This is a genomic window from Herbaspirillum sp. (assembly GCF_017744395.1).
Lineage (GTDB): Bacteria > Pseudomonadota > Gammaproteobacteria > Burkholderiales > Burkholderiaceae_D > Herbaspirillum.
In genome coordinates this window covers 230,117-287,787 of record NZ_JAGIBI010000006.1, presented here as the reverse complement: position 1 = coordinate 287,787, position 57,671 = coordinate 230,117, and the positions used below count along the sequence as shown (strand labels likewise).

48 protein-coding genes and 1 tRNA gene (2 of these 49 running past the window's edge) are annotated in these 57,671 nt (G+C 64.2%); 19 read left to right on the top strand and 30 right to left on the bottom strand.

Translation table 11 applies throughout. The features are described from left to right. On the bottom strand, positions 1-443 hold the start of the coding sequence (locus J7548_RS16145; RefSeq protein ID WP_290976249.1) for a sensor histidine kinase. Its footprint begins 928 nt before the window's first position; only the first 443 of its 1,371 coding nucleotides appear in the window; its start codon is at positions 441-443; its stop codon lies off the left edge, out of view. 21 nt (positions 444-464) lie between these two features. Continuing rightward, the gene (locus J7548_RS16140; RefSeq protein WP_290976246.1) at positions 465-1,127 is read right to left on the bottom strand and encodes a response regulator transcription factor; all 663 of its coding nucleotides are present in this window, start codon (positions 1,125-1,127) and stop codon (positions 465-467) included. A 338-nt stretch (positions 1,128-1,465) separates the two neighbouring features. Between J7548_RS16140 and J7548_RS16135 the strand changes: the two genes are divergently transcribed. Beyond that, entirely contained in the window at positions 1,466-3,658 is a 2,193-nt protein-coding gene (locus J7548_RS16135) for a TonB-dependent siderophore receptor (protein WP_290976244.1), read from the top strand. A 23-nt stretch (positions 3,659-3,681) separates the two neighbouring features. Then, positions 3,682-4,368: a Fe2+-dependent dioxygenase gene (locus J7548_RS16130; protein ID WP_290976241.1), complete on the top strand. Its 687-nt coding sequence runs from the start codon at positions 3,682-3,684 to the stop codon at positions 4,366-4,368. A 7-nt stretch (positions 4,369-4,375) separates the two neighbouring features. Here J7548_RS16130 and J7548_RS16125 read toward each other — a convergent pair whose 3' ends face one another. The 5 genes from J7548_RS16125 to J7548_RS16105 all read right to left on the bottom strand — a co-directional run bounded on the left by J7548_RS16125 (position 4,376) and on the right by J7548_RS16105 (position 9,899). Next, positions 4,376-5,782 carry a DHA2 family efflux MFS transporter permease subunit gene (locus J7548_RS16125; RefSeq protein WP_290976238.1) on the bottom strand — a complete coding sequence of 469 codons (1,407 nt, stop codon included), beginning with the start codon at positions 5,780-5,782 and terminating at the stop codon, positions 4,376-4,378. A 119-nt stretch (positions 5,783-5,901) separates the two neighbouring features. Beyond that, positions 5,902-6,723, bottom strand: a complete 822-nt coding sequence (locus tag J7548_RS16120) for an ABC transporter permease (protein ID WP_290976671.1) — start codon at positions 6,721-6,723, stop codon at positions 5,902-5,904. 74 nt (positions 6,724-6,797) lie between these two features. Continuing rightward, a complete protein-coding gene (locus J7548_RS16115) occupies positions 6,798-7,625 on the bottom strand; it encodes an ABC transporter ATP-binding protein (RefSeq protein WP_290976235.1) in 828 nt (275 codons plus the stop codon). Between the two features lie 158 nt (positions 7,626-7,783). Continuing rightward, positions 7,784-8,797, bottom strand: a complete 1,014-nt coding sequence (locus J7548_RS16110; RefSeq protein WP_290976233.1) for an ABC transporter substrate-binding protein — start codon at positions 8,795-8,797, stop codon at positions 7,784-7,786. A 55-nt stretch (positions 8,798-8,852) separates the two neighbouring features. Then, positions 8,853-9,899 carry an ABC transporter substrate-binding protein gene (locus J7548_RS16105; protein WP_290976230.1) on the bottom strand — a complete coding sequence of 349 codons (1,047 nt, stop codon included), beginning with the start codon at positions 9,897-9,899 and terminating at the stop codon, positions 8,853-8,855. A 155-nt stretch (positions 9,900-10,054) separates the two neighbouring features. Between J7548_RS16105 and J7548_RS16100 the strand changes: the two genes are divergently transcribed. Together J7548_RS16100 and J7548_RS16095 are read left to right on the top strand one after the other, a co-directional pair. After that, positions 10,055-10,726: a response regulator gene (locus J7548_RS16100; protein ID WP_290976227.1), complete on the top strand. Its 672-nt coding sequence runs from the start codon at positions 10,055-10,057 to the stop codon at positions 10,724-10,726. Continuing rightward, on the top strand, positions 10,719-12,122 hold the full coding sequence (locus J7548_RS16095; protein ID WP_290976225.1) for a sensor histidine kinase: 1,404 nt from the start codon (positions 10,719-10,721) through the stop codon (positions 12,120-12,122). The genes J7548_RS16100 and J7548_RS16095 overlap by 8 nt, the downstream gene beginning before the upstream one ends. An 85-nt stretch (positions 12,123-12,207) precedes the next feature. On the opposite strand, the gene J7548_RS16090 is transcribed toward J7548_RS16095, so the two are convergent. The 4 genes from J7548_RS16090 to J7548_RS16075 form a co-directional block, all read right to left on the bottom strand. Further along, positions 12,208-12,282: transfer RNA gene (locus J7548_RS16090), tRNA-Val, on the bottom strand. Between the two features lie 120 nt (positions 12,283-12,402). Further along, positions 12,403-13,140 carry a DNA polymerase III subunit epsilon gene (gene dnaQ, locus J7548_RS16085; protein WP_290976223.1) on the bottom strand — a complete coding sequence of 246 codons (738 nt, stop codon included), beginning with the start codon at positions 13,138-13,140 and terminating at the stop codon, positions 12,403-12,405. Positions 13,141-13,167: 27 nt separating this feature from the next. Next, complete coding sequence (rnhA, locus tag J7548_RS16080) at positions 13,168-13,602, bottom strand: ribonuclease HI (RefSeq protein WP_290976220.1); 435 nt, start codon at positions 13,600-13,602, stop codon at positions 13,168-13,170. 41 nt (positions 13,603-13,643) lie between these two features. Beyond that, positions 13,644-14,417: a methyltransferase domain-containing protein gene (locus tag J7548_RS16075; protein ID WP_290976217.1), complete on the bottom strand. Its 774-nt coding sequence runs from the start codon at positions 14,415-14,417 to the stop codon at positions 13,644-13,646. 35 nt (positions 14,418-14,452) lie between these two features. Between J7548_RS16075 and gloB the strand changes: the two genes are divergently transcribed. Together gloB and J7548_RS16065 are read left to right on the top strand one after the other, a co-directional pair. Then, complete coding sequence (gene gloB / locus J7548_RS16070) at positions 14,453-15,277, top strand: hydroxyacylglutathione hydrolase (protein WP_290976214.1); 825 nt, start codon at positions 14,453-14,455, stop codon at positions 15,275-15,277. Between the two features lie 352 nt (positions 15,278-15,629). After that, on the top strand, positions 15,630-17,171 hold the full coding sequence (locus J7548_RS16065) for a transglycosylase SLT domain-containing protein (protein WP_290976211.1): 1,542 nt from the start codon (positions 15,630-15,632) through the stop codon (positions 17,169-17,171). A 131-nt stretch (positions 17,172-17,302) separates the two neighbouring features. Here the strand turns inward: J7548_RS16065 and J7548_RS16060 are convergent, their stop codons facing one another. Genes J7548_RS16060 through J7548_RS16045 form a run of 4 tightly spaced genes read right to left on the bottom strand, consistent with a single transcriptional unit; the run spans position 17,303 to position 22,869 of the window. After that, on the bottom strand, positions 17,303-18,895 hold the full coding sequence (locus J7548_RS16060) for a dipeptide ABC transporter ATP-binding protein (protein ID WP_290976209.1): 1,593 nt from the start codon (positions 18,893-18,895) through the stop codon (positions 17,303-17,305). Then, complete coding sequence (locus J7548_RS16055) at positions 18,892-19,947, bottom strand: ABC transporter permease (RefSeq protein WP_290976206.1); 1,056 nt, start codon at positions 19,945-19,947, stop codon at positions 18,892-18,894. Before J7548_RS16055 ends, J7548_RS16060 begins: the two co-directional genes overlap by 4 nt. Next, positions 19,944-21,014, bottom strand: a complete 1,071-nt coding sequence (gene yejB, locus J7548_RS16050; protein ID WP_290976202.1) for a microcin C ABC transporter permease YejB — start codon at positions 21,012-21,014, stop codon at positions 19,944-19,946. The genes J7548_RS16055 and yejB overlap by 4 nt, the downstream gene beginning before the upstream one ends. 46 nt (positions 21,015-21,060) lie before the next feature. Continuing rightward, positions 21,061-22,869, bottom strand: coding sequence for an extracellular solute-binding protein (locus tag J7548_RS16045; RefSeq protein ID WP_290976200.1), 1,809 nt, complete (start codon positions 22,867-22,869; stop codon positions 21,061-21,063). 345 nt (positions 22,870-23,214) lie between these two features. On the opposite strand from J7548_RS16045, the gene fabI reads away from it, so the two are divergent. Beyond that, a complete protein-coding gene (fabI, locus tag J7548_RS16040; RefSeq protein ID WP_290976196.1) occupies positions 23,215-23,997 on the top strand; it encodes an enoyl-ACP reductase FabI in 783 nt (260 codons plus the stop codon). Between the two features lie 375 nt (positions 23,998-24,372). After that, positions 24,373-25,863 (top strand): DEAD/DEAH box helicase, encoded by a 1,491-nt coding sequence (locus J7548_RS16035; RefSeq protein ID WP_290976193.1) that lies wholly within the window; start codon positions 24,373-24,375, stop codon positions 25,861-25,863. A 95-nt stretch (positions 25,864-25,958) separates the two neighbouring features. On the opposite strand, the gene J7548_RS16030 is transcribed toward J7548_RS16035, so the two are convergent. From J7548_RS16030 to J7548_RS16015, 4 genes are read right to left on the bottom strand one after another with little or no spacing between them, the layout of a single operon-like run. Continuing rightward, positions 25,959-26,588 (bottom strand): PqiC family protein, encoded by a 630-nt coding sequence (locus J7548_RS16030; protein WP_290976190.1) that lies wholly within the window; start codon positions 26,586-26,588, stop codon positions 25,959-25,961. Then, positions 26,585-28,207 carry an MlaD family protein gene (locus J7548_RS16025; RefSeq protein ID WP_290976187.1) on the bottom strand — a complete coding sequence of 541 codons (1,623 nt, stop codon included), beginning with the start codon at positions 28,205-28,207 and terminating at the stop codon, positions 26,585-26,587. Before J7548_RS16025 ends, J7548_RS16030 begins: the two co-directional genes overlap by 4 nt. Further along, positions 28,204-28,923, bottom strand: coding sequence for a paraquat-inducible protein A (locus J7548_RS16020; RefSeq protein WP_290976184.1), 720 nt, complete (start codon positions 28,921-28,923; stop codon positions 28,204-28,206). The genes J7548_RS16025 and J7548_RS16020 overlap by 4 nt, the downstream gene beginning before the upstream one ends. Beyond that, positions 28,920-29,561: a paraquat-inducible protein A gene (locus J7548_RS16015; protein WP_290976181.1), complete on the bottom strand. Its 642-nt coding sequence runs from the start codon at positions 29,559-29,561 to the stop codon at positions 28,920-28,922. Before J7548_RS16015 ends, J7548_RS16020 begins: the two co-directional genes overlap by 4 nt. 735 nt (positions 29,562-30,296) lie before the next feature. On the opposite strand from J7548_RS16015, the gene leuA reads away from it, so the two are divergent. Then, the gene (gene leuA, locus J7548_RS16010; protein WP_290976179.1) at positions 30,297-32,000 is read left to right on the top strand and encodes a 2-isopropylmalate synthase; all 1,704 of its coding nucleotides are present in this window, start codon (positions 30,297-30,299) and stop codon (positions 31,998-32,000) included. A 98-nt stretch (positions 32,001-32,098) separates the two neighbouring features. Here the strand turns inward: leuA and egtB are convergent, their stop codons facing one another. Continuing rightward, positions 32,099-33,424: an ergothioneine biosynthesis protein EgtB gene (gene egtB, locus J7548_RS16005; protein ID WP_290976177.1), complete on the bottom strand. Its 1,326-nt coding sequence runs from the start codon at positions 33,422-33,424 to the stop codon at positions 32,099-32,101. A gap of 11 nt (positions 33,425-33,435) precedes the next feature. Beyond that, on the bottom strand, positions 33,436-34,401 hold the full coding sequence (gene egtD, locus J7548_RS16000) for an L-histidine N(alpha)-methyltransferase (RefSeq protein WP_290976668.1): 966 nt from the start codon (positions 34,399-34,401) through the stop codon (positions 33,436-33,438). Between the two features lie 359 nt (positions 34,402-34,760). Here egtD and J7548_RS15995 point away from each other — a divergent pair, with 359 nt between their 5' ends. Further along, on the top strand, positions 34,761-35,594 hold the full coding sequence (locus J7548_RS15995) for an IclR family transcriptional regulator C-terminal domain-containing protein (RefSeq protein ID WP_290976665.1): 834 nt from the start codon (positions 34,761-34,763) through the stop codon (positions 35,592-35,594). Between the two features lie 50 nt (positions 35,595-35,644). Here J7548_RS15995 and dapA read toward each other — a convergent pair whose 3' ends face one another. The 5 genes from dapA to J7548_RS15970 form a co-directional block, all read right to left on the bottom strand. Beyond that, positions 35,645-36,556 (bottom strand): 4-hydroxy-tetrahydrodipicolinate synthase, encoded by a 912-nt coding sequence (gene dapA, locus J7548_RS15990; RefSeq protein ID WP_290976175.1) that lies wholly within the window; start codon positions 36,554-36,556, stop codon positions 35,645-35,647. Between the two features lie 29 nt (positions 36,557-36,585). Then, a complete protein-coding gene (locus tag J7548_RS15985; RefSeq protein WP_290976173.1) occupies positions 36,586-38,376 on the bottom strand; it encodes an ABC transporter permease subunit in 1,791 nt (596 codons plus the stop codon). A gap of 3 nt (positions 38,377-38,379) precedes the next feature. After that, a complete protein-coding gene (locus J7548_RS15980; RefSeq protein WP_290976170.1) occupies positions 38,380-39,474 on the bottom strand; it encodes an ABC transporter ATP-binding protein in 1,095 nt (364 codons plus the stop codon). An 80-nt stretch (positions 39,475-39,554) separates the two neighbouring features. After that, the gene (locus tag J7548_RS15975) at positions 39,555-40,655 is read right to left on the bottom strand and encodes an ABC transporter substrate-binding protein (RefSeq protein ID WP_290976662.1); all 1,101 of its coding nucleotides are present in this window, start codon (positions 40,653-40,655) and stop codon (positions 39,555-39,557) included. A gap of 99 nt (positions 40,656-40,754) precedes the next feature. Continuing rightward, on the bottom strand, positions 40,755-42,182 hold the full coding sequence (locus tag J7548_RS15970) for an FAD-binding oxidoreductase (protein WP_290976167.1): 1,428 nt from the start codon (positions 42,180-42,182) through the stop codon (positions 40,755-40,757). 315 nt (positions 42,183-42,497) lie between these two features. On the opposite strand from J7548_RS15970, the gene J7548_RS15965 reads away from it, so the two are divergent. Beyond that, complete coding sequence (locus J7548_RS15965) at positions 42,498-43,616, top strand: NADH:flavin oxidoreductase/NADH oxidase (RefSeq protein WP_290976164.1); 1,119 nt, start codon at positions 42,498-42,500, stop codon at positions 43,614-43,616. Between the two features lie 67 nt (positions 43,617-43,683). Here J7548_RS15965 and J7548_RS15960 read toward each other — a convergent pair whose 3' ends face one another. Then, the gene (locus tag J7548_RS15960) at positions 43,684-44,322 is read right to left on the bottom strand and encodes a DedA family protein (RefSeq protein ID WP_290976161.1); all 639 of its coding nucleotides are present in this window, start codon (positions 44,320-44,322) and stop codon (positions 43,684-43,686) included. Between the two features lie 256 nt (positions 44,323-44,578). On the opposite strand from J7548_RS15960, the gene J7548_RS15955 reads away from it, so the two are divergent. Beyond that, positions 44,579-44,887, top strand: a complete 309-nt coding sequence (locus tag J7548_RS15955; RefSeq protein WP_290976159.1) for a hypothetical protein — start codon at positions 44,579-44,581, stop codon at positions 44,885-44,887. 6 nt (positions 44,888-44,893) lie between these two features. Here J7548_RS15955 and J7548_RS15950 read toward each other — a convergent pair whose 3' ends face one another. Continuing rightward, positions 44,894-45,598: a GntR family transcriptional regulator gene (locus tag J7548_RS15950; protein ID WP_290976156.1), complete on the bottom strand. Its 705-nt coding sequence runs from the start codon at positions 45,596-45,598 to the stop codon at positions 44,894-44,896. A 347-nt stretch (positions 45,599-45,945) separates the two neighbouring features. On the opposite strand from J7548_RS15950, the gene J7548_RS15945 reads away from it, so the two are divergent. The 7 genes from J7548_RS15945 to J7548_RS15915 all read left to right on the top strand — a co-directional run bounded on the left by J7548_RS15945 (position 45,946) and on the right by J7548_RS15915 (position 55,103). After that, complete coding sequence (locus J7548_RS15945; protein WP_290976153.1) at positions 45,946-47,220, top strand: ABC transporter substrate-binding protein; 1,275 nt, start codon at positions 45,946-45,948, stop codon at positions 47,218-47,220. Between the two features lie 97 nt (positions 47,221-47,317). Then, positions 47,318-48,193, top strand: a complete 876-nt coding sequence (locus J7548_RS15940) for a branched-chain amino acid ABC transporter permease (RefSeq protein ID WP_290976150.1) — start codon at positions 47,318-47,320, stop codon at positions 48,191-48,193. A gap of 10 nt (positions 48,194-48,203) precedes the next feature. Next, positions 48,204-50,726, top strand: coding sequence for a branched-chain amino acid ABC transporter ATP-binding protein/permease (locus J7548_RS15935; RefSeq protein WP_290976146.1), 2,523 nt, complete (start codon positions 48,204-48,206; stop codon positions 50,724-50,726). Between the two features lie 30 nt (positions 50,727-50,756). Beyond that, entirely contained in the window at positions 50,757-51,542 is a 786-nt protein-coding gene (locus J7548_RS15930) for an SDR family oxidoreductase (protein WP_290976144.1), read from the top strand. Between the two features lie 11 nt (positions 51,543-51,553). Continuing rightward, positions 51,554-52,486, top strand: a complete 933-nt coding sequence (locus J7548_RS15925) for a 3-hydroxyacyl-CoA dehydrogenase (RefSeq protein ID WP_290976142.1) — start codon at positions 51,554-51,556, stop codon at positions 52,484-52,486. A 509-nt stretch (positions 52,487-52,995) separates the two neighbouring features. Next, a complete protein-coding gene (locus J7548_RS15920; RefSeq protein WP_290976139.1) occupies positions 52,996-53,928 on the top strand; it encodes a 3-keto-5-aminohexanoate cleavage protein in 933 nt (310 codons plus the stop codon). Positions 53,929-54,131: 203 nt separating this feature from the next. Beyond that, the gene (locus J7548_RS15915) at positions 54,132-55,103 is read left to right on the top strand and encodes a thymidylate synthase (protein WP_290976136.1); all 972 of its coding nucleotides are present in this window, start codon (positions 54,132-54,134) and stop codon (positions 55,101-55,103) included. Between the two features lie 118 nt (positions 55,104-55,221). Here J7548_RS15915 and J7548_RS15910 read toward each other — a convergent pair whose 3' ends face one another. After that, entirely contained in the window at positions 55,222-56,667 is a 1,446-nt protein-coding gene (locus J7548_RS15910) for an efflux transporter outer membrane subunit (RefSeq protein ID WP_290976133.1), read from the bottom strand. Positions 56,668-56,728: 61 nt separating this feature from the next. Beyond that, positions 56,729-57,671, bottom strand: the 3' portion of a protein-coding gene (locus tag J7548_RS15905) for an efflux RND transporter periplasmic adaptor subunit (protein WP_290976131.1). Its footprint extends 254 nt past the window's final position; 943 of the gene's 1,197 nt are visible here — the last part of the coding sequence; its start codon lies beyond the right edge, outside the window — the gene reads right to left on this strand; the stop codon is at positions 56,729-56,731.

Sequence of the window (57,671 nt, the reverse complement as noted above, 5' to 3'; positions counted from 1 at the left end):
GTCTCCGCCACCGCCACCGAGATCACGCCATTCTTCACACGCACCTGCAGCGCGGAAATGCGGACCGGCTCGCCGCGCATCTCGGCGTCGAAATTGATGGGCCGCTCGAAAACGTCGCTGTCCGGCAGCGGCGGGAAGCCCTTGTCGCCCAGGATGATCTCGCCCTTGACATTGCGCACCGCGAAAAAGGTGGTGTCGGAATGGTTGCTGCGCAGGATCTGTTCGGCCTGCTGGGTAAGTTCGGCGGAGGTCTTTTCCTTGCGGTGCCGTACCTGTGCGTACAGGCCCCAGGTCGAATCCATCAGGTTCTGGTCGAAGGCATGCTGGGCCGGCAGCCACGCCAGCCAATAGGTGATCCCCCCGCCAACCAGGTTGATGAGCAGCAACGGCGCAATCAGCCACTTCAGCAGGTTGCGCCGGATACTTGGGTGCAGGGCGGGCATACGTCGAAGCCGGAGGGAAAATCAGCCTTCGCTTTTTTCGAGCATGTAGCCGAAACCGCGGATGGTGCGGATGACCACGCCGGAATCGGCGATCTTGAGGCGGATGCGCGAGACATAGACCTCCACCGCGTTGATAGTGAAGTCTTCGCCCCACGGCAGCACGGCGTCGATGATCTGCTGCTTGGAGACCACGCGCGAAGCGTGCTGCATCAAATACTCCAGCACGGTCCATTCGCGCAGCGACAATTCGATCTTGCGGCCGTCGATGTCGGCGCGCTTGGTGGCGTTGTCCAGCGACAGGCCGCCCACCGACAATTGCGCCGGCTGCGGCGCGCTGCGGCGGATCAGCGCCTTGATCCGGGCCACCAGCTCGGGCGTGGCGAACGGCTTGACGAGGTAATCGTCGGCGCCCAGCTCCAGCCCGTGCACGCGGTCGGGAATGGTGTCGCGCGCGGTCAGGAGCAGCACCGGGGTATTGTTGCCGGTACTGCGCATGCGCCGCAGCACTTCGAAGCCATCGATGCCCGGCAGGCCGATGTCGAGCACCAGCACCGCCGCGTTGAACCGCTGCGACAGCGCATCGGTGCCGTTGTTGACGGTATGGACGGTGAATCCATGGGAATTGAGCACACGCGACAGGCCGTCGGTGAGCACCGGGTCGTCTTCGACCAGCAAAACGTTCATAAGGACTTCGGGAGAAGGAAAACGGCGCAAAAATTCTGCGAACCGAAGCATCGTATTGCAGCCCCGCGAATGCTGCAAACGGGCGATGGCAAAGCACTCGCCGCGCTCCTTGCATTTTGTTTCATTTTCGTCACATTCAGCACCTTGTCAGCAATTCGACAGCATTTAGTCAGGAACCGGCTTTAACCTAGCTCACCAATATATGAATGAGAATCCACCTCATTCACAAAATAAAGTTTCAGCCAGCCAAACGGTCATGCATGGTCGGATTAGCCAGCTAGTGGAATTTCCAGCTCCGCCGGACATCCCTTTCGCGCCAACCCATCATCCACCACAACATGAACCGTCTTTCCCCCATTGCCGCTGCGCTGGTCGCAGTGTTCGCCGCGCCTGTACCACTATACGCACAGCAGGCCGCTCCCGCCAATGCCGGCCAACTCGCCCCGGTCACGGTCGAAGGCAAGCGCGACGACTTCGCGACCGGCTCGATCGGGCTGTCGAAGCTGCCCGCCGATCTGCATGACGTGCCGCAGTCGGTCACCGTGGTCAACAAGGCGCAGATGCAATCGCAGGGAGCGACTTCGCTGGCAGATGCGCTGCGCAACGTTTCCGGCATCACGCTGGGCGCCGCGGAAGGCAGCCAGATCGGCAACAACATCAACCTCAACGGCTTCTCGGCCCGCACCGACATCTACCTCGACGGCTTCCGCGACCGGGGCCAGTACTACCGCGACACCTTCGCCGTGGACCAGATCGAAGTCCTGATGGGCCCCTCTTCCATGCTGTTCGGCCGCGGCTCGACCGGTGGCGTGATCAACCAGGTCTCCAAGAAGGCCAATCTCAAACAGTCCACCGAAGTGTCGGCATCGGCCACCACCAATGGCCTGGTGCGCTCCACCGTCGACTATAACCATCCGCTGTCGGACACCTCGGCCATGCGCATCGAAGCGATGGCGCAGAACGGCGCGGCCAGCACCCGCAACCAGACCAACGTGCAGGACTTCGGCGTGGCCGGCTCCTACGTCAACGGCATCGGCACCTCGACCGAGATCACGCTGTCGGCGCTGGTCCAGCACAACCACGACATGCCCGACTATGGCCTGCCGCCCCTCAACGGCCATCCGGTCAACGTCGACCGCAATACCGCCTACGGCCTGTTGTCGGACCATACCGACCAGGACGTCGTGGCGCTGTCGGCCGGCATCAAGCACAAGATCGCGCCCGATGTCACGCTGCGCAACCAGACCCAGTTCAACTGGGTGCGCACCAGCGCCGTGGAAACCGCGCCCAATACCATCGGTACCGTATCCGGCACAGGCTTTACGCCACTGACCGGCGCTGCCAGTTCATTGCCCTTGTCCAGCCTGTATGTCCGCGCCCAAAGCCATGACCGGGATATCCAGGACTACTCTATCTTCAACCAGACCGAACTGAGCGCCAAAGCCACTACCGGCAGCATCAAGCACGACCTGTTGCTGGGGCTGGAACTAGGCCATGACGGCTACGACAACCAGAACTATTACCGCAACGGCAGCTGCAACGGCGCCGCCCTGCAGGCTGCCAACACCACTACGGGTTATATATCCTGCATACCGCTGGTCAATCCCGGCTACAGCAGCGCCGCCGCCGGTACCGCCAGCAGCACCGGCAACCATGCCGGCGGCTCGGCCAACACCATGGCGGTCTATGCCAACGACACCCTGGAACTGGCCAAGCAATTCAAACTGGTCGGCGGCCTGCGCTTTGATCGTTACGTCGCAAGCATCACCAACTCGATTTCCAGCGGCACCACGCCTGCCGCGGCCAACCAGACCGTCAATTTCCTGAGCGTGCGCGCCGGCGCCATCTGGCAGCCCAGCGAAACGCAGTCGTATTACCTGTCCTACGGCACCTCGTTCAATCCGTCGCTGGAGCAACTGACCGGCACCAACGGCCAGCAGAACCTCGATCCGGAAAAGAACCGCTCGTATGAAGTCGGCGGCAAATGGGATGTGGCGCAAGGCCTGGCGCTGAACGCGGCGGCCTTCCAGATCACCAAGCAGAACGCCCGCAGCCTGGTCACCACCGGCGTCTATGAGCTGCAGGGGACGGTCCGCGTCAATGGCGCCCGCGCCGGCGCCACCGGTCGCATCACCCGCGACTGGCAGGTGGCGACCAACTACACCTACCTGGGCGCCAAGGTGACCGAAGGCGCCGCCGGCGACACCTCGGTGGGCAAGGTCCCCATCAACACCCCCAAGCACACGCTGACCACTTGGACCACCTATGACGTCGCCCCGCACTGGCAGGTCGGCGGCGGCGCGACCTACATGTCGGAGCGGTTCTCCAACGCGACCAACACCGTGCAGGTCGGCGGCTATACCCGCTGGGATGCCACCGTGGCCTACCAGCAAAAGGACTACGACATCCGCCTGAACCTGTTCAACCTGGGCAACAAGATGTATTACGATGCGCTGATCCCGTCCGATGGCGGACGTTCGGTGCCAGGCTTGGGCCGTACCGCGATGCTGTCGGTCAATTACCGCATGTAACACCTGTCAGGGAAAATCCATCCATGCTGGTCACCATCCCCAAGCTGCTGGACGAGCAACAGGTCAAGGCCGTACGCGAATTGCTCGATGGGGCCGGGCCGGCATGGGTGGACGGGCGCGTGACCGCGGGCTACCAGGGCGCGCCGGTGAAGTTCAACCAGCAGATCGACGAGCGTTCGGACGTGGCGCTGCAGTGCCAGCGCATCATCGTCGGCGCGCTGGAGCGCAACCCGCGCTTCATCAGCGCCGCCCTGCCCAACCTGATCTACCCGCCGATGTTCAACCGCTACGGCGAAGGCATGGCCTTCGGCGCGCATGTGGACGGCAGCGTGCGCATCCACCCGCACAATGGCCGAAAATTGCGCACCGACGTCTCGGCCACGCTGTTTTTGGCGGATGCCTCGGAATACGACGGCGGCGAACTGCAGATAGAAGATACCTACGGCATGCACAGCGCCAAGCTGGATGCCGGCGACCTCGTGCTCTACCCCGCCACCAGCCTGCACAACGTCACTCCGGTCACGCGCGGCGTGCGCGTGGCGAGCTTCTTCTGGGTGCAAAGCCTGGTGCGCGACGACGGCCGGCGCAGCATGCTGTTCGACATGGACAACGCCATCCAGCGCCTCAACCAGAGCAACGCCGACGAACAGGCGCGGCGCACGCTGGTGGGCTGCTACCACAACCTGCTGCGCCAATGGGGCGATACCTGAACCCGGCTTACTTGAAGTAGCTCGGATCCATCTTGCGAAACACCCAGGCCGACGCCAGGGTAATCGCGCCGACAATGGCGAAGGTAACCTGGAAACTGAAACTGGTCGCCGCGCCCGAATCGTCCTTGAACAGGTTCACCAGCGTGCCGCCGATGGTCACGCCCAGGCCGATGGCCAGCATCTGCACCATCGAGAACAGGCTATTGCCGCTGCCGGCATCGTCCCTGCCCAAGCCTTTCAGGGTCACACTGTTCATGGCGGCGAACTGCATCGAATTGGCGGCGCCGAATACCGCCAGCTGGGCAATGCCCGCGGCCAGCGGCCAATCCGGCGTGATCAGCGCGAACGACACGATGGCGCCGCCCACCAGCAAGGTATTGACCAGCAGGAAACTGTCATAGCCGTAGCGCCTGACCAGCGGCGCGATCCACGGCTTGGCGATGGTGCCGGCGATCGCCGCCGGCAGCAGCACCAAACCCGACTGCAGCGGCGAATAGCCCAGCCGCACCTGCAACAGCAAGGGCAGCAGGAACGGCACCGCCGAGGAACCGATGCGGCACACCAGGTTGCCGGCCAGGCCGATGCTGAAGTTGGGTTCGCGGAACAAACCCAGGCGGAACAACGGGCGTTCATGGCGGCGCGCATGCAACCAGTACAACCAGACCGTGAGCGCGGCCAATGCGAACAGAACCGCGCTCCAGATGCCGCGATGGGTCTCGAACGGCACGTCCAGCGCCAGCGAAAAGGCCACCATGCATCCCGACAGCAAGGCGCAGCCGAGCACGTCGAAACGCGGTGCCGCCGGCAGCAGGTCATTGGGCAGGTAACGCAGCACGGCGCACATGCCGACCGCGCCGATGGGCACGTTGATCAGGAAGATCCAGTGCCAGGACAGGCTTTCCACCAGCCAGCCGCCCAGCACCGGCCCCACTACCGGCCCCAGTTGGCCGGCGATCGAGATCGACGCCAACGCCGCAATGTATTGCGCGCCCGGCACGCTCCTGAGCACCGCCAGCCGCCCCACCGGCAGCAGCATGGAACCGCCGATGCCCTGCACCACGCGCGCGGCCAGCAGTTGCGGCAGCGTATGCGCGGTGGCGCACAGGATGGAGCCGATCACGAACACCAGGATCGTGGCGAAATACATCCTGCGGGTGCCGAAGCGGTCGGCCAGCCAGCCCGAGGCGGGCGTGAGCGAGGCCATCGTCAGCGTGTAGGCCACTACCACTGGATGCATGTTCAGCACCGGTTCGCCCAGGCTGCGCGCCATGGCCGGCAAGGCGGTGTTGACGATGGTGGTGTCCAGCGTCTGCATGAAGAAGCCGGAGGCGACGATCCACAACAACGCGCACTGCGACATATCTGAAGACTTGGCGGAAGGTTCTGGCAGCGGGTCGGGTTGTTGGAGTGGCATGGAAATGGCGCGAAAAAAGCGGCGGGGACACGGAAGCTGTCTGCCTCGGTGTCCCCGCGATATGGTGTTGCTTTCGTTGAAGCAGTGGCCGCTATTCTAAAGCGTTTGACGGACCTGCATCAGAACGCTTGCGGACGCCACTTCAGCAGGCGGCGCTCCAGCGCGTGCAGCAGCCAGTCCGCCGCCAGCGCCACCACCGCCAGCACGATCATCGCCGCGAACACGCCGCTGGCATTGAAGGCGCCCTGCGCGGTCGAGATCAAGAGGCCGATGCCTTGCTTGGAGCCGAGGAACTCCCCCACCACCGCGCCCACCAGCGCGAAGCCGAAGCTCACGTGCAGGCTGGCCAGGATCCACGACAGCGCCGACGGGATCACCACCGCGGTGGTCAACTGGCGGCGCGAGGCGCCCAGGATCTGCGCATTGGCGATCATGTAGCGGTCGGCTTCGCGCACGCCCTGGAAGGCGTTGGCGAACACCACGAAGAACACCATCACCACCGCCAGCGCCACCTTGGACGCCATGCCCAGGCCGAAGGCGATCACGAAGATCGAACCCAGCACCACGCGCGGGATCGAGTTGGCGATCTGGATGTAGAGGCTGAAGACGTCCGACAGCAGCTTGTTGCGACCGAGCACGATGCCGGCGATCACACCCGCCACCGAACCGATCAGGAAGCCCAGCACGGTCTCTTCCAGCGTCACCAGCACCTGGGTCCACAAGGGGCCTTGCGACGTGCCTTCGACGATCCACTCATGGATCTGGGCCACGATCAGGGTCGGCTGCGAGAAGAAGAAGGGATCGATCCAGCCGATGCGGGCGAACAGTTCCCAGCCGCCCAGCACCACCACCAGGATGGCGATGCGCAGTCCGACGACCAGGTTGCGGCGCGCGCGGATCTTGCGCTGCGCCTCGGCTTCGACCGCGGCGATATCCTGCATCGCCGCGTTGTTTGTGGTTTGTGCTTGTGTCATGTTGCTTACCTGTGTTTGTTGGTTTCTGTCCTGCCTGCAAATCAGGCGATGTGCACTTCTTCGCGCAGATCGCTCCAGATCTTGCGCGAGATGTCGATGAAGCGCTGCTCGTAGCGCACCTCTTCCATGACGCGCGGGCGCGGCAGGTCGATCGGGTAGACGCTCTTCAGGGTCGCCGGGCGCGCGGTCAGCACGTAGACCTTGTCGGCCAGCGCGATCGCCTCTTCCAGGTCGTGGGTGACGAACACCACCGAGCCGGAATGGGCCGACCACAGTTGCAGCAGCTCGTCTTGCATCAGCGTGCGGGTCTGCATGTCGAGGGCGGAGAACGGCTCGTCCATCAGCAGGATCTCGGGGCTGTTGATGAAGGTCTGCGCCAGCGCCACGCGCTTGCGCATGCCGCCCGACAACTGGTGCGGATAGTGGTCGCCGAACTTGTCGAGGCCGACGCGGCGGATCCATTCGTTGGCCAGCTCATGCGCCTGCTCCTTGGGCTTGCCGCGGAACATCGGGCCGGCGGCGACGTTGTCGCGCACGCTGCGCCACGGGAACACGGCATCGTTCTGGAATACGAAACCGATGCGCGGGTCGATACCGTTGACCGGCTGGCCCATCACACGCACTTCGCCCATGGTCGGCTTCAGCAGACCGGTGATCAGCGACAGCGTGGTGGACTTGCCGCAGCCGGTGGGGCCGACCACGGCGACGAACTCGCCGCGCGCCACGCTCATGGAGAAATCGCGCAGCGCCACAGTGGCCTTGCCGTCGGCGGTAATGAAACGGCAAGTCACATTGCGCAGCTCGATGGCCGGCGTTTCCTGGCTGCCGGCGGCTGGTTTGGCGAAGGCCTGTTGGTTGATCGCATTCATCGTTCGGGTCTTTCCTGGGCTGAATAATCCCCTGACGCGCACGTTGCATCGTGGCGCATCATGGTCGTTATAAAAATACGGATAAAAAACAGGACCGGTCCGCTACGGCGAGAGGGACGGTCCCGTTCCCCTCTCCCGGTCCTGTCAGGCTGGCAGGCTTACTTGACCTGGTTCACGAACTCGTCGGTGTAGGTCTTGGACAGGTCGACATGCTTGCCCTTGACGTTCGGATTGAAGCCCGACAGCACCGACAGCACGGTTTCCGGGCCGCCCTTGGGCATCTTGCCGTCCACCGAATACATCGGCAGCGAGTTGTTCAGCGCCTGCACGTAGAGCGCGCGGTTGTTGCCGTAGTAGTCCTTGGGCATCTTGTCGGCGATCTGCTCGGCGGTATGGGTATGGATGAAGCGCAGGGTCTTGACGAAGGCGCGCGCCAGCTTTTGCGCCTCGTCCTTGTGGCCGTTGAGCCAGCTGCGCTGCACGTACAGGCTGGAGGCCGGATACAGGCCGCCCAGCGCCTTGACGGTGCCTTCCACGGTGCGCATGTCGACCAGCACCTGGGCGTCGCCGGTCTTGAGCATCAGCGAGGCGGTCGGTTCGGTGGTCATGCCGGCATCGATGCGGCCCTGCTTCATGGCGGCGATGAAGGTATTGTCGGCGCCCACCGGCAGCACCGAGAATTCCTTGGAAGTGATGCCGTGGCGCGAGGCCAGGTACTGGGTCAGGAAGTTGGTCGAGGAACCGAGGCCGGTCACGCCCAGCGTCTTGCCCTTGGCGTCGGCCATGCTCTTGAAGTTGGGCGCGGCCTTGGTGGAGACCAGCTCCACTTCGCCGGGCACCTGGCCGAAGATGGTGATGGCGGTGATTTCCTTGCCCTTGGTCTGCAGGTCGATGGCGTGGTCATAGAAGCCCACCACCGCCTGCACGGCGCCGGCCAGCAGTTCGTTCTCGGCATCCACCCCGGCCGGCTGCGATTGCAGCTCGACATCCAGGCCTTCTTCCTTGAAGTAGCCAAGCTGGTCGGCCAGCTTGGCCGGCAGGTAAACCATCTTGGTGATGCCGCCCACCATGATGGTAATCTTGCCGGCGGCCAGAGCCTGGCCCGGCAGCGCGGCGAAGGTGGCGCCGGCCACTGCCAGCGACAACAGCGTGCGGCGGATGTTCTTGTTCATGCGTGTCTCCTGTCTGGTGCGATTTTCGAATTCTATGCCTTGCAAGGCGCCGGCCTTACTTGACCTGGTCGACGAACTCGTTGGTATAGGTCTTCGACAGGTCGATCTTCTTGCCCTTGATGTTGGGATTGAAACCTTGCATCACCTGCAGCACCTGCTCCGGGCCGCCGGCCGGCATCTTGCCATCGGGCGAATACATCGGCATGGATGCCTTCAGCGCCTGCACGTAGATCTGCTTGTTGCCGCCGTAGTAGTCCTTGGGCATCTTGTCGGCGATCTCTTCCGGCGTGTGGGTCTGGATGTACTTCAGGGTCTTGACGAAGGCGCGCGCCAGCTTTTGCGACTCGGCCTTGTGGCTGTTCATCCAGGAGCGGTTCACATAGACGCTGGAAGCCGGGTACAGGCCGCCCAACGCATTGCGCGTGCCCTCCACGCTGCTCATGTCGACCAGCACCTTGGCGTCGCCCGAGGCCAGCAGGATGGAAGTGGTCGGCTCGGTGGTCCAGGCCACGTCGATGCGCTTTTGCTTCATGGCGGCGATCAGGGTATTGCCCGCGCCCACCGGCAGCATCGAATAATCGGCCGTCTTCAGGCCGGCGCGCGCCGCCAGGTATTGCGCGAGGAAGCTGGAGGAGGAGCCCAGGCCGGTCACGCCCAGCGTCTTGCCCTTCAGGTCGGCCATGCTCTTGACGCTGCCGGCCAGGTCGGTGCGCACCATTTCCATGCCACCCGGCACCAGCAGCAGCTGGGTGATCGAGGTGACTTCCTTGCCCTTGCTCTGCAGGTCGATGGAGTGGTCGTAGTAGCCCACCACCGCCTGCACGGCGCCGGCCAGCAATTCGTTCTCGGCGTCCACGCCGGCCGGCTGCGACTGCAGCTCGATGTCCAGGCCTTCTTCCTTGAAGTAGCCCAGGTTCTCGGCCAGCTTGGGCGGCAGGTAGATCAGTTTGTTGATGCCGCCGACCATGATGGTGATCTTGTCGGCTGCGCGGGCTTGCGGGGCCGACAGCGCCAGCGCGGCAGCCGCGACGGCAGTGGCGCCCAGCGCCAGCAGGGAACGGCGAATTACGGAAGCTTGGAACACACGAGCGTCTTGACGCATTATGATTGTCTCCTGATTTTTTGGTGGTGGATGGTCTGACGCCATCTTTGCTTTTTATCGATTAGCCCGCGTATTCTAAAAAGCTGAAACCTTCATCCAGCTTTCCAAAAATCAGCTTTTTTATTTGCACCGCAACAAAACAACGAGACATTTGCATGAAATTGCTCCTGATCGAAGACAACCCGCAGCTCGCCCACTGGCTGGAACAGATCCTGAAAGAACACAAGTTCAGCGTGGACATCGCGGCTGACGGCGAGATCGCCGACCAGGTGCTGAGGGATGAAAACTACGACGTGGTGCTGCTCGACCTGATGCTGCCCAAGCTGGGCGGAAAGCACGTCCTGCGGCGCCTGCGCGAGCGCCACAACGGCGTGCCGGTGATGATCCTGACCGCCAGCGGCTCGATCGACGAGAAGGTGGAATGCCTGGGCGCGGGCGCCGACGACTACCTGGTCAAGCCCTTCGAAATACGCGAGCTGGTGGCACGCATCAAGGTGCTGATCCGCCGCCAGACGCCCGACAAGGCCGCCGAAATCCATTGCGGCGACCTGGTCTACGACAGCAACACGCGCCAGTTCGCCATCGCCGGCAACACGCTGGCATTGCCGGCGCGCGAGCACGACGTGCTGGAAATCCTGATGCTCAAGCAAGGCAAGACGGTCTCCAAGACCGCCCTGATGAAAGGCATCTTCAGCCTTTCGGAAGAACCCAGCGCGGATGCCATCGAAATCTACATCTCGCGCCTGCGCAAGAAGCTCGATGCCTCCAGTGCCGCCATCATGACCCTGCGCGGGCTGGGCTACCTGCTCAAGCAAAAAGATGATTGACAGCCTGCGCCTGCGCCTGCTGCTGTGGCTGCTGATCCCGATGACGGTGTACGTCGGCCTGTCGGCCAGCGATGCTTATGACAACGCAGCCTCCAGCGCCACACTGATCCAGGACCGCGCCCTGCTGGCCTCGGCCCGCATGATCGCCGGCCAGGTCACCTGGCAGGAAGGCGCGCCGGTGGTGTCGATCCCGCCCGCGGCCCTTGAAATGTTCGCCTCGCCGGCGCAGGACGCGGTGTACTACCAGGTGCTGATGGACGACACCACGCTGCTGGCCGGCCGCCCCGACTTCCCCGCCGATCCCGACTTCTCCGCCATCCACCCGGTCTACACTACGACCGTGTTCGACGGCCGCGCGCTGCGCGTGGTCAGCTACATCCGCGCGCTGTACGACGAAGGCACGCTGCGCATGGTGGCGGTCTCGGTCGGCCAGACCATGCAGGGCCGCCAGGCCATGCTGGACGACCTGTGGCAGCCGTCGCTGCGGCGCCAGATCGTGTTGCTGCTGCTGGCGGTAGCGCTGGTGGTGCTGGGCCTGACGATAGAACTGCGCCCGGTCCTGGCCGTGACGGACCAGTTGGCCGCGCGCGACCCCAATTCGCTCACGCCGCTGCGCGCCGGGCAATTGCAGGTGGAACTGCGCCCCATCGTGGAAGCGATCAACCAGTACATCCAGCGGCTCAATGCGCAAGTCACGGTGCAAAAGCGCTTCGTCGCCGACGCCGCACATCAACTGCGCACGCCGCTGACGGTCATCGATTCGCAGATCCAGTTCGCGCGCCAGCTGGACGACCCGGCGCGCCTGCGCCAGGTGCTGGCTGCGTTGCACGACAGCAGCCGCAACATGACCGACCTGACCAACAAGCTGCTGCAACTGTCGCAGGCCGAGGCCTCCAACAGCAGCGCCTTCCCGCGCGGCCCGGTGGACCTGATGGCGGTCGCCGCCACGGTGCTGGAAGAACTGGCCGGGCTGGCGCTGAAAAAGCATATCGACCTCGGCATGGAAACCGAACTGGAGCACGCGCCGGTCAACGGCAACGAGGCGCAACTGGCCGGCATGCTGATGAACCTGATCGACAACGCCCTGCGCTATACGCCCGACGGCGGCAAGGTGACGGTGGGCATCGCGCATGAGCCCGGCAATGAGGCCAATGAAGGCAACGGGCAATTTGTCGTCACGGTCAGCGACAACGGCCCCGGCATCCCGGCCGAGGTGCGTGAGCGCGTTTTCGAACGCTTCTATCGCAACGCCGCGCCGGACCAGCCGGGCTCCGGCCTGGGCCTGGCCATCGTGCGCGAGATCGTGCAGGCCTCGCAAGGCAGCGTGGCGCTGGATGCGCCGGCCGCAGGCAGCGGCCTGGTGGCGACCGTGAGGCTGCCTGCACTGCGGGGATAGCAGCGGATGATAAGGGCGAGGGATTGGGCAATACGGAAGCGGAAAAGAAAAATGCCGGCGCGAAGCCGGCATTTTTCATGGATCTTGGTGGAAAGTGCAAGTTTCGAACTTGCGACCCCTGCAGTGTGAATGCAGTGCTCTACCCCTGAGCTAACCTTCCATTTGAACATTGCCGCATTGCTGCGTCGTTGTTCGAGAGGCGAGATTATGGCACAAGTTTATCGGCTTGTGCAAGAGGCGCGTAAATAATTCGCGCACTCCTGCTGCCGGCCCCGCCGCATCAGGCTTGCTGCGCCTCTGCCGCTTCCGGCGGAGGCGGTTCGAAACGCCAGATGCAAGCGCCTTTGACGCTCTTGTCGAGCTGGTCGAGCACTTCTTCATGCAAGCCCTGCTCTTCTTCACTGGCGGGAACCACGATCACCTCGGCCAGCGGCGCCAGTTCCAGCGCGGCGCCGTCGGCGCCCTCGTCATCCCCGCCGGCCAGGTCCATCGTCAGCGAGTTCTGGCCGCGCGTCATGGCCAGGTAGACCTCGGCCAGCAGCGCCGCATCCAGCAGGCCGCCGTGCAGGGTACGGTGGGCGTTGGAAATGCCGTAGCGGTCGCACAGCGCGTCCAGCGAATTGCGGCGGCCCGGATGCAGTTCCTTGGCCATCTGCAGCGAGTCGACCACCTCGGCCACATGCTCGGAGAACGGCGGCAGGTCCAGCAGCGCCAGTTCGGCGTCGAGGAAGCCGACGTCGAAGGGCGCGTTGTGGATGATGATCTGCGCGCCGCGCACGTAGTCGAGGAATTCCGCCGCGATCTGCTTGAAGGTCGGCTTGTCGGACAGGAATTCGGTGGTCAGCCCGTGCACCGCCAGCGCGCCCTCTTCGGAGTCGCGCTCGGGGTTGATGTAGAAGTGCAGGTTGTTGCCCGAGAGCTGGCGGTTCAGCACTTCGACGCAGCCGATTTCAAGGATGCGGTTGCCGTTGCGCGGCGACAGGCCGGTGGTTTCGGTATCGAGGATGATCTGACGCATGGGATTGCTCCTGTCTTTCTGTCTGGCTTATTTGATGCTGTCGACGCCGCGGTTGGCCAGTTGGTCGGCGCGCTCGTTGCCGGCGTGGCCGTTGTGGCCGCGCACCCAGCGCCATTCGACCTGGTGCTGCGCCTGGGCCGCGTCCAGCGCCTGCCACAGGTCGGCGTTCTTGACCGGCTCCTTGCTGGCGGTCTTCCAGCCGCGCGCCTTCCAGCCGTGGATCCATTCGCTGATGCCCTTCTGCACGTACTGGCTGTCGGTGTGGACCACGACTTCGCAGGGTCGCTTCAACGCGTTCAGGGCCTGGATCACCGCCATCAGTTCCATGCGGTTGTTGGTGGTGTTGCGCTCACCGCCGAAGATTTCCTTCTCCTGGCCGCCGGCCACCAGCAATGCGCCCCAGCCGCCCAGCCCTGGGTTGCCCTTGCAGGCGCCATCCGAATAAATCTCTACCTTGTCCATGCTGTTCTCTGATTTGATGCCGGCGTTTGCCGGGGCCGCGATCATACCTGATCTGACTTGTGAATGCGGTTGGTCGCCGGCACGCCCCTGGGCGCCTTGACCTTCTGCCGGCTCAGCGCCGGCCCCACCAGGCGCATGCCCGGCACGCGCTTGATCGCCTGCACGATGTAGACCGCGCCGAAATACGGCCACCAGCGGTCGCCGGCCTTTTCCATGAAGCTGAAGCGGTTGAGCCACTTGTCGGTTTCGCAGGGCGGCGCGTAGCAGCCGAAATGGCCGCGGTTGACTTCCATGTTGAGCAGCTTGAGCCAGTCCTTCAGGCGCGGCAGGCGGATGAATTCGCCGTCGCGCGGCAGGAAGTGGTCACCGGTCAGACGGCCCGCGGCCTGGCGCATGCCCCACAGGCTGCTGGGGTTGAAGCCGCAGATGATCACCTGCCCTTCCAGGATCAGCACACGCTCGACTTCGCGCAATACCTGGTGCGGCTCGGCGGCGAATTCCAGCACGTGCGGCAGCACCACCAGGTCCAGGCTCTGGCTGGCGAACGGCAGTTCGCAGAAATCGTGCGTGAGCACTTGCGGGATTTCCAGTTCGGACTGGTTCTCGCCCGGCATCGCATTGTCGGTCAGCCAGCGGTACGGCATGCGGTTGGCGGCCAGCGCATGGATCTGCGGCGAACCGACCTGCACCGCGTTGAAGCCGAAGATGTCGGCCGTCAGCGTGTTGAGGTGGCGCTGCTCCCAGGCGCGCAGGTAGCTGCCGGTCGGCGTCTGCAACCAGGCGGCGAGGTCTATAATTTCCGGATTGTCACTCATGTATTCGATCGCGCCTTATGACCGAGCAGCCAGCCATGCCAGCCAAACCGGATCGGGAAACTTCATTGGCCGTGTTGGCCGTACCGGCCTTCAACGACAACTATCTTTGGTTGATTCATAACGGACGCTATGCCGCCGTGGTGGACCCGGGCGACGCCGGGCCGATCCTGGCCGCGCTCAAGGCAAACGGCCTGACGCTGGCCGCTATTTTACTGACTCATCACCATGCTGACCATGTCGGCGGCGTGGCCGAGCTCAGCGAGCGCGCCAGGAGCGCCGAATTCCCCGACATCGCCGTGTACGGGCCGGCGCGCGAGCGCGCGAAAATCGCCGGCATCACGCGGCCGCTGGCCGAAGGCGAGCGGATCAGCCTGCCGCACTTGCCGCTGGAGTTGCAAGTGCTGGAAGTGCCGGGCCACACGCTGGGCCACATCGCCTACTACGCCGCGAGCGAAGGCCTGCTGTTTTGCGGCGACACGCTGTTCGCCGGCGGCTGCGGCCGCCTGTTCGAAGGCACGCCGGCGCAGATGGTGGATTCGCTGGCGAAACTGGCAAATTTGCCGGGCGGCACCAAGGTATATTGCGCCCACGAATACACGATGTCGAACCTGAAATTCGCGGCCGCGGTAGACCCCGGCAATGTCGATCTGGCAACCCGGATAAAGGATGAGCAAGCCAAGCGCGACCGCGGCGTGCCGACCGTTCCCTCGACCATCGCACTGGAACGCCGGACCAATCCATTCCTGCGGGCAAACCAGCCCGCTATCGTCAAATCGCTGCAGGATGCCGGACGTTTGAAGACGTTTGGCGAAGTTGAGAGCTTCGCTGCGTTGCGCGAATGGAAAAATGTCTACAAATAAGCCGACGATACCGGCGACTTGACGCCAAAACCCAAGCAAATCAAGGAATTGGCTTTGTAACAGCGGCCAATTTTTACTTGACTGCGGAAAAGGGTCTTCCGTACACTCCGTGAATTCCCCATTTTGGCGCGCGGGTTTTACGTATCTTTACCAATAACGTCAGCCGCGCCAGGTGCAAACTGTGCCCCGGGGAAATCCGCAGCTTCCAACCTTGCATTGCCGCCACTACTGCCCAGCGATGGAATCCGATGAAATCGTTTTCCGGCAGAAGGCTTCGAGCTTGCTTACCGCAGAGCTCTGCAACGGAAGCGCCGAACGCAAACTTTAGCCTCTGGCACAGGATAACGCCCTCATGCAGCTAACACTGAAGAAACTCGCCTTAGCCGCCCTGTTCTGCGCAAGCACCCCGCTGCTGTCCCACGCCAACGACATCTCGATCTACCCCGCTCCCTTCAATGCGATCAATCCCGACCTCGGCGCCAATGCGCTGCCGGGAATGAACGACATCGATGTCTGGACTCGCATCCGCAAAGGCTTCGGCATCCCCGACCTGGACAACAACCTGGTCGAGAGCCAGACGCAGTGGTACAGCTCCCGCCCCGACTACATCCAGCGCACCACCATGCGCGCCTCGCGCTACCTGTTCCACGTGGTGCAGGAACTGGAAAAGCGCGGCATGCCGACCGAACTGGCCCTGCTGCCGTTCATCGAGTCCGCCTTCAACCCGGAAGCGCTGTCGACCGCCAAGGCGGCCGGCATGTGGCAGTTCATCCCCTCCACCGGGCGCGACTACAACCTCAAGCAGAACATGTTCACCGACGAGCGCCGCGACGTGCTGGCCTCGACCGACGCCGCGCTGACCTACCTGCAGAAGCTGTACGGCATGTTCGGCGACTGGCAACTGGCGCTGGCGGCCTACAACTGGGGCGAAGGCTCGGTGCAGCGCGCGGTCAACCGCAACCTGGCGGCCGGCCTGCCGATCGACTTCAACACGCTGTCGGCGCAGATGCCCAATGAAACGCGCAACTACGTGCCCAAGCTGCAGGCGGTGAAGAACATCATCGCCAACCCGGGCGCCTTCAACATCGCCCTGCCCAAGGTCGACAACCAGCCCTACTTCGTCACCATCGGCAAGACCCGCAACATCGACGTCAAGGTCGCGGCGCAACTGGCTGAACTGTCGCTGGACGAGTTCAAGGCGCTCAACCCGCAATTCAACCGCCCGGTGATCATCGGCGGCGAAGACACCAAGATCCTGCTGCCGGAAAGCAATGCCGAGAAGTTCAAGGCCAACATGTCCAAATGGACCCAGGCCTTCACCAGCTGGACCGCGCACACCGTCTCCAGCGCCCGCGAGCGCATCGAAACCATCGCCAGCAAGTTCGGCACCACGCCGGAAGTGATCCGCAGCGTCAACCAGATCCCGCCGCGCATGGTGCTCAAGGCCGGCTCCACCATCCTGGTGCCCAAGTCCGAGGAAACCGCCTCGCTCGACACCGAGCTGACGCCTGAAATCGCCGACAACGCCCGCCTGGCCATCGCGCCGGACGCGCCGGAAACCCGCCGCATCTATGTCAAGGCCGGCAAGCGCGACACCCTGGCCGGCATCGCCGGCCGCTACCGCGTGAGCGTGGCGCAGATCAAGGAATGGAACGGCCTGAAGCGCGACACGCTGGCCGCCGGCCAGAGCCTGCAATTGAACGTGCCCAACGTCGTCCATGCGGCGCCGACCCGCGTGGCGGCTGCCCATACCGTCCACCGCCCGGCGCCGGCGCGCCGGCAAGTGGCCGTCGCCAAGGCGCCCGTGCGCAAGGCCGCTCCGGCCCCGGCGCGCAAGGTGGCCGCGGGCAAGCCGATCACGCTGGCGTCCGGCAACGGCGCCCGCAAGCAATAAGGACCTGAATTATCCGGAGGAAACCGGAGGAGACTGCAGCCTGGCTGCGCAAGACCATCACAAGAACAATATAAAACAACACGCCTGCACGCCGTCCCGCTTATGCCGGACGGCGTTTTTATTTGCGGCCGCTACCCTGCCGCATCGGCCGCATAGGAGGCTGCCGCCAGCAAGCGCTGCGTATAGCCATGCCGCGGCCTTTGCAGGACTTCCCCGGCGGCGCCCGCCTCGACCACCTTGCCGTCCTTCATCACCAGCACCTGGTGCGCCATGGCGCGCACCACCGCCAGGTCATGCGTGATGAAGAGATAGGCCAGGCCGTGGCGGCGCTGCAGTTCCGACAGCAGTTGCAGCACCTGCTGCTGCACGGTGACGTCGAGCGCCGATGTCGGCTCGTCCAGCAGCAGCAGTTCCGGCTGCAGCACCAGCGCGCGGGCGATGGCGATGCGCTGGCGCTGGCCGCCGGAAAATTCATGCGGATAACGCTCCAGCACCGAATCCGGCAAGCCGACCTCGGCCAGCGCGTCGGCGATCTTGCGGCGCTGCTGCGCCGTGCCCAGGTCGGGATGGTGCAGCGCCAGCCCTTCGCCGACGATCTGCTCCACCGTGCGGCGCGGCGACAGCGAAGCATAAGGATCCTGGAACACCACCTGCATGCGCGAGCGCATCGCGCGCAGTTGGCTGCTGAAGGCGGCGGCCAGCGGCTGGCCCTCGAAACGGACCTCCCCTTCCACCCGGGCGCCCGACAAGCGCAGCAGCGCCATGCCCAGCGTCGACTTGCCGGAACCGGATTCGCCGACGATGCCCAGCGTTTCGCCGCGGCGCAGCCGCAGGTCGACGCCGTCGACCGCCTGGAACAAGCGCTTGCCGAACCAGCCCTGCTTGATCTTGTAGGTGCAGCGCAACTGCTCGGCCTGCAGCACCACGCCGGCATCCGGCGCGACTTCCGCCACGCTGCGCTGCGGGCGGCTTTGCAGCAGCTTCTTCGTATAGGGCTGCTGCGGGTTGGCGAAGAGTTCTTCGGTGGAGGCGGCTTCGACCAGCTTGCCCTTCTCCATCACGCCCACACGGTCGGCGAAATGGCGCACCAGGTTGAGGTCATGCGAAATCAGCAGCACCGCCATGTTTTCATCGCGCTGCAACTGGTTCAGCAACTCCAGGATCTGCATCTGGATGGTCACATCCAGCGCCGTGGTCGGCTCGTCAGCGATCAACAGCTTGGGCTTGCAGGCCAGCGCCATGGCGATCATCGCGCGCTGGCGCTGGCCGCCGGACAGCTCGTGCGGATAGGCCAGCGCGCGCCGCGCCGGCTCCGGGATGCCGGTCTTCTCCAACAATTCCACGGTACGCAGCGCCGCCTGTTTGGCATTGATGCCTTCGTGCCGCATCAGCACTTCGGCGATCTGGTTGCCGATGGAAAACAGCGGATTCAAGGCCGTCATCGGCTCCTGGAAAATCATCGCCACATCCTTGCCGCGCACCTGCTGCATCTGGCGTTCGCTTTTCTGCAGGATGTCCGCCCCGTCCAACAGGATCGCGCCGCCGTAATGGGCGTCCTGGTTGAGCCTGAGCACGGTCAGCGAGCTGACCGACTTGCCGGATCCTGACTCGCCCACCAGCGCGAACTTCTCGCCCGGCGCGATGGAAAAACTGACATCGTCGACCACGGTCGAAGCGCCGAAGCGGACCGACAGGTTCTTCACTTCCAGCAAAGGGGCGCTCATGCTTTCCTCCGCACGTCCAATGCATTGCGCAAGGCGTCGCCGATATTGGTCAGCAACAGCAGCATCACGGTCAGCACGATGAAGGTCGACAGCGCGATCCACCAGGCGTCCAGGTTGTTCTTGCCCTGCGCCAGCAGCTCGCCCAGGCTGGGCGTGGACGGCGGCACCCCGAGCCCGAGGAAGTCCAGGCTGGTCAATGCCAGGATGGCGGCGCTCATGCGGAACGGCAGGAAGGTCACCACCGTGGTCAGGCTGTTGGGCAGGATATGGCGCCAGATGATCTGCAGGTTCGACAAACCCAGCGCGCGCGCGGCCTGCACATATTCCAGGTTGCGGTTGCGCAGGAAATCGGCGCGCACATAGTCCGACAGCGCCATCCAGCCGAACAGCGACAGCAGCACCAGCAGCAGCCCCAGGCTGGGCTGGAAGATGGAAGCGAAGATGATCAGCAGGTAGAGCTCGGGCATGGAACCCCATATCTCCAGGATGCGCTGCATGTACAGGTCGGTGCGCCCGGCGAAGTAGCCTTGCACGGCGCCGGCGGCGATGCCCAGCACCACGCCGATGGCGGTCAGCGCGATGCCGAACAGCACCGAGACGCGGAAACCGTAGAGCAGGCGCGCGAACACGTCGCGCCCGCGGTCGTCGGTGCCCAGCCAGTTGTCGGCGGACGGCGCGGCCGGGTTGGGAGCTTTGGAGAAGTAGTTCAGCGTGTCGTAGCTGTAGCGGTTGAGCGGGTAGATCGCCCAGTTGCCGTCTTTCCTGAACTGCTCCCGGATGAAGGGATCGAGGTAATCGGCCGGGGTATCGAAATCGCCGCCGAAGCTCTTGTCCGAATAGTCGTGCAGCATGGGAAACATCAGTTGCCCGTTGTAGCGCGCCACCAGCGGCTTGTCGTTGGAAAACAGTTCGGCGCCCAGGCTGGCCACGAACAACACGGTAAACAGCACCAGGCTCCAATAGCCGCGGCGGCTGGCGCGAAAACGCAGCCAGATGCGGCGGCCGGGGGAAACAGAGGGAGCGGGTACGGAAGAGGTCTGCATTGCGTTCATTGGGCCAGGCTTTCGAATTGCACGCGCGGATCGACCCAGACGTAGCAGAGGTCGCCCAGCAGCTTGACCACCAGTCCGATCAGCGTAAACAGGTAGAGCGTGCCCATCACCACCGGATAGTCGCGGCGGATCACCGACTCATACGACAGCAGCCCCAGGCCGTCGAGCGAGAACAGCGTCTCGATCAGCAGGCTGCCGGCGAAGAAGGCGCCGATGAACGCGGCCGGGAAGCCGGTCACCAGCGGGATCAGCGCGTTGCGGAACACGTGCTTGTAGAGCACCTTGTTTTCCGAGAGGCCCTTGGCGCGCGCGGTCAGCACGTATTGCTTGCGGATTTCTTCGAGGAAGGTGTTCTTGGTCAGGATCGTGGTGACGGCGAAAGAGCCGGCCACCGAAGCCGTCACCGGCAGCGTGATGTGCCACAGGTAATCGGCCACCTTGCCTGCCAGCGACAGGCTTTGCCAGTTGTCCGAGGTCAGCCCGCGCAACGGAAACCATTGCAGGAAACTGCCGCCGCCGAACACCACCAGCAGGAACACGCCCAGCACGAAGCCGGGAATCGAATAACCCACCAGCACCAGCGCGCTGGTGGCGGAATCGAAGGCGCTTCCTTCCCGCACGGCCTTGGCAATGCCCAGCGGCACCGAAATCAGATAGGTCAGGAAGAAGGTCCACAGGCCGATGGTGACCGACACCGGCAGCTTGGACTTGACCAGGGTCCAGACATCGCCGTGGTGGTAAAAGCTCTTGCCCAGGTCGAAGCTCAGGAAACCCTTGAGCATCAGGCCGAAGCGTTCGATGGGCGGCTTGTCGAAACCATAGAGTTGCTTGATCTCGGCGATGCGCTGCTCGTCAATGCCTTGCCGGCCACGGTAGCCGGCGGCGCCGGTGGCGGCGCCGCCGCCCGAAGCCTCGCCGCCGCCGCTGCGCCCCTTCATCTCCAGCATGGCCTGCTCCACCGGGCCGCCGGGAACGAACTGGATCACGGCGAAGGTGATGGCGATCACGCCGAACAGCGTGGGCACCATCAGCAGCACCCGCTTCAATATGTAGGACCAGATATTCATGCCTGCGACCATCCTTGTTCAAGTGCCTGGCGTGCCATTGCGATGCTCATCGCGCCTTCTCCTCCCACCAGCTGCCGATCACGTAAGGATCGGCCTGGTAATACAGCGGCGCCGTCTTGGGAATGCCGAACCGGTTCCGGTAGGCGATGCGGTGCGTCGACGAATACCAATGCGGCACCACCAGGTATTTGTGCAGCAACACCCGGTCCAGCGCGCGCGCCGCCGCGGTCAGTTGCGCGCGCGTCTGCGCCGCCACCAATGCCTGCACCAGTTGGTCGACCACCGGATCCTTCAGGCCCCATACATTGTTGGAACCCTTCTGGTCGGCGGCCTTGGAACCGAACATGTCGAACATCTCGTTGCCCGGACTGCTGATGTCGGAAAAGCGGATGCTGGTCATGTCGAAATCGAAGTCTTCCATGCGCTTGGCCACCAGCGCATAGTCGGCGCTGCGCTGGGTGACGTCGATGCCCAGCGTGCGCAGGTTGCGCGCGAACACGCTGATCACGCGCGACATCGAACTCTGGTCGTCCAGGATCTCAAAGGACAACGGCACGCCCTGCGCATTGCGCACCGCGCCGTCGCGGTAGACCCAGCCGGCTTCGGCCAGCAAGGCGCGCGCCCGGCGCAGGTTTTCGCGCAACGAGCCTGGAGGATTGGTACTGGGCGGCACCGGCGCCGGGCCGAATACCGCCGGGTCGATCTTGCCGCCCCTGGCCTGTATCGACTTCAGCAAAGCCAGTTCATCGCCCTCGGGGACACCGGTGGCCGCCAGCGGGCTATTGTTGAAAAAGGAATAGATGCGCGTGTACTGGCTATAGAACAACTGGCGGTTCATCCATTCGTAATCCAGCGCCAGTCCCAGCGCCTGGCGTACGCGCGGATCCTTGAACTGCTCGCGCCGCAGGTTCATCACGAAGCCCTGCATGCCGGCGCCATTCGAATGCCTGAACTCCTTCTTGACGATGCTGCCGTCGCGGAACTGCGGGCCGGTGTAGCTGCGCGCCCAATTCTTGGCGCTGTACTCGACCACCACGTCGAACTCACCGGCCTTGAAGGCCTGCAGCCGCGCCACGTCATCCGAATAGAAGCGGTAGACGACGCGCTCGAAATTGTAGAAGCCGCGCCGGCTCGGGACCGCGTTGCCCCAATAGTTGGGATTGCGCCGGTAGGTGATGCTGCGGCCGACGTCATAGCTTTCGATCTGATAGGGGCCTGTCGTGATCGGCGGCGTCAACTGGATCTGGTCGAACGGCGTGCCTTCGGCCCACTTTTTCGAAAACACCGGCACGCTGCCCACGACCAGGGGCAGCTCGTGGTTCTTGCTGGCGAAATCGAAACGCACCGTGGCCGCATCGACGACCACGCAGTCCTTCACGTCAGCAAACACCGACTTGAATTGCGGCGCGCCCTTGGCCATCAGCGTATCGAAGGAATACTTGACGTCCCCGGCCGTCACCTTGTCGCCATTGTTGAAACGCGCGGCAGGGTTCAGGTGGAAGGTCACGGACATGCGGTCCGCCGCCAGCCGGATATCGTCGGCCAGCAGGCCATAAACGGTCGCCACCTCATCGGCGGAAGAAACCACCAGCGTTTCGAACATCAGCTCGGACACGCCCGCCGCCGCCACGCCCTTGAGCGAGAACGGGTTGAACTTGTCGAAGCTGGTGCGGCGGTCCGGGTTGGCGAGGTACAGCGTGCCGCGCTTGGGCGCATCCGGGTTGACGTAGTCGAAATGGCTGAAGCCGGCGGGATACTTGGGGGTGTCGTACAGCGAGAAGGCATGTTCCGCGGCGGCGGGATTGCCGTACGCCAGGGCGGCGGCCAGCAAACAGGAAAATAAGGGTTTAACCATGCAGTGTCGTTTGCGCTCTCGGTGGCTCTGGTTCGCTTCGCAACCGGCAAGTCCTGTGCCCGCCAGGCTGGAAACGATTTCGTTCGGGGCATTGTAAATAGATGGGCGGCGACAGGGAAGCAATTAAAACGATTAAACAATTGCAACATTTCTCTCACGCCCATCGCCGCCCGGCCACCTTCGCCGCCATAGCAAAGGTTGCCCCGCCCGGCGCAAGCCCCTACAATCTGGGCCTGTTCCAGTCCGGCACGCCCCATCTTTGAGGCGGCGCGCCGCTATCACCACCGGCCGGATGCCGCCTGCGCCCTAGCGCGGCGAGGCTTCCGGCGGACCTACGGAGTCATCATGGCATTTCTGCAAGGCAAAAAAATTCTGATCACCGGCTTGCTGTCGAACCGTTCGATCGCCTATGGCATCGCCGAGGCGTGCAAGCGCGAAGGCGCGGAACTGGCGTTTACCTACGTCGGCGAGCGCTTCAAGGAGCGCATCACCAAGTTCGCCGAAGAATTCGACAGCAAGCTGGTATTCGATTGCGACGTCTCCAGCGATGAGCAGATCAATGCCCTGTTCGCCGACCTCGGCAAGTCCTGGAACCAGCTCGACGGCCTGGTGCACGCGATCGGCTTCGCCCCCAGCGAGGCGATCGCCGGCGACTTCCTGGAAGGCTTCTCGCGCGAAGGCTTCAAGATCGCCCATGACATCTCGGCCTACAGCTTCCCGGCCATGGCCAAGGCCGCCGTGCCGCTGCTGTCGCCCAACGCCGCCCTGCTGACCTTGACCTACCTGGGTTCCGAGCGCGTGGTGCCCAACTACAACACCATGGGCCTGGCCAAGGCCTCGCTGGAAGCCTCGGTGCGCTACCTGGCCGAAGCGCTGGGTCCGAAGGGCGTGCGCGTGAACGGCGTGTCGGCCGGCCCGATCAAGACCCTGGCCGCCAGCGGCATCAAGGGCTTCGGCAAGATCCTGGGCGCCGTCGCCGCGACCGCTCCGCTGCGCCGCAATGTGACCATCGAAGACGTCGGCAACGCCTCGGCCTTCCTGCTGTCGGACCTGGCCTCGGGCATCACCGGCGAAATCACCTACGTCGACGGCGGCTTCTCGCGCGTGGTGGGCGGCATCGCCGAATAACCACATCCAGTCGATTTGGCATGATGCCAAACTCGATGTTTTACTGTATGATTCGGCTTGTGCATCGCAATATGCAATGCACAAGCGAGTCGAGTTATCGGAATGCCATCATTTGGCACTCTAAAACCGACCGTTTAAGCTAGCTTCGCAAGCCTTACCTGTCAGCAAGACAAGTTTTCAGTAAAAGCCCTCCCGCCTCTGGCATCGCTCAATGATGCCGTCCCGGCGCAAAGCTTTTGTGCCGAAATTTCTTTGTATTTTTCATAGTCATTTCGTCGGTTGGCGTTGCTTTTTTTCGTTCAGGCCATTGATGCCCGGCGCACTCGTGCGCGGCTGCCGCATTGTGTCTGACGTTTCACATTCACGAAAGAGATTATGACTTTTGAAGCACTTGGCCTGAACCCTTCGATCATCAAAGCATTGACCGAAGCAGGCTACACCACCCCGACCCCGGTCCAGGAAAAAGCCATCCCCGCCGCCATCGGCGGCCAGGATCTGCTGGTGTCCTCGCAGACCGGTTCGGGCAAGACCGCCGCTTTCATGCTGCCGTCGCTGCACAAGCTGGCAGACCTGCCGCAAGCGCCGCAGGCGGCACGCACCCCCAATCAGGAACGCCAGGCCAGCCGCGCCCGCGGCGAACGTCCGCGCTTCACCCCGGCCCAGCCGAAGATGCTGGTGCTGACCCCGACCCGCGAACTGGCCCTGCAAGTGACCACCGCCACCGACAAATACGGCGCCTACATGCGCCGCGTGCGCGTGGTGTCGATCCTGGGCGGCATGCCTTACCCGAAGCAGATGCAACTGCTGTCGCGCAACCCTGAAATCCTGGTCGCGACCCCGGGCCGCCTGATCGACCACATGGAATCGGGCAAGATCGATTTCTCGCAACTGCAGATCCTGGTGCTGGACGAAGCCGACCGCATGCTGGACATGGGCTTCATCGACGACATCGAGAAGATCGTCGCCGCCACCCCGGCATCGCGCCAGACCATGCTGTTCTCGGCCACGCTGGACGGTGTGGTCGGCAACATGGCCAAGCGCATCACCAACAACCCGCTGACGATCCAGATCGCCAGCTCGGCCACCCGCCATGAGAACATCATGCAGCGTGTGCACTTCGTCGACGACCTGTCGCACAAGAACCGCCTGCTGGACCACCTGCTGCGCGACGTCACGATGGACCAGGCCGTGGTCTTCACCGCCACCAAGCGCGACGCCGACACCATCGCCGACCGCCTGAACATCGCCGGCTTCGCCGCCGCCGCGCTGCATGGCGACATGCACCAGGGCGCCCGCAATCGCACCCTCAACAGCCTGCGCCGCGGCCAGGTGCGCGTGCTGGTGGCCACCGACGTCGCCGCGCGCGGCATCGACGTGCCGGGCATCACCCACGTGTTCAACTACGACCTGCCCAAGTTCGCCGAAGACTACGTGCACCGCATCGGCCGTACCGGCCGCGCCGGCCGCAAGGGTGTGGCGATCTCGCTGGTGAACCACGCCGAAGGCATGCACGTGAAGCGCATCGAGCGCTTCACCAAGCAGACCATCCCGGTCGACGTCATCGAAGGCTACGAGCCGAAGAAGTCGGCCGCGCCGCGCAGCCCGCGCAAGCCGGGCGGCTGGCGTCCGGGCGATGGCCGCGGCAACAACGGCGGCAATCGCTTCGGCAACGGCAACCGCGAAGGCGGCGGCCACCAGCGTGAAGGCGGCTTCGGCGGCAATCGCGAAGGCCGCAGCTTTGGCGGCGCCAAGCCGTACAACAATGGCAACGGCAGCGGTCCGCGCCGTGAAGGCGGCGGCGGTTACAAGGGCAACGGCGGCGGCTTCCGCTCCGACGGCCCGCGCCGCTCCTATGGCGACCGTTGATCGGCAGCTATAGCGCAACCGTCTTGCAGCAAATAAAAAACCGCTTCAATCGAAGCGGTTTTTTTTCGTCCAGGGCAAATGCAAACGCGTTTGCGTCAGCCCTCGCACCTGGCGGCTTGCCCCGATTGCAGGGCGCGCACATTGCCTGCGATTGCCTCGGCGGCACGCGCCACCACTTTCTGGGTCGCCACCACGACATCGCCGACGGCGCCGCCGGAGACCGGCTCCGCCACGCTCAGGCGGCATACCGCCGTCTTGCGATCGTCGGAGCGCGTGACGGTCCAGCCGAAACCGGCCTGAACCTGGCCGTTGCGCACTGCATCGAGGTCGCGCAGTTCGACCGCGATACGGTAACTGACCTGGTCAGGCGGGCGGCCGCTGCGCGAAATGTCGATGGCGCCCAAGCGGCCGGCGACGCCGGCGGCGAGCGCATCGCGCAACTCGTTATTGAACGGCGAGGACCAGCGGTCCTGCTCCAGCACGTCGATCCTGGCGGCATCGCTGCGCACCACCACCTGCGGGCGCGCCAGGCGTTCCGGCACCGTCACCGGCAGCATTTCGATGAAGATCGGCGCGCCTTGCGCCGGCTGCATGCCGGCTGCAGGCGCTGCCGCCAGCGTGTAGAACTGCGCCGGCGGCGTGCTGCCGCAAGCGGCCAGCAGCACGGCCGCCAGCGCGGCGGCGGCCAGAGGTTTGAAGGAATTGTTTTTGTTGGAAGACATCATGGCTCCTGTTTGCCGCGGATCAGCGATTCCGGGTGCTGTTGCAGGTAATCGGTCAGGACGCGGATCGAGGCCGCCGCGCGCGAAAGTTCCTGCATGGTCTGGCGGATGTCCTGCTGCAGCGGCGCATCGTCGGACAAGGTGCGCTCGGCCGCATTCAAGGTCTTGCGCGCATCCTTCATGGCCGCCGTCATCTCCGGCGCGAGGTCGTTGTTGATGCGGGCCGCGGTCTGCTCGGCCGTCGCCAGCGTCTTGTTGAGCGTCTTGACGGTAGTCTGCAAGTCGCGGCCGATCTCGTCGAACGGCACCTTGGAGAGCTTGGCGGCGATGTCGGCGATCTGGTTCTGGATTTCATCCAGGCTGCCCGGGATGGTCGGCAACTCGACCGGCACCTTGCTGGTATCGATCTGCACCGGCTTGGCCTTGGGGAAGAAATCGATCGCCACATACAGCTGGCCGGTCAGCAGGTTGCCGTTGCGCAGTTGCGCGCGCAGGCCGCGCTTGACCAGGAATTTCAGGCGCTCGGCATGCGAATCGCGCGAGTTGCCGGTTTCCTGGTTATAGCGGCGGCCCAGGCGATCCGGATAGATCTGCACCGTCACCGGCATGCGGAACTCGCGCGTGGCGCGGTCGTATTCGATGCCCACGCTCTTGACCTCGCCCAGCACCACGCCGCGGAAGTCCACCGCCGCGCCCGGCTGCAGGCCGCGCAGCGACTGGTCGAAATACAGCAGCACGGTCTGCGGCACGCCATCCGGTTCCTTCATCGCCGCCGCCTCATCGTCGGCCAGCATGAATTCGGCGCCTTCCTTGGCAGGCGGGCTCTTTTCCTCTTCATTGCGGTCACGGAAGGCGATGCCGCCCAGCACCACGGTCGACAGCGCCTGCGTATGCAGCTTGAAGCCGCTGGCGTTGAGTTCCATGTCGAAGCCGCTGGCGTGCCAGAAACGCGAATTGGACGTGATGAACTTGTCGTAGGGGGCATCGATGAAAATGCGCAGCGTCACGCCGCGGCCGTCGGCGTCGAGGTCGTAGGCCATCACCTGGCCGACCTTGATGCGGCGGTAGAACACCGGCGTGCCGATGTCGAGCGAACCGAGGTCGTCGGTATGCAGCACGAACTGCCGGCCGGAAGCGTCGCGCGTGACGATGGGCGGCTGCTCCAGGCCGACGAATTCTTTCTTGGTGTCGCCGGAAGCGCCGGCATCGGCGCCGATGTAGGCGCCCGACAGCAAGGTGCCCAGGCCGGAAATGCCGGACGCGGCGATGCGCGGGCGCACCACCCAGTAGCGGGTATCCGCGGCGTCGAAGCCCGAGGCTTCCTTGGTCAGCTGGATCGAGACCAGCACATGCGAACGGTCCTCGGATAGCTTGATCGCATGCACCAGGCCGATGTCCACATCCTTGTACTTGACCTTGGTCTTGCCGGCTTCCAGGCCTTCGGCGGAACGGAAGCTGACGGTGACCACCGGCCCGCGGTCGATCAGGATCTTGGCCGCCAGCGACAGGCCGACGATGGCGGCAACGATGGGGATCAGCCAGACCAGCGAAGGCAGCCAGTTGCGCTGGCGCGCGCGCCTGGGCTGCGGCAGCGCCGGTTGTTCTTGGTGCGGATCAGTCATGCGTTTTCCTGTTTATTGTTGAATTCATGCCCGGCCACCGCTTGCCCGCGCACGGCGGGATGCTCGCCCTGGTCCCAGATCAGGCGCGGATCGAAGCTGAGCGAAGCCAGCATCGTCAGCACCACCACCGCGCCGAAGGCGGCGATGCCGATGCCGGCCTGGATATCGGCGAAGCCGTGGATCTTCACCAGCCCGGTCAGGACCGAGACCACGAAGACGTCCAGCATCGACCAGCGCCCGATGGCTTCGATCACGCGGTACAGCTTGGCGCGCTGCAGCCGCTGCCAACTGCTGCGGCGGCGCGCCGAAAATACCAGGATGGCCAGCGCCGCCAGCTTGAACAGCGGCACCAGGAAGCTGGCCACGAATACCACCACCGCCAGCCCCCATTCGCCCGAGGTCCAGAAATAGATGACGCCGCTCATGATGGTGTCGCTCTGTTCGTCGAACAGGGTACGGGTGACCATCACCGGCATCATGTTGGCGGGAATGTACATGATGCAGGCGGCGATCAGCAGCGCCCAGGTGCGGTTCAGGCTGTCGCTCTTGCGCGCGTGCAGCGGCGCGTCGCAAACGCCGCAGCGCTGCCCCTGGCGGGCGCCCTCCCAGACGGTGCCGCAGTGGTGGCAGCCGATCACGTCCAGCGCGGCGGCATCCTGCACGGCCGCGGCGTCCTGCGGCGGCGGCAATGCCTCGGGTTGCGTATGGCGGTTCATGGCGCGCGCTCCTCCCCGGCTTCGCGCAGCGCCTGTCGCTGCCCGCAGACATGCCAGATATAGCGCGGATTGAACGACACCACCACCGTCAGCAGCACGGTCAGCACGCCGAACGACCACAAGGCCGGCCCCGGGATCACCTCGGCGATGTTGGAGAGCTTGATCAGCGCCACCAGCACGCCCAGCATGAACACCTCGATCATGCCCCACGGCCGCGCGGCCTGCATCATGCGCAGCAGGAACACGAATCCGGGCGGGCGCGCCTGGCGCGAGGACGGCAGCAGCAGGTAGAACAGCACCAGCATCTGGATCAGCGGAAACAGCAAGGTGGTGGCCATCACCAGCAGCGCGACTTCGCCCATGCCGTCGCGCGCCAGCGCCACCACCGCGCCGATCAGTGTGGTATCGCTGGTAAGGCCTTGCAGCTCGATGGTGACGATGGGAAAGGAATTGGCCAGCACGAACAGGACCAGCGCGCCGACGGTGAACGGCAGCAGCCGCTCCAGGCGGGTTCCGGTATCGCGGTCGAGTTCGGCCTCGCAGCGCAGGCAATGCGCCACTTCGCCGCGGCCGAGGACGGGCCGCCGGTAGACGGCATCGCATTCTTCGCAAACGATCAGGTCCGGACGTTTCAGCATGGATGGATGTTTTGCTTTCTCGCTGTTGTGCAGTTCTCTTGCTGCGGCAAGGGGCGGGTAATCATGTTGCAGCGCCGAAACCGCCCCATTTTGAGCGAAATCGACCTGTGCCGTTCAATGGCAGCGATATTTCTTTCCCGCCAACATTCCAAGTTAATGACCAGAAAGTAATTAACTGACGATTCTAGCAACAAATAGTTTGCAGGGCGGAACGCATTTACGCTTGCAAAGAAGATAGCGCTTGACAAGCCGGCAGGCAATCTTCTACAGTCAACGAATGACTTCCGCAGCAAAATTCTTCCTACTACTGAACAGCGCCGGCGCCCTGCTAGCGTTGCTACCAGTGTCGCTACTACTAGCCTCGCGCTAATCCGCTGTTCCGCCGAAGTTCGCCGAGTCCGCGCATACCGACCCGGCAAGCCAGCAAGGCTCACGAAGCGGCGCACCAAAACCAATCCGGCAGTACCCGAGCAGTACAACCAGCAGCAGCGCATTTTTCCGATGGCTGCCGCAACACGAAGCGAAGCGATCATGCATTCCAAGCCGATCATAACCTGCACCGCATACGCCCCTGCCGCGGCCGGCGCGCGGCCGCGCCTGGAGCTCCCGCTTCTGGCTCTATGACGGGTTGCCTGGCCATGCGCAAGTGGCAGCCAGGCAACCCGAACGCCACATCAGACACCGTTTTAAAGAATTAAAGAATTCCACGAATCACCGAGACCAAAGAGGTTCATCATGATGTTAAGCAACCCAGCCGCCAAGTACCGCCCGTTCCCCGCCATCGACCTGCCCGACCGCACCTGGCCCAGCAAGGTCATCGACACTCCGCCGATCTGGATGAGCACCGACCTGCGCGACGGCAACCAGGCCCTGATCGAACCGATGAACGCCGAGCGCAAGCTGCGCTTCTTCGAATTGCTGCTGAAGACCGGCCTGAAGGAAATCGAAGTCGGCTTCCCCTCGGCCTCGCAGACCGATTTCGACTTCGTGCGCAAGCTGATCACCGAGAACCGCATCCCCGACGACGTCACCATCATCGTGCTGACCCAGTCGCGCGAAGAGCTGATCCGCCGCACCGTCGAATCGCTGGAAGGCGCCAAGAAGGCCATCGTCCACGTATACAACTCGGTGGCCCCGGCGTTCCGCAAGATCGTCTTCAACATGTCGCGCGACGAGATCAAGAACATCGCCGTCACCGGCGTCAAGCTGGTCAAGGAACTGACCGATGCCCGCCCGGGCACCGAATGGCGCCTGGAGTATTCGCCGGAATCCTTCAGCACCACCGAACTGGACTTCTCCAAGGAAATCTGCGATGCCGTCTGCGAGACCTGGGGCGCCACGCCGCAGCGCAAGGTGATCCTGAACCTGCCCTCCACCGTCGAGTGCAGCACCCCCAACGTCTACGCCGACCAGATCGAATGGATGTGCCGCAATATCAAGTACCGCGACTCCGCCATCATCTCGGTACACCCGCACAATGACCGCGGCACCGCGATCGCCTCGGCCGAGCTGGCCGTGATGGCCGGCGCCGACCGCGTCGAAGGATGCCTGTTCGGCAACGGCGAGCGCACCGGCAACGTCGACCTGGTCACGCTGGCGCTGAACCTGTACACCCAGGGCGTGCACCCGGGCCTGGACTTCTCCGACATCGACGTGGTGCGCCAAGTGGTCGAGGAATGCAACCAGATCCCGGTGCATCCGCGCCATCCGTACGTGGGCGACCTGGTCTTCACCGCCTTCTCCGGCTCGCACCAGGACGCGATCAAGAAGGGCTTCGCCAAGCAGCAGCCCGACGCCATCTGGGAAGTGCCCTACCTGCCGATCGACCCGGCCGACCTGGGCCGCAGCTACGATGCCGTGATCCGCGTCAACAGCCAGTCCGGCAAGGGCGGCATGGCCTACCTGCTGGAGCAGGAATACGGCCTGTCCCTGCCGCGCCGCCTCCAGATCGAATTCTCGCGCGCGATCCAGCGCGAGGCCGATGCCACCGGCAAGGAAATCAACGCCGCCGACATCTACAACATCTTCAACCGCGAATACCTGGACCGCAACGAGCCCTACGTCTACCGCGCGCACCGCATGACCGAAGACTCGTCCAAGGCGGAATCGATCAACATCGAAGTCGACATCGTGCGCAACGGCCAGAACGTCACCGTGCGCGGCAGCGGCAACGGCCCGATCGACGCCTTCGTGCATGCGCTGGGCCTGGACATCAAGCTGATGGACTTCCATGAGCACGCCATCGGCGCCGGCGCCGACGCGAAGGCGGCCAGCTACATCGAACTGCGCCTGAACGAAGCGCCGACCGGCTTCGGCGTCGGCATCGATGCCAACATCGTGACCGCTTCCTTCAAGGCGGTGATCAGCGCCATCAACCGCCAGATCGCCATCAGCGAAAGCGCCAACCAGGGCGCCTCCTCGCAAGCCAAGGCAGCCTGATCAAGGATAACCGCCGGCGATCCCGGCGACTGTTCCGCAAAAAAACGCCGACCTACAGGTCGGCGTTTTTCTTTGCGCCATCCGGCTGCGGTTTCAGGTCAAGCGGAACGCGCCAGCCGGATGCCGGTCGCCTGCCAGCGCGCATGCGCCGGAAAGAAGTTGCGGTAGGTCAGGCGCGCATGGTTCAGCGGCGTGGCGCTGGAAGAACCGCGCAGGACATACTGGTTCACCATGAACTTGCCGTTGTACTCCCCCACCGCGCCCGCAGGCGCCGCGTAACCCGGATACGGCCCGTAGCTGCTGCTGGTCCATTGCCAGGCCACCCCGAAGAATTCGCGGCCGCGCCCCTGCAGGCGGCCGGCGGCGTGCTCCCATTCGGCCTCCGTCAACAGCCGGGCGCCGGCCCAGCGCGCGTAGGCATCGGCTTCGTAGTAGGACAGGTGGACGGCGGCCAGGTGCGGCTCCAGCGGCAGCGGACCGTATTCGGTGAATTCGCTCCAGCCGTCCGGACCGCGCCGCCAATAGACCGGGCATTCCAGCCCGAGCTGCTTGCGCCATTCCCAGCCTTCGGACAGCCACAACGAAGCATCCCGGTAACCGCCCGCCTCGACGAAGGCGCGGTATTCGTCATTGTTCACCAGCCGCGATGCGCAATGGTAGGCTTCGATGAATTGCCGGTGGCGCGGCGTTTCATTGTCGAAGCAGAAGCCCTCCCCCGCGTAGCCGATCTCGGCCACTCCCGCCTCGATACGGTGCCACTCCAGCGGCAGTTGCACCGGCCCGGCGCTGCGCAAGGCCTCCGGCATTTCCTGGTAGGCCGGCTGCAGGGGGTTGATCGAGAACAGATGCTTGATATCGCTGAGCATCAGTTCCTGGTGCTGCTGCTCATGCTGCAAGCCCAGCTCCAGCAATGCCATGAATCCGGCCAGCTGCGCCTGCCAATCGGCATGCCCGGCGCCGGCATCCCGCTCGCCGGCTTCCAGCGCATCGATCAAGCGCAGCATGCGGCGGTCGACATCGGCGCGATACGCCTGCACCTCCTCCAGCGTGGGCCGCGTCAACAGGCCGCGCTGCGGACGCGGGAATTTGTCGCCGACACCATCGTAATAGGAGTTGTACAGCACGCGGAACTGCGGGTGGAAAGCGCGAAAGCCGTCCTCGAAACGTTCCAGGATGAAGGTTTCGAAAAACCAGGTGGTATGCGCCAGATGCCACTTGATGGGGCTGGCATCCGGCATCGACTGCGCACAGCAGTCCTCGGCCGACAACGGCCCGGCGATCGCCTGCGATTGCTGGCGCACGTGGCGGAAGCGGTCGCCCATGCGTGCGCGCGCGCGATGGTTCACCTCCTGGATGGCGGCTTCGATCACCGCATCGATGGCGGCATCCGTGCGCTCATCGGCGGCTCCGGTTTCATGGCGCATGATGATTCCCTTCAAACGTTTGCGCGTACCCGCGCATGGCATACCGCGAACCAGCGCTGCGCATCGCACCACATCCGCACTTCGCCGAAGCCGGCCTGTTCCAGCAGGTCGAGGATGTCCTGTTGCCGGAACTTGTAGCTGTTCTCGGTATGGATGCGTTCGCCCCGGGAGAAAGCGCGGCATCCGTCATCCCAATGCACCACCAGGTCGCGGCGCGCTTCAAGATGCATTTCCACCCGTTGCCGCGCGGCATTGTAGAAGCCTGCGTGCCGCCAGTCGCGCGTGTTGAAATCGGTGCCCAGCAGCCGGTTCACGTGGTTGAGCAAATTCAGGTTGAAAGCGGCCGTCACTCCCAGCTCATCGTCGTAGGCGGCATCGAGCACATCCGCATCCTTGACCAGATCCAGCCCCAGCAGTATCCCGCCGGCCTCGCCGATCTGCAGCGCATGGCGCATGCGGCGCAGGAAGGCCAGCGCTTGCTGCGCATCGAAGTTGCCCAGCGACGAGCCCGGATAAAAGAACAGCCGGCGGTCGCGCTGCACGGTCGCCGGCAAGTCGAGGGCGGCGGAAAAATCCATCGCCACCTCATGCATGGGAATACCGGGGAATGCCTGCCGCAGCCCCGCCACCGCTTCGCGCAGGAAATCGGCGGAAATGTCGATCGGCACATACTGGCGCGGCTTCAGGATCGGAAACAGGCGCGCCGCCTTGGCGCAGTTGCCCGCCCCCAGGTCGATCAGCGTGACGCCCGTGCCGACGACGGCGGCGATGTCGTCCGCGTGCTGCGCGAAGATGGCCGCCTCGGTACGGGTCGGATAGTATTCCGGCAACAGGCAGATGGCTTCGAACAGCTTGCTGCCCAACGGGTCGTAAAGATACTTCGGGGAAATGGCGGCATGCTCCGCCATCAGGCCGGCCTCGAGTTCCGCGCGGATATCCCGGTCTTCGGGCGACCGCTGCCAGGGCCGTTGGATCAATCGGGCGAGTTGGGACAAGCTGGTCTCCTTGCCGTAGATGCTGCGGTGGATAACACGATGGGCACGCTGGGACGATCCGGATCCGGGGCTGTGGAAGTACTGTAGCAGGGCTTTCTACCGAAGCAATATACAACGGGAAACCTCACGGGACACCCCGCGCTGCGCATCCGTGATGCCTGGCGGGACCGTCGATGAAGCGGTTTGACAGACGCATGAAGCTATCGACTTGGGCGCACCACAGTGGTTCACCGCTTTTCCAGGGATTTTCACATCGCCGTCCAAGACACTAATCGTCAACGGAGAAGCTATAATTGAAGTACGATCATGATCATCGTATGACAATAGACTTCAGCAAGCCCATGCCCAAACGCCCCTCAGAACCGGCGCCAGCCAAACCCGAACGCGACCGCAGAGCCGGCCGTTCCACGCTGTTCATCGGTTCGACGGAAAAGACGTTCCAGGTGCTCCACACTTTCGACGGTCCCAACCGCCACATGAGCCTGGGCGACATCGCCCGCGCCTCGGGCCTGGACCGCAGCGCCACGCAACGCGTGGTGCATACGCTGGAAGAACTGGGCTACCTGTGCCGCGTGCCGGACACCCGCAACTACGGCCTGACCAGCAAGGTGCTGCAGTTTTCCTACAACTACATCCGCGCCAACGAGCTGGTCGACAAGGCCTCGCCCTACCTGCTCGACATCAGCCGCCACATCGGCGAGACCACCAACCTGCTGGAGCTGGACGACCATGAAATCGTGTTCGTGGCGCGCTTCCCCGGCAAGCACCTGGTCAATATCGACATCGTGGTCGGCGCACGCCTGCCGGCCATGTTCACGGCCTCCGGCAACGCCATCCTGTCGCGCCTGCCGGAAGCCCGCGTCAAGGACATCCTCTCGCGCACCAGGCTGGAACCGATGACGCCTTTCACCCAGACCGATCCCAACAAGCTGCTGGAACGCATCCGCCAGGCGGCCCGCCGCGGCTACGCGGTCATCGAGAACGAGACCGTGCTGGGCGATATTTCGGTGGCCGCCCCCATTACCGACCACGGCGGTACGCCGGTGGGCGCGATCAATATCTCGGTGCCGACCACGCGCTGGACATTGGAGCGCGTCGAGAACGAACTGGCGCAGCATGTCCAGGTTGCCGCCACGTCGATTTCCAAATCCCGCCTGCAAAGCTTCCAGCGCTGAAAAAAACAGGCAGGCGCCGCCTGCCTGTCTTCCTGCTATCGCAAACCGCCTCAGGCACTCTTCGGAAACTCGAAGATGCCCAACTGCTTCTGCAACTCCTCGCGCATGCGCGCAGCCAGCCCGGCATCGGGCTGCACCAGCGGCGCCAGCAATTCCGGCGCATTCACGCCGATCAGGTCCATTACCGCTTTCATCGGCCCCGGATTGGTTTCGGCGAAGGCCATGTTCATCAGCGGGATCAGCGAGCGGTGTACGGCAATCGCCTCCGCCGTCTTGCCCTCGGCCGCCAGCCGGTAGATGCGCTGCCAGGCGCTGGGCAGCAGCGAGGCCGTGACGATGATGCCGCCGCGCGCGCCGGCGGCCATGTGCAGCGGGAACAGCGTATCTTCGCCGCTGAGCACGGCGAAGGAATCGTCCACGCCGGCCACTGTGCGCAGGAAATGCCACATGTCGGTGTTGCAAGCCTTCATGCCGATGATGCGCTCATGGCGCGACAGTTCGTGCAGCACTTCCGGCGCGATGGCGATGCGGGTGCGATAAGGAATCTCATAGATCAGGATCGGCACCGGCGACTCGTCGGCATAGCGCAGGAAATAGTCGCGGATGCCGATCTGGGTCGGATTGGTGTAATACGGCGTCAGCACCAGCAAGGCATCGGCGCCGGCCGCAGCCAGTTCGCGGCCGGAACCGATGGCATCGTGATAGCCCGGATCGAGCACGCCGGCGATCACCGGCACGCTACCATTGGTCTCCCCCGCGGTGGCCTCCACCATGCGCACGCGCTGGGCGCGCGACAGCGCGCCGTATTCGCCGGTGCCGCCCAGCGGCAGGATGCCGTTGATGCCTTGCTTCAACAGGAAACGCAGCAAGGCGCGCGCGGCATCGACATTGACGGTGTCGTCGGCATTGACCGGCGTCGGGATCGCGGGCATGACGCCCTTGAGGTTGGAAGCGGAAATCATGTCTTGTCCTTTCTGATATTCCAATAAATTCAGGATGCCAGGCCGCGGCGGCGCAGCCGGTCAGCGGCGGAGATGAGGAGCGTGATGAAGGCGAACAGGCAGGTCGACACGGCGGCGATCACCGGCGAGATCTGCATCGTGGTTTCATCCCAGAATTGCTTGGGCAGCGTGGTGGAGAGGCCGCCGGTGGTAAACAACGCGATCGTCAGCTCGTCGAAGGAAGTCGCGAAGGCGAACAGGAACGACGACAGCATGCCCGCGCTCAGGATCGGCAAGGTCACGCGGCGCAGCGTCGCCAGCGGGCTCGCGCCCATGCTGTAGGCGGCCTGGTCCAGGCGCGTGTCGTAGTTGCGCAGCACCGCCATCATGGTGATCACCACGTAGGGCACCGCCACCACCGTATGCGCCAGCATCAGGCCGAACGACGACCCCACCAGCCCGATGCGGGCGAAGAAATAGAACACGCCGACCGCCAGGATCATGCGCGGCACGATCATCGGCGCCAGCACCAGCGCCAGCATCCCGGCCTTGCCGCGGCCGCTGCCGCGCACCAGCAGGAAGGCCATCGGCGTGCCGATCAGCATCGACAGCACGCCGGTGCCCAGGCCCACCAGCATGGAACGGGCGATCGCATCCATCCACAGCGGCGACTCGAATACCTGGTAGTACCACTGCAGCGAAAAGCCGCGCGGCGGCCAAGCCAGCCCGGAAGCCGAATCGAACGACAGCGGGATCATCATGAAGGCCGGCGCGCTCAAAAACACCAGCAGCAGGATCACCGCATAGCGCAGCACGGCGCCGCCGGATTGGCCGGCAACCGCGCCGCGGCGGCGCGCGAACGGCGACAGCAGCGCATCGGTGGCGTTTCCCAGCGTGGCGAGGATGGCATTGCCGGCGCGGCGCATCAGCGCGTTGCCGCCGGAAGGCTTGGCTGCCGCGCCGCCGCCGGCCATGGTCGACAGGCCGACCATGCGGTCGTACACGGCGAACACCGCCAGCACCACTACCAGCAGCAGCACCGAGATGGCGCCGGCGAAACCCCAGTTCAGCGCCTGCATCACCTGGTCGATGATGAGCTGCGTGATCATGGTTTCATGCCGCCCGCCCAACAGGGCCGGGGTGATGAAGAAGCCGATCGCCGTGACGAACACCATCAGCGCGCCGGACGCCACGCCCGGCAGCGACAAGGGAAAGTACACGCGCCAGAACGCGGTGCCGGGACGCGCGCCCAGCGTCGATGCCGCGCTCGGCAGGCGGCGGTCGATATTCTCCATCACCGACAGCATGGTCAGCGCCGCCAGCGGCATCAGCGCATGCACCATGCCGACCACCACCGCCGGCAGGTTGTAGAGCAGGTTGATCGGCGTATCGATGATGCCCAGCGTCTTGAGGCACCAGTTGATGACGCCGTTGCGTCCCAGCAGCACCACCCAGCCGAAGGTGCGCACCAGGAAACTGGTCCAGAACGACAGCAGCACCCAGTACAGCAGGCGGTTCTTGCGCTTGCCAACGACGGTGGAGATCAGGAAGGCGACTGGGTAACCGAACAAGACCGAGAACAGCGTCGTCAGCAGCGACACCTTGAGCGTGATCAGCAGCACTTCGACGTAGACCGGCGAAGCGAACAGCTTGCGGTATTCGGCGAGGGTGAAACCGCTGTCGTTCCTGATGGAGAGCATCAGCAGCTGCCCCACCGGATAGGCCAGCAGCACCAGCAGCAGGATCAGCAGCGGCGCCGACATCAGCGCCGGGCGCAGCCAGGGGCGCCAGCGTGCGGAAGGCGCGGCGACCGGCGCGGAATGGGATACGGATGGTTTCATGGCTTACCCCAGGATCGCGACGGCGTCTTCCGGTTTCCACGACAGCGTGATCGGCTGCCCCATCTGATGACGGTTGCCCGCGCGATTTGTGGGATAAGCCGCCACCACCACCGGCGCGCCGGCATCGGTGTCCTTCAGGTAGAGCTTGGTCATGCCGCCGGTCACCATCACATCCATCAGCTTGCCTTGCAGCGTCGGCCCGGCAACGTCCGCCGGCGGCGCATCGTGCACGGTGACGTTCTGCGGGCGGATCATCACCTTGACCGTGTCGCCGGCCTTGATGGCGGCGTCGTAGGCCATCGCCTCGCCCATGTCGCGTCCCTGCACGGCGATGCGCACGCGCTCGCCCTGGCGCGCGCCGACCTTGGCTTCCAGCAGGTTCGACTCGCCCAGGAAGTCGGCCACGAAAGCGCTGCGCGGACGGAAGTACAGGTCGTCCGGGCTGCCCAGTTGGGCGATGGCGCCGGCGTTCATCAGGCAGATGCGGTCGGACATGGTCATCGCCTCTTCCTGGTCGTGCGTGACGTAGACGATGGTCGTGCCCAGCTCGCGGTGGATGCGCTTGATCTCCAGTTGCATGTGGTCGCGCAGTTTCTTGTCCAGCGCGCCCAGCGGTTCGTCCATCAGGATGATGGAGGGCCGGTACACCATGCAGCGCGCCAGCGCGATGCGCTGCTGCTGGCCGCCGGACAGCTCGCGCGGATAGCGCCCCGCCACGTGCGGCAGGTGCACCATTTCCAGCGCTTCCATCACCTTCTTGCTGGCGCTAGCCGCATCGACCTTGCGCATCTGCAGCGGGAAGGCGATGTTCTCCGCCACCGACATGTGCGGGAACAGCGCGTAGTTCTGGAACACCATGCCGATGTCGCGCTCGTAGGGCGCGCCGTAGGTGACGTCGGCGCCGTTGATGGCGATGCTTCCCTCATCCGGCTGCGCCAGCCCGGCAATCAGGCTGAGCAAGGTAGTCTTGCCGGAGCCGCTCGGCCCCAGCAAGGTAAGGAATTCGCCCTGGGCGACGTCGAGGTCGGTCGGCGCGAGCGCGACGAAATCCCCGTAGCGTTTGCACAGGCCCGAGATGCGGAGGTTGGAGGCTGACATGATGTGGCGCTCTTACTGACGATTCGTACTGACGATTGATCGGTGGGGCCCGGGCTGCGGCGACTCCAGGCCCCGCGGGCTCAGCCCAGGACCCAGCGGTTGAAACGCTCCAGCGCCGCGCTCTGGTTCTGCAGCCAGTACTGGGCATCGATCTGCACGCCGCTCTTCATGTTCTCCGGGAAGGTCGGCGAGTTCCTGGCGATCTCCGGCTTGACGTAGTTGAAGCCTTCCGGCTGGGTCATCCCGGCCGGGAAGAAGTTGGTCAGCGCGGCCTGGCGTTTGGGATCGCTGGCAAACTTGATGAATTCGCGGCAGGCGGCGGCGTTGGGCGTGCCTTTCAGGATCGCCCAGCTGTCGCAGCCCCAGATGTTCTGGTTCCAGACGATACCGACCGGCGCGCCGTTGGCCATGGCCGATTGCGCGCGCGAGGCCCAGGTCGCCACCATGTCCACTTCGCCCGAGGTCAGCATCTGCTCGACCTGGGCGCCGGTGGTCCACCACACGTCCACGTTCTTGGCGATCTTGCCCAGGCTGTTCAAGGCGCGGTCGATGTCGCAGGGATAGACCTTCCCTGGCTGCACGCCGTCGGCCATCAGCGCCTCCTCGATGGTGTCGAACGGGTACTTGCGCAAGGCGCGGCGGCCGGGGAAGTCCTTGACGTTCCACATGTCGGCCCACGAGTTGGGCGCCTTCCTGCCCTTGAAGGCATCGGCGCGGTAAGCCAGCACCGTGGTGTAGACGTTATGGCCGACGCCGAACGGACTCATGTATTGCTTCGGGATCTTGGCGATCACCGGATCCGATTCCAGGCCGTGGCGCTCCAGGTATTCCTTGCCGCCCGAGGTCAGCAGCAGGATGGCCGGCTGGCTGACCTTGGCCATGTCCCAGGTGTAGGCGCCGGCATCGACCATGCTCTTGATCTGCGCGGTCGGCTCGGCGGTGGCCTGTACGCCGACCACTTCGATGCCGGTTTTCTCGCGGAAGGGCTTGAAGAACACCTCGGTATAGGCCTTGGTGTAGATGCCGCCGTCATCGCGCACGACGATGCGCTTGGTGGCGGCGCGCGACGGCGTCCAGATGAACGGGAACGATGCCGCCACGGCGCCGGCGGCGGCGGTCTTGATGGCATTGCGGCGGCCGGGGTTTTCTACTGCGCCGATTGCGGTTTCTTTCTGTTTCATCATGGTCTCCATAAAGGAAAGGATGGAATGGGAGAACCGGTAGGATCGGTGCGCGATGCCGGCCGGGTACTGCGTTACGGGTACGAATAAAGGCTTGGCTCAGGGCAGCAGGCGGCCCGGGTTCATCAGGTTGGCCGGATCCAGCGCCTGCTTGACGCTTCTCATCAGGGCCAGCTCCACCGGCGACTTGTAGTGCGCCATCTCCGGCAAGCCGGTCTGGCCCACGCCGTGTTCGGCGCTGAAGGTGCCGCCCAGCGCATGCGCCTGTTCGTTGACGCAGTGGCGCATGTGCTTGCCCATCCGGTCGGGATCGGGCAGCGCCTTCCAGGCGTCGAAACTGAACATGGGAATGAAATGGATATTGCCGTCGCCGACATGGCCGACGATGATGATGTCCAGGCCGGGCGCCTCGGCATGCACGGCAGCGGTGGCGCGCTCGATGAAAGCGGGCACTGCCGAGACCGGCACCGCGCAATCGGTCGACAGGCCGATGCCTTCCTTCTTGTTGGCCTCGCTCACGCTATGGCGGATTTCCCACAGCGCGGCGCGCTGGGCATCGCTGCTGGCGATGACGGCATCGGCCACCAGCCCCTCTTCCATCGCCTGCTCCAGCACTTGCTGCAGCACCTGTTCCAGTTCTTCCGCGCCCTGGGTGTCGGCCAGCTCCACCAGGACATGCCAGGCATGCATGGCGGCCAGCGGGTTGCGGCGGTCGGGAACGTTCTTGATCACCAGTTGCAACTGGCGGTCGTTCATCATTTCGTAGGCTGACAGGCGCGAGCCGCATGCCTGCTGGAACAGGCCCAGCACCTTCAGCGCGGCCCCAACATCGGTGGGCGCAAACCAGGCCATCGCGTGATGCGTCGGCAAGGGATGCAGCTTCAGGGTGGCGGCGGTGATGATGCCCAGCGCGCCTTCGGCGCCGATGAACAGGTGCTTCAGGTCGATGCCGGTATTGTCCTTGCGCAGCGCGCGCAGGCCATCCCAGATGCTGCCGTCGGGCAGCACCACTTCCAGCCCGAGCACGTTGTCGCGGGTATTGCCATAGCGCAGCACGCCGGTGCCACCGGCGTTGGTGGCAAGCGTGCCGCCGATCTGGCAGGAGCCTTCCGCCCCCAGGCTGACCGGATACAGGCGCTGCGCGTCGGCAGCGGCATCCTGCACCGTCTTGAGGATGCAGCCGGCCTCGACCACCATGGAGTTGTTGGCGGGATCGATCTGGCGGAGCCTGCGCATGCGGGAAAGATTGACGATGACCGGCGGCGGCCCCGACTTCTGCGGCACCGCGCCGCCGCACAGGCTGGTGTTGCCGCCTTGCGGCAGTACGGCCACGCCGCGCGCGGCGCAAGCCTTGACCACGGCCGCCACCTGTTCGGTCGTGGACGGCAGCGCCACGCACAAGGCCGGGCCTTTGAAGCGTGCGCGCCAATCCTCCGTATAGCCGCTCGTCTCGGCCTCGGAAACCAGCACGGCGCCGGCCCCCAATTCCGATTGCAAATACGCGACCAATTCCTTGCCTGCGTCCATACGTCATCTCCTGAGAACCTGTCTGAAAGGTCCTGATGCATGTACCTGTGAGCGTCTTTTTTTATGCAAATTGTTGGAAGCAAGAATAGAAGAACAAAAATCGCATGTAAATATAAATAATCGCATTTCAATTATAAATATTGCGATAAATATTTTTAATAATTAAATCAATGATTTAATTGATCAACAGAATTGTCTGGATTCTGCAAATACCCGGAATCGAAGAAAAAGAGCCTCCCGACGCGAACTTGAAAAATCCAATAGACTGCCGCTTTACCTTGACCGCCAGACGGTAGCCACCACAGGAGTTTTCCGATGAGCAGCAAACTGTTTTCGCCCCTGACCTTGCGCGGCGTCACCCTGCCCAACCGCATCGCGGTCTCGCCGATGTGCCAGTACTCGGCGCAAGACGGCTTCGTCAACGACTGGCACCTGGTCCACCTCGGCAGCCGCGCCGTCGGCGGCGCCGGCACCGTGATCATGGAGGCCACCGCCGTGGTGCCGGAAGGCCGCATTACTTCGGCCGACCTCGGCATCTGGAAAGATGAGCACATCTCGCCCCTGCAGCGCATCACCCGCTTCATTGAACAGCAGGGCTCGGTGCCGGGTGTACAGCTGGCGCACGCCGGCCGCAAGGCCAGCGCACTGCGCCCCTGGGACGGCACGCCCGGCAGCGTGTCGGTGGCCGAAGGCGGCTGGCTGCCGGTAGGCCCGTCGGCGCTGGCCTTCGACACCACCTACACCGAGCCGCATGCACTGAGCATCGATGAAATCAAGGGCCTGGTGCAAGCCTTCGCCGATGCCGCCATCCGCGCGCACAAAGCGGGCTTCAAGGTGATCGAACTGCACGGCGCGCACGGCTACCTGGGCCACGAATTCCTCTCCCCCTTCAGCAACAAGCGCACCGACCAATACGGCGGCTCGTTCGAGAACCGCATCCGCTTCCTGCTGGAAGTGACCGCCGCGGTACGCGCGGTATGGCCCGACGAGCTGCCGCTGCTGATGCGTCTGTCGGCCACCGACTGGGCCGAAGGCGGCTGGACGCCGGACGAGACCGTGGCGCTGTCGGCGCGCCTGCGCGAACTGGGCGTCGACCTGATCGACGTCTCCAGCGGCGGCAACCTGCCCAGCGCCGCGATCCCGGTCGGCCCCGGCTACCAGACCGAATTCGCCGCGCGCGTGAAGGCCGAAGCCAAGGTCGCCACCGGCACCGTGGGCATGATCACCGACGCGATGCAAGCCGAGCACGTGCTGCGCACCGGCCAGGCCGACCTGGTGCTGCTGGCGCGCGAACTGCTGCGCGATCCCTACTGGCCGCTGCATGCGGCCGACCAGTTGCGCGAGAACGTGGCGTGGCCGCCGCAGTACGTACGGGCGGCATCGAGCAAGACGCCGCTGCGCCCGGATGTGGATTACGGCGCCGAACTGGACTGATCCGCTATGGACGAAAAAAAACCACCGTTTTCACGCGGTGGTTTTTTTATGCTTGCAGCCCAGCTCATCAGGAGCGGCGGCGCTGCCGGACATACTCGATGATTCCCGGCAGGATCGACAGGAACACGATCGCCACAATCAGCAGGCTCAGGTTCTGCTTGACGATGGGCAGGTTGCCGAAGAAATAGCCGGCATACGAAAAGCTGGCCACCCAGGCGATGCCGCCCACCACGTTGTACATGAAGAACCTGGGATAGGTCATTGCGCCCACGCCCGCCACGAAGGGCGCGAAGGTGCGCACGATGGGCGCGAAGCGGGCAATGATGATGGCCTTGCCGCCGTGCTTTTCGAAGAAGGCATGGGTCTTGTCCAGATACTCCTTCTTGAAGATCCGCGAGTTCGGGTTGTCGAACACCTTCAGCCCCACCATCTTGCCGATCTGGTAGTTGGTGCTGTCGCCGAGGATGGCGGCCACGATCAGGGTCAGCGCCATCAGGTGGATATCGTAGGCGCCGGTGGCGGCCAGCGCGCCGGTCACGAACAGCAGCGAATCGCCGGGCAGGATGGGCGTGACCACCAGGCCGGTTTCGCAAAAGATGATCAGGAACAGGATCAGGAACAGCCAGGGGCCGTAGGATGCCGCCAGCTCCGCGAGGTGGCGGTCGATGTGAACGATGAAGTCGACAAGAAACAGAAGAATATCCATGACGCCCGGCTGAAAAGGAAAACGGCATTGTACCAACAGCCCGCCTGCGCCCCGCCATTGCTTGTGCTGCGAGGCATTCGGCCATCCTCCAGCTTTGCAAAGCCGCACTCACCCAATCTTACGTTTCTTTACCGGCCTTCCCCCGCAAGTTGTCGGGCCGCCTTCCGATACCTGATGCAAGCAACGGCGCTACGGCATTGCCAATGCGCGGCCGCGATGGCGAGCCTTTTTTCTATCCGGACAACTGGAGCTGATCATGAAAAGCAAACTTCTGACGATGCTGGACAAGACCCTCGACGCCCTGCCGATGACCGGCGCCGCGATTGGAGTGACGGTGCTGGCGTGCGTATTCTCGGGCACCCTGCGCGACATCCTGCAGCGCGCCGACCTCGACCTGCTGGCCGGCGCCGTCGCGCTGCTGCCACTGTCGGTGGTGCTGCTGGCCTGCGGCTACGGCATGCGCGCCAATCCCGCCAAACGCGAGGAACGCCTCCAGCGCAAGCAGCAACTGGAACGCCGCAAAGCGATGCTGCGCGCCACCTACGACCTCGACAACCTGCGCTGAGAATACTCAATCAGGCAGGCCATCTCCTGCCAGGATCATTTGCGCGGCGCTCAACAGATCGCCTGAGAGGCCCTCGCGCGCCTTCTCCGGCGAACCTTCCTGCAGCCCCTTCAACAATACGCCGTGGTGGAACAAGGCCGGCGCTTCCGACAAGCGACGCGAACCGGCGCGCAGGTCGAGGTTGATCACCGGCCCCACCTGCAGCCACAAACCCTCGATCAGCGCCACCAGCGTCGGCATGCCCGAGCCCTGGTAGGCAGCGAAATGCAGTTCCTTGTTCTGGCGGATGAGCAAGTCCACATTGGGCTTCTTGCGGTGCATTTCCACGCACAGGCTGTCGTGCAGTTCTGCCACTTCCTTCAGGCCGTCCGGACTGATGTTGGCGGCCGCATGCTCCACCGCCAGGCCTTCCAGCGCCAGGCGGATCTTGAGCAGCTCGCGGAACTTACCCTTGGTCATCAGCGGCACCCGCATGGCGCGGTTGGGCAGGATTTCCAGCGCGCCTTCGGCGGCCAGCTGGCGTACCGCCTCGCGCACCGGCATCGGGCTGGTGCCCAGGGCGTCGGACAGCCCCTTCAATGTCAGTTTCTGCCCCGGCCGCACCTGGCCGGCCTGGATCAGCTCGCATAAATCCTGGTACACCCGCTCGGAGAGCGTGGCGTGCTGGATCTTGCGCATATTGGAAAGGTCGGCGAGTAAGGTCGGATCCATGACGATACGTGAAAAATTTTCGCGGATTATACAGTGGCTATATAGCCCCCCTGCATTACGGCCCATCCGTCAGGCAGGAAGCGGCTCCCCGGCCGGCACGAGTGGGCCGCGCCCGGGACGCACGCGGCTACGCTCCCGGTTGACGCCTTAGATTCTATCGAATACATTTGATCACATGTCAAATAAATGACATCGGCAGGACAAAAACAGATCCGCATGCCCACTTCGCGGCCTCGCGTTCTCCCCTTCTGCCGTAACACAAGCCGGCGCCAGTCCGGCTGCAACGCTCAAAAAAAGCAGTTCCCACGAGACACCGGCGCCAGCCGGACATTTAGGAGAATCGCACCATGGAGCAAGACCAGAACAAAGACGGCAACGAGATCGCCTCGCCCCGCCGCCGCACCATCCTCAAGGCCGGTGCCGCCGCGGCAGGCGCTTCGGCGCTGGGTTTCCCGGCGATCGTGAAGGCCCAGTCGGACAAGATCATCATCGGCCACCTGACGCCGCGCACCGGTTTCCTCGGCCCGATGGGCGAGTATGCGGTGATGAGCATGAACCTCGCGGTGGAAGAGCTGAACAAGGCCGGCGGCCTGCTGGGACGGCAAGTCACGCTGGTCTCGGAAGACTCGGTCAACCCGCCGACCGCATCCAGCAAGGCGCAGCGCCTGCTGGAGCGCGACGGCGCCGCGCTGCTGATCGGCGAGATTTCCTCGGCCTCGGCGCTGGGCATCGCCCAGGTCGCCCAGCGCAATCGCAAACTGTTCATGAACAGCGGCTGTAACTCGGATGAGCTGCGCGGCAAGAGCTGTAACAAGTTCATGTTCCACGTCGAGGCGGCCAACTCCACATATGTCAAGGCCTGCGGCCGCACGCTGCTGCAAAACGGCCTGATCAAGGGCAAGAAGCTGTACGCGCTGACCGCCGACTACGCATTCGGCCACGACCTGTTGCGCACCGCCAAGATTTTCGTCTCCGCCAATGGCGGCACCATCGCCAACGATGAGCTGGTGCCCACCGACGCCACCGACTTCAGCCCCTATCTCCTGAAGATCCGCCAAGCCAAGCCGGACCTGGTGATCTCCAACCTGGCCGGCAACCAGATCACCAACTTCATCAAGCAGTACTCCGAATTCGGCCTGCCCTTCCCGATGTCCGGTTTCGGCTTCGACACCGTGGCCGCCTGGGGCGCCGGCGCCGACAACTTCGCCGGCACCTGGCCCACCACTTGGCACCACGACGTCGATGCGCCGTCGGCCAAGGCCTTCGTCGCCGCCTTCACCAAGAAGTACGGCAAGCCGCCCGAGAACCAGGCCTGGGGCGAATACGTATGCTTCCGCTCGGTGGTGCAGGCGATCACCGAAACCAAGTCGCTCGACACCATGAAGCTGATCGAGTACTTCGAGAAGGGCGCGCCGATCGACGCGCTCAAGGCCCGCAAAGGAACCTACCGCGCCTGGGACCACCAGTTGCTGCAGGAGATGTACACGCTGTCGCCTAAACCCAAGGGCAAAGCAAAAGACCAGTGGGACTTCCTGCAGCTCGGCCCTTCGGTGCCGGGGCCGAACGAATCGCTGGAATCGATCGCGCCGACGATGCAAGAGAACGCCTGCAAATTCACCTGATCCGCCATTACGATAACGCCGCCGTTCCGGCCTTGGCTGGAGCGGCGGGCCGCGCTTTCCCCGATACGAAGTCGAATCGCGCCTCATCGGAGCATCAATGCAAATCGTTTTCCTGCTGGAACAAATACTCAACGGCCTGCTGGTCGGCGGCTACTACCTGCTGATCGCGCTGGGCCTGTCGCTGATCTTCAGCCTGGGCGGCATCGTCAACCTGGCGCACGGCGCCTTCTACGCCATCGGCGCCTACCTGGCCGTGGAAATCACCAAGCACCTCGGCTTCTCCGGGGCGCTGCTGGTCTCGCCGGTGCTGGTGGCGCTGCTGGGCATCCTGTTCGAACGCTTCCTGCTGCGCCGTTTCTATTCGGCCGATCCCATCCTCGGCCTGCTGCTGACCTTCGGCCTATCGATGGTGGCCGAGCAATTGATCCGCATCGTCTGGGGCGCGTCGCCGCTGCCGGCCACCATCCCGTCCGCCTTCAAGGGGCAGATCATGGTCGGCGACTTCATGTACTCCAAGTACCGCCTGCTGATGCTGGCCACGGTGCTGGCGGCGCTGGTGCTGATCTGGCTGCTGCTCAACAAGACCTCCTTCGGCCGTGTGGTGCGCGCCGGCGTGCAAAAGCCCGACATGGTGGCGGTGCTGGGCATCAAGCTGCAGCCCTACATGACCGCCATCGTGATGCTGGGCGTGGGCCTGGCCGCCCTGGCCGGCGTGCTGTTCGCGCCGATCTCGGGCGTCCATCCGGCCATGGGCGCGGAGATCATGACCGCCGCCTTCGTGGTGGTGGTGATCGGCGGCCTGGGCAGTTTCTGGGGCGTGGTGCTGGCCGCGGTGCTGGTGGGCGTGGTGCGCGGCATCACCATCCAGTTCTACGCGCCGGCCGGCGAAGCCTCGATGTACCTGCTGATGCTGCTGGTGCTGATCTTCCGTCCGCGCGGCCTGTTGGGCGAGCGCATCGAACGTTTTGAATGACAGGCGGATCATGAACAAAAAATATCAACCCTTGGCTGTCGCGGCGGCCGCGCTCATCGTCACTCCCTTCGTGCTGCAACTGCTGGGCCTGACCACTACCTCGGCCACCGACGTGGTGATCTACGCGATCGCCGCCATGGGCCTGAACCTGCTGGTGGGCTACACCGGCCTGACCTCGTTCGGCCACGGCGCCTGGTTCGGCGTGGGCGCCTACGCGGCGGCGCTGTCGCAGAAATACTGGTTCCCCGGCCAGATCGTGCTGCCGCTGCTGTTCACGATCGCCTTCATTGCCGTCTGCGCGGCAGTGATCGGCTTCCTGATCCTGCGCCGGCGCGGCGTCTACTTCTCGCTGCTGACGCTGGCGCTGTCGGCCCTGACCTTCGCCATCGCCTTCCGCTGGACCGAGTTCACCGGCGGCGAATCGGGCCTGGGCGGCGTGATGCGCCCAATCATCGCCGGCATCGATCTCGACCAGTCGGTGCCTTATCTGGTCTTCGTCAGCGTGATCGCCTGGCTGGTGCTGTACTGCCTGCACCGGCTGATCCGCTCGCCCTTCGGCCACACCATCGTGGCCATCCGCGAGAACGAGCAGCGCGCCCGTTTCCAAGGCTACGCCACGATAGTCTACAAGCTGCAGATGTTCATCATCTCGGCCAGCGTCACCGGCCTGGCCGGCGCCCTGCTGGCCTTCCACCACCGCTTCGCCTCGGCCGAACCGACTTCGGTGGCTTTCTCCGGCGAGCTGCTGGCGATGGTGGTGATCGGCGGCATGCGCAGCTTCCTGGGCCCGGCCCTGGGCGCGCTGTTCTACATCCTGTTCCGCGAATGCCTGTCGATCTGGACCGAGAACTGGCTGCTGTGGTTCGGCCTGGCCTTCGTCGCCTTCATCCTGTTCTCGCCCACCGGCCTGGTCGGCATCTGGCAGCAGCTGCGCCGCCGCTTCAATCCACCGCCGGAAGTGGGCGCCGCCATGAGCGCGCGGCAGATCGTCGACGGCCTGCCGCTGCCGGCCTTCCTGCAGCCGCCGGCACAGCAAGGACTGGTGCTGGAAGCGAAAGACATTGAGATCCGCTTCGGCGGCATCCAGGCGGTAAAGAATGCGCAGATCGCATTGCATGCGGGCGAGATCCACGCGCTGATCGGCCCCAACGGCGCCGGCAAGACCACCACCTTCAACCTGATCTCCGGCATGTTCAAACCCAACGGCGGCACCGTGAAGCTCAACGGCGAAGAGATCCAGGGCCTGCCGCCCAGCCTGATCTGCCAACGCGGCCTGGCGCGCTCGTTCCAGATCACCAACCTGTTCAAGGGCCTGTCGATCTACGAAAACCTGCGGCTGTCGCTGCAGGCGCGCCACGCCTCGCGCTACAACATGTGGAAGGACGTCGACAGTTATCCTGAAATCCACGCCGAGACCGAGGAACTGATGCGCTTCCTCGGCCTGAAAGGCATCGACGAGATCGAAGGCGGCGCCCTCTCCTACGGCGGCCAGCGCCTGGTCGACCTGGGCATCGCGCTGGGCTCCAAGCCGCACGTGCTGCTGATGGACGAACCGCTGGCAGGTCTCGCCGCGGCCGAGCGCGAGCGCGTGTCGCGGCTGGTGAAGACCATCGCGTCCAACATCCCGGTGCTGATCGTCGAGCACGACATCGACCGCGTGCTGGGCTTTTCGCACAAGGTGACGGTGATGAACCAGGGCAGCGTGCTGATGGCCGGCACGCCCGACGAGGCGCGCGCCGACACCCGCGTGCAGGAAATCTACACCGGCCACGGCACGCCACCGGTCACCGGCCGGGTCGCCGGCGATGCACAGGAACGCCCGCAACTGCTGGCCTTCGAACAGGTCAACGCCTTCTACGGCAAGAGCCATATCCTCAACGACGCCACGCTGGAAGTGCGGCAAGGCGAGATCGTGGCGCTCTTGGGACGCAACGGCGCCGGCAAGTCGACCCTGCTCAAAGCCCTGACCGGCTTGCTCAAGCCCGCCTCCGGCTCGATCCGCTACAACGGCCGCGACATCGCCGGCATGAGCGCGCCCGACATCGCGCGCCTGGGCATCGGCTACGTGCCGCAAGGCCGCGGCCTGTTCGCCGGCATGACGGTGGCCGAGAACCTGGCGCTGGGCCGGCTGGCGCGCAAGACCGACGGCTCCGACGGCGTGGCCTGGAGCGAGGAAAAGATCTTCCACTATTTCCCGCGCCTGAAGGAACGCCTGCACAGCCACGCCGACTTCCTCTCCGGCGGCGAGCAGCAGATGGTGGCGGTGGCGCGCGCGCTGTCGGGCAACGTCAAGCTGCTGCTCCTGGACGAGCCGTTCGAAGGCCTGGCCCCGGCCGTGGTGCAGGAACTGTTCACGGTGTTCGACCAGTTGCGCAGCGAGGTTTCCATCGTCATCGTCGAGCACAACCTCGACCTGGTGCTGGCGCTGGCCGACCGCGTGTTCGCGCTGGAACGCGGCGCGGTGTTCCACACCGGCCCGGCAGAACCGCTGCTGACCGATCTGGCCTACCGCAAGAAAATTCTCTGGCTGTAATTTCCCTTACCGTACAAGGACTCAAGCATCATGGATCTGAATCTCAAGGACAAGAAAGTCATCGTCACCGCCGGCGCGCAAGGTATCGGCCTGGCCATCACCGCGGCCTTCGTGGAAGCCGGCGCACAGGTGCACATCTGCGACGTCAGCGACGACTTCCTCGACGGCGCGCGCAAGCAATTCGCCAGCGCGCCGGTCAGCTACAGCCGCACCGACGTCACCGACGAAAAGCAGGTCGACGCCATGTTCGCCGAACTCTCCAAGAAGTGGAACGGCCAGCTCGACGTGCTGGTCAACAACGCCGGCATCGCCGGCCCGACGCTGCCGGTGGAAGAAGTCGACCTGCCGGCCTGGGACCAGACCATCGCCGTCAACCTCACCGGCCCCTTCCTGTGCGCGCGCCGCGCGGTGCCGATGCTCAAGAAGAACCGCGGCGGCTCGATCGTCAACATCTCCTCCGTCGCCGGCCGCCTGGGCTTCGCGTTGCGCACGCCCTACTCCGCCTCCAAGTACGGCGTGATCGGCCTGACCGAAAGCTGGGCGATCGAACTGGGCCCGTCCAACATCCGCGTCAACGCGGTGCTGCCTGGCGTGGTGGCGGGCGCGCGCCAGGAACGCGTGATCGCCGCCAAGGCCGCCGCATTCGGCATTAGCCACGAAGAGATGCGCGAGCGCGCGCTGTCCAAGGTTTCGATGCGCAAGATGGTCACGGCCGAAGACATCGCCAACCAGATCATCTTCATCTGCTCGCCGGCCGGCGCCTCCATCAGCGGACGCAGCCTGTCGGTATGCGGCAACGTCGAAACCCTCGGCTGAAAGGGATATCCATGAGCGAAAAAATCGCAGTCGTCGGCGCCGGCCTGATCGGCCGCGCCTGGGCCATCGTCTTCGCGCGCGCCGGTTTCGAGGTCGCCATCTGGGACGCCGTACCGCAGGCGCTGCAAGCCTGCCAGCAACTGCTGCGCGAGAACATCGGCGACCTGGCCAGCCACGGCCTGATCGACGAAAGCGTCGACGTGGTGCTGGCGCGCATCCGGCCCGCCGGCAACCTGGCCGATGCCCTGCAAGGCGCGGCGCTGGTGCAGGAAAACGTGAAGGAAACGGTCGAGGTCAAGCGCGAGATCTTCGCCGAAATGGACCGCCTGGCCGGCCCCGACACCATCCTCACCAGCTCCACCTCATGGATCACGACCTCCGAATTCTCGGAACACCTCCCCGGCCGCGCGCGCATGCTGGTAGCGCACCCGGTCAACCCGCCCTACCTGGTGCCGCTGGTGGAACTGGCCCCGGCGCCATGGACCTCGCCGGCAACGGTGGAACGCGCACGCGACATCTACCTCCGCGCCGGCCAGTCGCCGGTGCTGCTGAAAAAGGAAATCACCGGCTTCCTGCTCAACCGCATCCAGGGCGCGGTACTGAACGAAGCGCTGAACCTGTACGAAAACGGCTATGCTTCCTCCGAAGACCTGGACAAGGTGCTGAAAGACGGACTCGGCCTGCGCTGGTCCTTCATGGGGCCGTTCGAAACCATCGACCTCAACGCGCCGGAAGGCGTGCTGGACTATGCGAAGCGCTACGGTCATACCTACCGCGACGTTGCCAAGACGCAGCCGCCCAATGAATGGCGAGCAGATACGCTGGCTGCCATCGAAAAGGAAAGGCGCACGGCGCTGCCCGCAGAGAAACTCGGCGAACGTGCGCGCTGGCGCGACAACCGGCTGATGGGATTGGTGGCGCACAAACGCAAACAGCCGGGATGAATGAAGAGATGAATCGTCGTCCTGACGAAAGTCAGGCCCCAGCGTCGTTCAACGACCTTTGATGAACGACGAACGCCACTGGGTCCCGGCCTGCGCCGGGACGACGCGTAGAAATGATAGCGGCCAAAAGCACCGAAGCCGCAGGCGAGCAGCAAGTACCGCAATGCCGAAGGCGAGCCGGACACGAAGTCCGCTTCTGACCAGCCGCTGGAATGAGGTGAAAAATGGATCAGAAAGGACGCCGGAGCGCAGCGACTTGCGGCCTTTCCCATTTTTCTCCTCATTCCAGCGGGAACCCCGAAGGGGCTGGGCAGTAGCGGTCGCCTTTCTTTGCTTACTTTCTTTGGCGAAGCAAAGAAAGTGAGCGGCTGCCGGGCCGCCCCCGGCGCTCCGCTCCGACCGGAGAAAGATAAGCATAGAGCCAGTACATCAGAACGCAGCAAGACCAGACTACCAAGCAAGAAGCCAAAATCAGCAACACAACAAACATTCAACAGGAGCACACCACCATGGCCAAATCCCGCAAAGTCATCATCACCTGCGCCGTCACAGGCGCGATCCACACCCCCTCGATGTCGCCGTACCTCCCGGTAACCCCCGACGAAATCCGCGACGCCGCCCTGGGCGCAGCCGAAGCAGGTGCCGCCATCGTCCACCTGCACGCACGCGACCCGCAAAACGGCAAACCCACCCAGGATCCCGACGAATTCCGCAAATTCCTCCCCGCCATCAAGGCCAAATCCAACGTCGTCATCAACCTGACCACCGGCGGCGCGCCGACAATGGGCGTACAGGAACGCCTGCAACCGGCGCTGCAACTGAAACCGGAAGTCGCCTCCCTGAACATGGGATCGATGAACTTCGGCCTGTACGAAATGCTGAACCGCTTCAAGGACTTCAAATACGACTGGGAAAAGCCCTACCTGGCCGAATCCGACGACCGCATCTTCCGCAACACCTTCAAGGACATCGCCTACATCCTCGAATCCTGCAGCGCCAACCAGACCCGCTTCGAAATCGAGTGCTACGACATCGGCCACCTCTACACCGCCGCCCACTTCATCGACCGCGGCCTGATCAAGCCGCCGTTCCTGATCCAGTCGGTATTCGGCCTGCGCGGCGGCATCGGCAACGACGTGGAAGACGTGATGCACATGAAGCGCACCGCAGACCGCCTGTTCGGCGACGACTATTTCTGGTCGGTGCTGGGCGCCGGCCGCGGCCAGATCCCGATCGCCACCATGTCGGCGGCCATGGGCGGGCACACCCGCGTCGGCCTGGAAGATTCGCTGTGGGACGGCCCCGGCCAACTGGCCAGGAGCAACGCCGACCAGGTCAAGCGCATTCGCACCGTGATCGAAGCGCTGTCGCTGGAAGTGGCCACGCCGGACGACGCACGCGAGATGCTCAAGCTCAAGGGCGGCAACAACGTGGCGTTCTGACCGGCATCATCGGTAAAACAAGCCGGCGGCCGGGGACGGTCGCCGGCTTTTTCATTGGCATCCGGAAACGGCGGCTTGATCAACTGGCAATACCGCCCACCGAACCGGAAGCCGGCGGCGGCATAAGCTACAATCTCCCCCATCCGATTCAGCCCGCCGCGTCATTGCCCTGTGTCAATGGCCGGCCTTTGCACCGCATCCCGATGAAACAATACCAAGACCTGATCCAAGACGTCCTCGACAACGGCAGCTGGCAAGAGAACCGCACCGGCATCCGCACCTTGAGCGTACCGGGCGCCATGATGCGCTTCGACCTGCAAAAGGGTTTCCCGGCCGTCACCACCAAGCGCCTGGCGTTCAAGTCGGTGGTGGGCGAACTGGTGGGCTTCTTGCGCGCCACCCGCAGCGCCGCCACCTTCCGCGAGCTGGGCTGCAAGGTGTGGGACCAGAATGCCAACGAGAACGCCGAATGGCTGGCCAACCCGTTCCGCGCAGGCACGGACGACCTCGGCCCGGTGTATGGCGTGCAATGGCGCCAATGGCCGGCCTACAAGGTGATCGACGCCGGCAAGACCGAACAGATCGCAGCGGCGCAGCGCAAAGGCTTCAGCATCGTCTCCGCGCTGACCGACAACGGCCAGGACAAGGTATTGCTGTACAAGGCCGTCGACCAGTTGCGCGAATGCCTGGACACCATCGTCAACAACCCGGCCAGCCGCCGCATCCTGTTCCACGGCTGGAATTGCGCGGTGCTGGATGAAGTCGCGCTGCCGGCCTGCCACCTGCTTTATCAATTCCTGCCCAACCAGGCGACCGGGGAAATCTCCCTGTGCCTGTACGTGCGCAGCAACGACATCGGCCTGGGCACGCCGTTCAACCTGGCCGAAGGCGCCGCCCTGCTGCACCTGGTCGGCCGCCTCACCGGCTACAAGCCGCGCTGGTTCACCTATTTCGTCGGCGATGCCCACATCTACGAGAACCACATCGACATGGTCACCGAGCAGTTGAAGCGCGATCCCTTCCCCGCTCCCAGGCTGGTAATTTCCGATCGCGTCCCCGATTTTGCCGTCACCGGCAAGTACCAGCCCGAATGGCTGGAGCTGGTGGAGCCGGGCGACTTCAGCCTGGAAAACTACCAGCACCACGCGCCGTTGACCGCCCCGATGGCGGTCTGACAAATCTCTCTCCGCCAAGAAAAACGCCTGACGCTTTCGAAAAAGCGCCAGGCGGATATGTCCAGCGTTACTTCACTGCCACGACCGGATCAAGTCGCTTCCTTCAATCGGCAATTCGCTACGGCATAACTCCATTCCCGGTCGCCTCGTCATGCCAGCCGCCGCCCAGTGCCTTGTACAAGGACACGGTCGCCTGCAGCCGCTGCAGCTTGATCTGGCCCAGTTGGTTCTGCGCATCCGACAGGATGCGCTGGGTGTCGAGCACCACCATCAGGTCTTCGGCGCCGGCACGGAAACGGATTTCGGACAGGTCGAAGGCGAAGCGCGCCTGGTCGACCTCGCCGCGCTTGAGCCGGTAGCGCTCTTCCAGGCTGCGGATCGCGCCCAGCGCCTTTTCCACTTCCGACAGGGAATTGATCACGCTCTGGCGATACACCTGCACCAGTTCTTCCTTCTGGGCGATGGCAAGGTCGCGCTGGTTCTTCAGGCGGCCGCCGTCGAAGATCGGCGCGATCAGGCCGGCGCCGATGCTGGCGAACAGGTTGGGACCGTCGAACAGCGACAGCAGCGCATTGCTTTGCGCGCCGGTGGAGGCGGTCAGCGTGATGCTGGGAAACAGCGCCGCGCGCGCTACCGCGACGTTGGCGTTGGCGGCGGCCAGGTTGGCCTCGGCGCGGCGGATGTCGGGCCGGCGCGTCAGCAGTTCCGACGGCAGGCCGGCCGAAATGCGCGGCATCTGGATGCGGGCCAGGCCCTTCTCCTGCACCGTGAAGTTCTGCGGCGGGCGGCCCAGCAGGATCGCCAGCGCGGTTTGCGCATCCTGCTCCTGCTGCTGCAGGTCGGGAATCAGCGCCTTCTGGTTGGCCAGCGCCGAACGCTGGCGCGCCAGGTCCAGCGGCGAAGCGGAACCGGCCCGGCTTTGCGCTTCGACCAGCCGCAGCACGCGCTCGGCGGTGCTAACGTTCTGGCGGGCGATCTCCAGCCGGTCGCGCAGCGACAGCACCTGCAGGTAGGTCGAGACGATGCCGCTGGTCACCGTCAATGCGACGGTCTCGCGGTCATAGCGGTTGGCGCGCAGCGAGGCTTCGGCGGCGTCGCGGCCTGCGCGGTTCTTGCCCCAGAAGTCGACTTCGTAGCTCACCTGCAAGGCGGCGCTGGCGGAGTTGACGGGCGAACCGCCCGAGATCGGGAAATCGCGCGCGGCGCTGGTGTCGAGTTCGACATTGGGCAGCAGCGGCGCGCCGGCGATGCGCGCCTGCGCCTCGGCTTGCTTGACGCGCGAGAATGCGGCCGCGATCTCGAAATTGTTGTGCTGCCCTTCATCGACCAGCGCGGTCAGCTCGCTGCTGCCGAACTGCTTCCACCAGTCCGAATCCGGCCAGAGCTGTTCCGCATGCGCCACATCGGTCAGGGCGCCGGCGCTCCATTTGTCGGGCACCTGCATCTCGGGGATCGGCTCGATCTCGACTTTGCGCGAGGCGCAGCCGCCCAGCGCCAGCGCCAAGGCCAGCGCCAGGGGCAGCGGGGAAAACGGTGCGAACTTGCGTGGACTGCGGGGATTCATATTCCGGATGCGTAAAAGGTAATGCAGATGGCACAGATGGTACTGCGGCGTTGAACAGGTTCTACTGCTTCGGCGCGACCGGCACCAGCACCTGTTCCCCTTCCTTCAGGCCCGATATCACTTGCGCGCGTTCGCCGTCGCGGATGCCGATCCTGATCTTGCGCGTCTCCAGCTTGCCGCCGTCCAGCACCACCTTCACGGTCTGGGTGCCGTCCATGCCGGGCTTGGTCACCAGTGACAGCGGAATGCTCAGCGCCTGCTCCACGTGCGCCAGCACGAAATAGACGTCGGCGCTCATGCCGCTCATCAGTTCGCGGCTGGGATTGGCGACATCGAACAGCACGGTGTAGAAGGCTTTCTTGCCGTACCGCCCGGAATCGTCGGTAGGCAGCAGCATGATCTGGCGCAGCTTGCCGCTCCAGCGCTTGCCGGGATAGCCGGGCGTGGTGAAATAAGCGGTCATGCCCTTCTGCAGGCGCGTGACGTCTTCTTCGGCCACCGGCACCTGCACCGTCATGCGCGAGAGGTCGGCGATGCGCATCAGCACTTCCTGGTTGCCGGCCACCATCTGGCCCACACGCGCGTTCATAGTGACGATGGTGCCGGCCACCGGCGCTTCGATGCGGGTCTGCTTCTGGATCGCCTCATCTTCCCTGATCGCGGCTTCGGTCTGCTGGATCTGGGCATTGGTGGCATCGACCTTGGCCGCGGCCGAATACATGTTCATGCGGCTGGATTCGTAGGACTCTTCGCGCGTGGCGTTCTCGGCCTTCAGCTGGGTCTGGCGCTGGAACTGCAGCTGGGCGAAGTCGAGCTGGGCATTCTGCCCCGCCAGTTCCGCCTTCAGGCGCGCCAGCTGGGCGCGGTTGTTTTCGATGCGGCCGCTCTGCACGGCCGGCGACACCGTGGCCAGCAGCTTGCCTGCCTTGACCGTCTCGCCGACGGCGACATCCACGTCGGCGATCTGGCCGGCCACCTTGGAACCGACATCCACATAGGTCTGC

Bases quoted from the DNA above. Each gene is read 5' to 3' on its own strand.
- J7548_RS16140 (WP_290976246.1), bottom strand. From the start codon at position 1,127: ATGAACGTTTTGCTGGTCGAAGACGACCCGGTGCTCACCGACGGCCTG.
- J7548_RS16135 (WP_290976244.1), top strand. From the start codon at position 1,466: ATGAACCGTCTTTCCCCCATTGCCGCTGCGCTGGTCGCAGTGTTCGCC.
- J7548_RS16130 (WP_290976241.1), top strand. From the start codon at position 3,682: ATGCTGGTCACCATCCCCAAGCTGCTGGACGAGCAACAGGTCAAGGCC.
- J7548_RS16125 (WP_290976238.1), bottom strand. From the start codon at position 5,782: ATGCCACTCCAACAACCCGACCCGCTGCCAGAACCTTCCGCCAAGTCT.
- J7548_RS16120 (WP_290976671.1), bottom strand. From the start codon at position 6,723: ATGCAGGATATCGCCGCGGTCGAAGCCGAGGCGCAGCGCAAGATCCGC.
- J7548_RS16115 (WP_290976235.1), bottom strand. From the start codon at position 7,625: ATGAATGCGATCAACCAACAGGCCTTCGCCAAACCAGCCGCCGGCAGC.
- J7548_RS16110 (WP_290976233.1), bottom strand. From the start codon at position 8,797: ATGAACAAGAACATCCGCCGCACGCTGTTGTCGCTGGCAGTGGCCGGC.
- J7548_RS16105 (WP_290976230.1), bottom strand. From the start codon at position 9,899: ATGCGTCAAGACGCTCGTGTGTTCCAAGCTTCCGTAATTCGCCGTTCC.
- J7548_RS16100 (WP_290976227.1), top strand. From the start codon at position 10,055: ATGAAATTGCTCCTGATCGAAGACAACCCGCAGCTCGCCCACTGGCTG.
- J7548_RS16095 (WP_290976225.1), top strand. From the start codon at position 10,719: ATGATTGACAGCCTGCGCCTGCGCCTGCTGCTGTGGCTGCTGATCCCG.
- dnaQ (WP_290976223.1), bottom strand. From the start codon at position 13,140: ATGCGTCAGATCATCCTCGATACCGAAACCACCGGCCTGTCGCCGCGC.
- rnhA (WP_290976220.1), bottom strand. From the start codon at position 13,602: ATGGACAAGGTAGAGATTTATTCGGATGGCGCCTGCAAGGGCAACCCA.
- J7548_RS16075 (WP_290976217.1), bottom strand. From the start codon at position 14,417: ATGAGTGACAATCCGGAAATTATAGACCTCGCCGCCTGGTTGCAGACG.
- gloB (WP_290976214.1), top strand. From the start codon at position 14,453: ATGCCAGCCAAACCGGATCGGGAAACTTCATTGGCCGTGTTGGCCGTA.
- J7548_RS16065 (WP_290976211.1), top strand. From the start codon at position 15,630: ATGCAGCTAACACTGAAGAAACTCGCCTTAGCCGCCCTGTTCTGCGCA.
- J7548_RS16060 (WP_290976209.1), bottom strand. From the start codon at position 18,895: ATGAGCGCCCCTTTGCTGGAAGTGAAGAACCTGTCGGTCCGCTTCGGC.
- J7548_RS16055 (WP_290976206.1), bottom strand. From the start codon at position 19,947: ATGAACGCAATGCAGACCTCTTCCGTACCCGCTCCCTCTGTTTCCCCC.
- yejB (WP_290976202.1), bottom strand. From the start codon at position 21,014: ATGAATATCTGGTCCTACATATTGAAGCGGGTGCTGCTGATGGTGCCC.
- J7548_RS16045 (WP_290976200.1), bottom strand. From the start codon at position 22,869: ATGGTTAAACCCTTATTTTCCTGTTTGCTGGCCGCCGCCCTGGCGTAC.
- fabI (WP_290976196.1), top strand. From the start codon at position 23,215: ATGGCATTTCTGCAAGGCAAAAAAATTCTGATCACCGGCTTGCTGTCG.
- J7548_RS16035 (WP_290976193.1), top strand. From the start codon at position 24,373: ATGACTTTTGAAGCACTTGGCCTGAACCCTTCGATCATCAAAGCATTG.
- J7548_RS16030 (WP_290976190.1), bottom strand. From the start codon at position 26,588: ATGATGTCTTCCAACAAAAACAATTCCTTCAAACCTCTGGCCGCCGCC.
- J7548_RS16025 (WP_290976187.1), bottom strand. From the start codon at position 28,207: ATGACTGATCCGCACCAAGAACAACCGGCGCTGCCGCAGCCCAGGCGC.
- J7548_RS16020 (WP_290976184.1), bottom strand. From the start codon at position 28,923: ATGAACCGCCATACGCAACCCGAGGCATTGCCGCCGCCGCAGGACGCC.
- J7548_RS16015 (WP_290976181.1), bottom strand. From the start codon at position 29,561: ATGCTGAAACGTCCGGACCTGATCGTTTGCGAAGAATGCGATGCCGTC.
- leuA (WP_290976179.1), top strand. From the start codon at position 30,297: ATGATGTTAAGCAACCCAGCCGCCAAGTACCGCCCGTTCCCCGCCATC.
- egtB (WP_290976177.1), bottom strand. From the start codon at position 33,424: ATGCGCCATGAAACCGGAGCCGCCGATGAGCGCACGGATGCCGCCATC.
- J7548_RS15995 (WP_290976665.1), top strand. From the start codon at position 34,761: ATGCCCAAACGCCCCTCAGAACCGGCGCCAGCCAAACCCGAACGCGAC.
- dapA (WP_290976175.1), bottom strand. From the start codon at position 36,556: ATGATTTCCGCTTCCAACCTCAAGGGCGTCATGCCCGCGATCCCGACG.
- J7548_RS15985 (WP_290976173.1), bottom strand. From the start codon at position 38,376: ATGAAACCATCCGTATCCCATTCCGCGCCGGTCGCCGCGCCTTCCGCA.
- J7548_RS15980 (WP_290976170.1), bottom strand. From the start codon at position 39,474: ATGTCAGCCTCCAACCTCCGCATCTCGGGCCTGTGCAAACGCTACGGG.
- J7548_RS15975 (WP_290976662.1), bottom strand. From the start codon at position 40,655: ATGAAACAGAAAGAAACCGCAATCGGCGCAGTAGAAAACCCCGGCCGC.
- J7548_RS15970 (WP_290976167.1), bottom strand. From the start codon at position 42,182: ATGGACGCAGGCAAGGAATTGGTCGCGTATTTGCAATCGGAATTGGGG.
- J7548_RS15965 (WP_290976164.1), top strand. From the start codon at position 42,498: ATGAGCAGCAAACTGTTTTCGCCCCTGACCTTGCGCGGCGTCACCCTG.
- J7548_RS15960 (WP_290976161.1), bottom strand. From the start codon at position 44,322: ATGGATATTCTTCTGTTTCTTGTCGACTTCATCGTTCACATCGACCGC.
- J7548_RS15955 (WP_290976159.1), top strand. From the start codon at position 44,579: ATGAAAAGCAAACTTCTGACGATGCTGGACAAGACCCTCGACGCCCTG.
- J7548_RS15950 (WP_290976156.1), bottom strand. From the start codon at position 45,598: ATGGATCCGACCTTACTCGCCGACCTTTCCAATATGCGCAAGATCCAG.
- J7548_RS15945 (WP_290976153.1), top strand. From the start codon at position 45,946: ATGGAGCAAGACCAGAACAAAGACGGCAACGAGATCGCCTCGCCCCGC.
- J7548_RS15940 (WP_290976150.1), top strand. From the start codon at position 47,318: ATGCAAATCGTTTTCCTGCTGGAACAAATACTCAACGGCCTGCTGGTC.
- J7548_RS15935 (WP_290976146.1), top strand. From the start codon at position 48,204: ATGAACAAAAAATATCAACCCTTGGCTGTCGCGGCGGCCGCGCTCATC.
- J7548_RS15930 (WP_290976144.1), top strand. From the start codon at position 50,757: ATGGATCTGAATCTCAAGGACAAGAAAGTCATCGTCACCGCCGGCGCG.
- J7548_RS15925 (WP_290976142.1), top strand. From the start codon at position 51,554: ATGAGCGAAAAAATCGCAGTCGTCGGCGCCGGCCTGATCGGCCGCGCC.
- J7548_RS15920 (WP_290976139.1), top strand. From the start codon at position 52,996: ATGGCCAAATCCCGCAAAGTCATCATCACCTGCGCCGTCACAGGCGCG.
- J7548_RS15915 (WP_290976136.1), top strand. From the start codon at position 54,132: ATGAAACAATACCAAGACCTGATCCAAGACGTCCTCGACAACGGCAGC.
- J7548_RS15910 (WP_290976133.1), bottom strand. From the start codon at position 56,667: ATGAATCCCCGCAGTCCACGCAAGTTCGCACCGTTTTCCCCGCTGCCC.